This window comes from Bradyrhizobium sp. Gha, from assembly GCF_900113735.1.
In the GTDB taxonomy this organism is placed as follows: domain Bacteria; phylum Pseudomonadota; class Alphaproteobacteria; order Rhizobiales; family Xanthobacteraceae; genus Bradyrhizobium.
In genome coordinates this window covers 115,343-172,085 of sequence record NZ_FOQM01000011.1, presented here as the reverse complement: position 1 = coordinate 172,085, position 56,743 = coordinate 115,343, and the positions used below count along the sequence as shown (strand labels likewise).

The following is a 56,743-nucleotide window of genomic DNA, read 5'->3' as shown; positions in this document are numbered from 1 at the left end:
TTCTTTCCCAGGAGGTCCTTCAACGCCGCATTGTCCAGCATGGCGTCGGCCAAAAGCCGCTTCAGCCGCGTGTTCTCGTCCTCCAGCGTCCTCAGCCGCTTGGCCTCCGAGACCTCCATCCCGCCAAACTTGGCTTTCCATTTGTAGATACTGGCATCGCTGACGCCGTGCTTCCGGCACAGATCGGCAACCGACACGCCAGCCTCGTGCTCCTTCAAAATCCCGATGATCTGCTCTTCCGTAAAGCGGTTGCGCTTCATGCTCTGGTCCTCATATGGGCCAGAGCGAACTTCAATCTGGATTAAGTCCAGGGGGCAAGGTCATCGCTAACTTCAGGACAACTTCCATGAGAAATTCGCTTTTTCTGGCAGCATCGCTATCCATGAGTTGTTTGATGTCCGCTGGACTGTCCCAGACGCTAACGCCTGCGACCGAGGATCCCTTTCTTTGGCTCGAGGAGATAGAAGGGCCGCGCGCATTGGCTTGGGCTCGCACCGAGAACGATAAGACACTCAGTGCTCTCCAATCCGACCCCCGTTACCAGCGCTTCTACGGCGAAGCGCTCCACGTTCTCCAGGCCAAGGACCGGATTCCCTATGTTTCGATGGGAAGACTTGGTCTCGAAAATTTCTGGCAGGACGAGAACCAGGTGCGCGGCGTCTTGCGGCGTACCACGCTTGAGAGCTATCGAACGCAAAGCCCACGATGGGAGACCATTCTCGACGTGGATGCTCTGGCGCATGGGGAAAAGAAGAACTGGATCTATAAAGGGGCGAGCTGCCTTCCGCCCGAAGAGCGCCTGTGCTTGCTCCACCTTTCAGAAGGCGGAAAAGACGCTGTGTTCGTCCGGGAGTTCGACGTAGTTTCCAAAACCTTCGTCACGAACGGCTTCGAACTTCCCGAGGGAAAACAGGAAGTAACTTGGGTAAATAGCGACACGCTCCTAATTGCACGAGATTGGGGCGAAGGCACCATGACGCAAGCCGGTTATCCTTTCGTGGTGAAGGAGCTCAAGCGCGCCCAATCGCTCGCCGAAGCGCACGAGGTCTTCCGTGGCGAGCAGACGGATGTCGGGGTCACTCCATTCGTGCTGCGCGACACTGAAGGCAGGATCCATGCGACCGGCGTAGATCGCGGCATCAGCTCGTTCGAACATGAGTATGTGCTCTTTGGGCCCGAGCCAATCAAACTCAATCTGCCAAAGAAGGCGACCATCGGCGGCATCGCGAGTGGTCGCCTGCTGGTGACGCTGAACGAAGACTGGTCGCCACCGTCCGGACACAACCCCTTTTCGGCCGGCTCGATTATCTCTTATGACCTGACCCAATGGAAAAAGGATCCGCTGCGCGCCACACCCACGCTTGTCTTCAAGCCTGGGCCTAAACAAACGGTCAGCGGGTTCACCGCCACAAGAAGCTTGTTGATCCTAACGATTCTCGACAATGTTCAGAGTAAGGCGTTCGTCTACGAGCATCATCAGGGCGCCTGGCGTACGACGCCGATCCCGCTTCCCGAGAATGCGAGTATCGGTCTGGCTGCGGCATCGCATGATACGGAGGAGGCGATGTTCACTGTCTCAAGCTTTCTTAGCCCGACGACGCTGTGGTACTTCGACGCCGCAACCGAACGCCTTGAGACAGTGAAGACGACTCCTCCTAGGTTCGATGTCTCGCGACTTGTTGTCGAACAGTTCTACGCAACCTCGTCCGATGGCACCCGCATTCCATATTTTCTTGTACGACCCAAGAGCGCGAGGTTTGACGGATCAACTCCAACGCTTCTCTATGGCTATGGGGGGTTTCAGATACCGCTCACCCCCTCTTACGCGGGCCTGATGGGACGACTCTGGCTCGAGCAGGGCAACGCGTATGTTGTCGCGAACCTGCGCGGCGGCGGTGAGTTCGGGCCCGAATGGCACCAGACTGCCCAAGGAGCAACGAAGCAGCGCACATGGGATGACTTTATCGCCGTCGCGGAGGACTTGATCCGGCGCAAGATCACGTCTCCCCGCCGGCTGGGCGTAGTCGGCGGTAGTCAAGGAGGTCTGCTGGTAGGAACCGCAATCACACAACGACCCGAACTCTTCAATGCGGCCATTGTCCAGGTTCCGCTGTTCGATATGCTTCGGTTCACCAAGCTGGGCGCTGGAGCCTCTTGGGTCGGCGAGTATGGCGATCCCACCATCCCCGAGCAGCGCAAGTGGCTCGAGGCCTACTCGCCCTATCAGAGGTTGGTGCCAGGCAAGACCTACCCGGCCCCCTTCATTTTCACCTCCACCAAGGACGACCGAGTGCATCCAGCGCATGGCCGCAAAGCAGCGGCGAGGCTCGCTACATTGGGTCAACTGTATCTCTACTATGAGGATACCGATGGGGGGCATAGCGCGGCCGCCAACCTCATAGAACAAGCACGCCGGATCTCTTTAGAATATACTTACGCGTGCCGGCGGCTCGTCGATGAGTGATGTTGAGTATTAAAGTTAATTCAATGGGCTTGGCGTTATCGGCAGCGGCCTCGGCAGGCTCAGTTTTTGCTGAGTCCGGCAGACTTGGTATCTCCCCGATTGGATCCGAAAGATCAGCATTGCCCTCAGTCTCGCCTGTCAGTCCGGGTCCAAGGGCAATTTCCGAGGTATTTCGTCGGAACAGCCTTAGGCCAGAGCCGGTGCCTTAGCCTCTCGAGTTGGTAGTGCGGAAGTGGATAGGGATGGGGGATTTCGCATCAGTCGTGACGAATGACAGCAGTGAGAGCATCTCTGAGTGGTTGCGGGACTTTCGTGGCAGATCGAGCGGAGGTTGGTAGCCCACACGTAACCACTGACTAATTGCGCACAGGCCAGTCAGCTTGCGGTAAGCTAACACAGATATAGAGCCTTCGGGGTTGACGGGACGTGGCAGGGACAGCGCTATTGCTCCAGATCGATCAGCGCCGAGTCACCTTTCGGCTAATCTCAACGGCAGTGCGGATGTGGTAGGGACTAATTGGCCTGGAATCAGCCCCCGGGTGGATTAGCACGAGCCGCGCCCGCACTGTTTTACATCTCGCTCGGCCGATTGCCGTGGCTATCTCGACAAGCTTCGCAGATACTCTAGCGACCGTCAGTACACCACCCTATACTGCGACGAGCGCATAAGAGGGCGTTGATCACGACACACCCCATGAGAGTCGCGCCGCCTTATGCTCGTCCCGAGTTATGGTTTGTATGTACTCGGCCGGCGCTCAACTTTGCAGATCGAAGCTAGCTAGCCGGTGCCGATCTAGAATCATGATCTCGCCTTGAGTATTGCCGACGAAATCAACAACGCCATCATTATGCTATTGCGACACTGCACGTGAGACGGTCTCGATGGTTAAGCCAAGGTAATCCGCGATGTCTCGTCGAGACATCGGCAGTGATATTACATTAGCAGCGATCAGCCGCGCATCCATCTCAAAAGCCGCAACACGCTCGAGAGCTGTCTTACGTCCAAGCAGCACATTTGGTTCTCCGCGTGCTGCATTAGCGGTGTTCATGCTGAGTAATGTACGCCAGACAACAACGTCAGTCTGGGCGATCGCATCAAGAGTGTGCCTCTTGATCAGCCGAAGAGTGCTCTGTGTAACAGCTTCCGCCGTAAATCGGTGTACCCCACTGTTCTCGAATCCAAAAATGTCACCGGCTAAATAAAACGCGCCAATCTGGCGTTGCCCGTCGGCCAGCAGCTTGGAGGCTCGTACCGCTCCTTTTATAACTGATACACGTACTCGGCGGGTTCACTTTCGATGTAGATCGTCCTACCCTTCTTGTACGTGAATTCACTAGAGCTGACGATCAGGTTTGACATGCTCGATATGCCAAGCTCATTGAGTGCGTTACGGCAAGATCTTTTGGTCTGTGGTGATGCTGACAAGCATACTCGAGCGCTCCTGAACCATTGAAGAAATAATGAACAGATCAATCGCTGTTTAACGTCGATTCGCAATCTGCGCGGCGGCGCGCGAATGTTGTAGAGAGCTTGTATGAAAAGAAAACCTCGGATCGTTGGTGCGCGTGCCGCGCCCCATCGTGGCATACGCGCGAACCGCTTTGCACAAGCACACGCTATATAAGCTGATCGGGTTTTGAGTTGAATCAGCCCGCCGCCACAAACCTTCGTGAGCAGGCGGTGGGCTGCAATAGAGCCGGTGTCAGGCTTCGTTCAGCTTGCACGATCAAGCGGGCGGTAGAGAAGCGACAGAAAATAGCCGGGCGACGCTCTGAAACTCCGCCATAAGCACTTCTAGGACAAATACGCACACAAGAATGTAGAAGAGAAGGTGCGCCCAGGATCCCGTTGGTGAAATGGCTCGAAGAGCAGACCTGTTTCATGCTGAGCTAAAAACGTCCGTCCATAGCGCGCCCATCGCTCAGAGACCATCGGCAAAGACCCGCAGCTCTCGTCATAAAGCCTCGAAGCGCCTCCAAAGGATATTCGATCTCGTGAGAGATGCGGCTAATGCTCCATGTTCTTCACTCCCGAGAACGTCGATGATGTTGGCGGGCGCAGTATTCATGACAGGGGAGGCGAATGAAGGGTCGTACAATTGTCCTGCTACGCGCGCCCGCACAAACATGCGGAAACGCGCCCATAAAGGTCGTTTTGCCAAAAATGTCGCAGGAAAGCTGCGCCCAGGTTTGATCGATGTTCGAGAAGCCTCATTCCGGGGTTGCCCTGCGAGTAGCTCGGCACTCTGCCATTGACTAACTATCAAAGCGTGCAATTCATGTTTATTCTCTGGTGAAGTTAACGGAGGCAAGAGGTCTCATGCGCTACCTTCTCCTTATCGGAGTGCTCGCACTCCCTATCCTTGTCGGCTCAGGATCGCGTTCGATCGCTGGTTCGCGGGCTCATTCGTACAAGCTACCGGTACGCCAGGACGTTTATTGTCTGCAGGGACGCCATTGGGGATATCCGGGCAATTGCCAGTTTTCGACCTATGACCAATGCACGGCTACTGCATCAGGTACAGACGCCTATTGCGGCATCAATCCGACCTATGCTTTCGAGCGGCAAGGAAGACAATCGCGCTGATCTGAACCAGAATTGCTCTACCCAAGCGGCGGGTTGCAATTAACGTGTCCTAGTGCGGGCTCCTGTTGCCGTTCGTCTGCCTCACCTGTTCTGCGCTCTTTCTCGAATGCCGGCCAGGCAACGCGGACAATCAAAGCCCTGGGTTTCTCCGGCACGAGCAATGTAGAGTATACCATCCTTCGCGAGGCACTGGCCGAGCTGAGATTCATCAAGACAGCATCGAGGATGCGGAAAATCATCAGGCGATCTGATTAGCATGAGTGGGCCGGCTGCGGCTGTCGATTGGGCTGGTGGCCGTAAGCAGATTAGCAGCGGGTCGCCCTGTGCGCTGAGACAGGGCGGCCCAACTTCCCTGCTGCCCGGGTGTGGGTGCGCTCGGCCGCCCTAGGTCAGCGATTGCGAGCAGAAATGCGCAGAAATGTGGAATTTTTGGTTTTGCAATTGCCAATTCTGCTGGTTGATGTTGCGTCGCCAAATATTCCCAAGAGAGATCTTAGATCGCTCCACCTCCTCCAGAGCGATACTTCTTTTGGGCGCCCACGGACGGCTTTTCTACTCTCTTGTAAGGAGCCCTTTCAACCGCCGCACTGGTTGGTCTCATTCAATTTCATTCTGAATTGGCGCTCCTCCAACATTTCCTGTTATTTGTGGTCTTGCGTCGGCTCGAAGTTGCTCGCCAGGAATTGCTCTTGGGTCCATCGCTTTAGTGCATCGTTGTTGAGTACCGACTCGACTAAGGCGCTCCAACTCTCACCAGCCTCTCTCCATTTAAGTTTTCGGTCCGGAATGTTCCGTAGCAATCGAAATGCTGTCGGTGCGATCTTGCTTGCCTCTTTCCCTTCAGAAGCCTGCCGGATCAAGTCTTTGAGCAACTGTTCGGGAAAGGTCCAGCTGGCGCTCGTGAATCGGTCGGAAAACATGTATTCGAACGAGGCGCGAAACACGACCGCCGCTAGCGCGTCCTCATGTTCCGAGCCTGAGCTGCGCAGCTCGAACCATTGCAGCAGCCGCCGAACGGCTGCAGCAGGCGAAAACTCGCAGTCCCCCAGCGTCAGAGATACGAACATATACGCGATATCCATTTGAAGTTCGCCGTCCAGGGACATGTACCAACGTTTGATGGCTCTAATAGGGGTCATGTGAAATTACTATGAAAGCGCAAGAATGCGGAATGCGCTCGATCCGGAGCGCTCGTTAGCGTATCCCACGGCTCTTGAGACGCCCGATTGTCCGTAAAGGGCCAGCTGCCCAGAAATCTGCTTCCCTGCTGCAAGGCATCGACGTTGGAACTGCATCTTGGCCAGATGTAATTAGATTGGACGGTGAATCATTCTTACGCTGGTCCGAACTGCGCAACCGACGATGCGACGAGCTGGCAAGGATTGCCAAGACCCGGTGCCGCAGCGCAGGATACCGCGCTCCAAGCAAAGCACTGGCAAGATGCCGAAGAGTTCTCGGTTATCACCGATCGCACCGAACAAGATAAGTTCGCAGGACCGAATTTGATCGAGCGGCTCCGGCTCAAGCTGTTGCAGGGCGGCAGAGCAAATTCAGGCTGCCGTCCTGAGATTTAGGCCGTGCTCGCTGTGTCGCAGCGACGAGGAGGTTCGTCTCTCACGCTGTTGACCGGCTCGTGGCGGCCACTGCTTCTCTCTTGATAGTTCTTGCACCTTCAACAGCGTGCAGAGCGCCTTTGCGAGCCATCGCCTCTCCACTAAGACAACTAGCCGCTAAGACAACTAGTCAGCTTCGCAAGGGTCTGGAGATAACCAGAAACAAATCGTAGAGTGTCTCCTGCTAGGCACCCTGCTCGGCAGCCTTCTGCGATACCGTCCGTGCAATTGATCGGCACAGTTACCAAACCCGTATGAATGTATCAGTCCCCTTCGTCTTGCTGGGCTTGCCGTGTTTGTCAACGTAGAACAGCGTCCAGGACGTAGGAATGGTCGACCCGTTAACCGCGCCAATCCACCTTGTAAACGAATTGCACTGGGCAAAGGTAACCACAAAATAGAGCCCGGTTGAATTGACGGCTCCGGATGCCGGATACGGAATGCCTTGACACGCAAATCCTTGGGCGTGGTTCGTAAAAGTGGCTTGTATGGCCCCGCTGTTGACCGACCAAACAAACAGTTCTGACCCTCGTTCATTCTTCCAATACGAGGGCGCAGGAAGTTCCTGCGCCGTGGCGTGAGCGGACACAAACAACAAATGGACGAAAAGCATGAATCGCAGAAATTTCGCCATATCGAAGCTCCAATAGAAATTAATCAAGGCAGCAACTTAGATCACGAGTTTGGTACAGGTTGAGTTCACGTTCACTGCTTTTATCTGAGGTTCAACAGTGGAATACGGCTCATATAGCAACTTTGCGCTGAATCTCGGCTTAGGTGGATTCCTCAACCTCGCAAGGCTTCTCACGGGGCCTCCGGGCCAGCTGAGGTGTTACGCTGGTCCACCGGGACAAAGTCCCGATCATTCTTTTTCCGCAGTCAAAATCCGAAAAACATGCTTTTAGATAAGCATCTACGACACGCAGACGCATGCGGGTGAGGACATCTGGACCGTCAGATGATGGCTCCGGGCGCCCTCTCGCCTCAACTATTTGAGGAGAGCGCGATTCTCGTGAGGCTAAGGGCCGTGTTTCCATGACGCGCGACAATATGCCGTTCGCTCGTGCCGGCAGCGCATCGTGCTCACGTTTCGCGCCGCGCGATGAGACCTGTGATCTGGACTTCCGCTTCGTGGCGCTCTCAGAAGGAGGCCGCAATTTGGCTCCGCATCCGAAATCCGTAAGCCGTCCCCTGATCAAGCTGTTTTCTGTCGAAAGACGCTCTGGTCCGGTGTACGAAGCTGCGGTCTTCTCGTTTGTGCAAGGTGATGTGCAGCGAAAGCGACCCGGGCGTGAACGCGCAGGTCGGATCGGCGCCGACGCCCGAGATACTCAGCAAGGCTCAAAATGGCTTGCGGGGATCTGAAATATGCAGCCTCGCTCCACTAGCGTTTAGTTGAGCTTGTAAGAGGCCTGTAAGAACATACCCCAGCGTTCCATGCTGTACTTCGCAAAGCCTCGCGAGTGCCCGATGCAACCGTTTCCGCAGCCCATGGAGTCGGCATCTGTTTTCGTCCACATGGCCCAATAGCGGCCACCAACTCCGACGCTGAAGTTGTCGCTGATGAGGTAGGACAGGATGCCTTCCAGCTGGACTCCCCCGCCACCATTGCCGCGTTGTTCGGCAAAGGTCGTTTTGGGACGCAACAGATGATAGTCTCGCCCCAAGAAGGTGGTCCAGGGCAGGTAAGCGACATCGGCATTCAGGCGCCAACGCTCGGTCAGCATGGCTTCGGCGCTCACGCCGATTCGAGGCGCATTCCATTGAGTATCCTGGCTGCCAACGATCCTCTCGTCGCCCGGAGCGAGACTTAGATCCGGGTGAGTAACCCCAATGAGGCCAGTCGAGTCTGACGTCTGGCTGTAAGAGGCCCAGCCTACAAAACTGCCGATCTTGTAGGTCGCACCGCGAAGGAAGTCGTAACCGGCGTCGGCGGTATAATATGCGAACCTACCGTTAGACTGACCCGAAAGGGTGTTCTGGTAGGAGACTCCTAGGTGCGGAATCCAATCTTCATCGTTAATCTTTCCTTTGTTGAAGCCTCCGATGCCCAAGTTGCTCTTCAGGAACACTCCCCACGGACTATCGACACGGCCGAATATCTCCCCCGAGAGGCCATCCAGCCTATGATAGGTGAGCCGGGATATTAGTATGCTGGGGTCTTCAGTCGAGCCGTACGGAACTGCGCTGGGATCCCACTGGAATCGTCCCCGGCTCAGCCAAAGCCGCGAGCCGGCTTCGAACGACCATCCGGGCGCGTAAGGAATGGGTTGTCCGCTGCCAGCCGATTTCGCATACAGCGGCGCATCGGATCTTGGTGCGCCCGCCGCGTCCGCACCAAAGTGGTAGTTTAGACCCACTTTCCCGATATGATAGCTGCTGGACAGGTTGGTTGCGTTCGCCGGGAGAACCGCAAACGGAGGGAATTGTAATGTCGAAGCAGTCGGGACGCTCGGTCCGCCAAAGTACAAATAGTCATACTCGACATTCACAGACCATGCAGGCGTAAGGGTTTGCTCGACACCGAGCCCGATGACTCCACCAATTCGGCCATAGTCGAAATGGGTTTTCTCCTGTGGCAGGTCGCCACCTTCGAAGTTGTTGACAACATCTCCCTGATTGTTTTGCCAGGCTACACCTGCCTTGAGATAGGCAAGTGTCTGCCCCAGCGCGGCAAAGGCGTAACCAATGCGGCCCGCCCCGGCCGCAAAGAAGTTCGGACCTGCGTTGCAGTTTGCGCTTACAAACAAGTGGGACGCGGCGAGGCAGGTGTTCGAGCCGCTGGCGACCGCTGTGCTGGCATCCAGTTCGAGGCCGAACACCCAGCGGTTGTTCTGCCAGTTGTAGCCGATCTGGCCACCTGCGACGAACGCTGGAACATCGACGACGTCGCCGTAGATCGAGGGGCCGAACGGATTGCTGAAGGAGGTTTGGCCATACCCGCCGCCTACGTGGCCGCCAATGTACCCTCCAGACCAGTTCCACACTGCCGCTGGCAGTGCTTGTCCCCCGAGGTTCGCCATGGCTGTCCCGGCCGTGACGAATGCCATCGTCACAGTACCCAAAAAGAGAACTCTTGATCGCATAAAGATTGTACTTCCTCCGGGCAGAGCCCGGCTCGCTAACCTCCCCGAAAGGCAAACCATCGGAGCCGACCAGAAACGCCACAACGTGCGAAGGCCGCTCCGAAGATCACCCCACGAAGATTGGTGACGATGTCACGGCGGGAGCAAACCGCGTGCCGAACTGAATCATAGCCTGCAAGGCCTTTCCGAGAGTGTGTCGCGTCAGCTTTCCGACAATGGTTTCGAGGCCGACAAATTCAACTCGACAGCTCCTATATTGCGCGACAGTGCTGGGCACGCACGCGCTCATCCACTATTTCAAGCCTTTCGAGTATTCACAAAAAAATCCAGCTTGGATCAACGCAGTGATTTGAAGCGCAATGTTTTCTTTCAATGCGCGAGCTGGCGCGCATGGCGTGCAGCCGGTCGCTACGAATTCAGCGCGCGTAAGTGTCAGTTTCGGAAAAGGGTGACTACGGGCGAGGCGAGGAGTGCTGCCTCTGCTTCAAGGTCGACGCGCTGATCGTCTTCGACGCGACGGAAGTTAGCCGAACGTGTCAAGATCGCACCTGCTAGCAAGTGCAAGATCGGGCGCGTTCGCTCCTATCTTACCGAGAGTAGACTCTACAGATCCAGTGAACTCAAGGTCACACGCTTGCAATTTTGAAAGCGCTCCCCGGATGTGTCACTCCACTGTTTGCGCAGAGCGATCTCCCTCGAAACCTGCGTTCTTAAGTTCGCCGAGCATCTTGGAAAAGTCGCGACGTTCGATGGCGAGCATCAGCGCAAACAGTTGCCATGAAATTCGTCGACAATCACATCGTCAGACCGCAAACTCCATACACATCTACTTAGACCGTTGCGGCACAAACGTTCGGCGATTCCTCTTTATTCCACGATAAGTCACAGCTTGGATCGAACGACAAGTAATCACACGTCAGTTCTTCACCGGGTTTAATGTCACGGGCCGTGTAAATGCGGCAATGATCGCCTTGATATGTGTTTGGGCAACTGCTGTGGTTCATGAACCGGGCGTTGTCAGCATTGTACTCGACGACGCCGTCATTAGCTTTGTGGTCTCTAGGATAGGCATGTTTATCAAGCAGAGCTTGAAATGTTGGAGCTAGAGCCTTGTATTGCTCGGGCGTCACCGCGATGTCAACGATCGGGTTGTGAATCCAAACTAAAGCATCTTTTGGCAAATGAGTGGGGGAGAAAAGACCGATGCCGCCAAACTGATCTGGCTTCAAAATAGTGTCAACGATCAACATCGAAGAAAGCTCCCAAACAACTAACGCCCGCAAGCTAGCTCGCGTCAAGTGCGAAATCTCCTCCATGGATTGGTAGGCCTTTATACCGCTTCCATCACACTTCGGAGTTCCTCAGCATTCGTTCGGCGGCCTACTGCGGATCGCGCTGCGCGGCACCGGCTCGTGCTGACGCTAGAAGGCTGTAAATCAGTGGGGCGCGGAGCAAAGATCCAAGTCGATCGATTTCATGCCGGACCGTGACCCGGACCTCTCAGCGCAGCGCCACGCTAGAATTTCGGCAGCCAGGCAAGCGTTGACATGTCCTCAATCAGGGCTTCGAAGAGCCGCCTTCGGGCCTACCGCGTCGATCCCAACCGTTCCTAGCCTTGGGCGTGCAGACAAAACTAGAGATATGGGCAATATTGCACCAAAGAGCGACCGATTGGAGACCGGCGGTGGGACCGTCGATCTCGTCGTACAACGCCTCGGTGCGACTAGGCCGCCAACGTGATCACGCTCCGCGCAAGCAACAAAGGGGGAGAGCTGTTCGCCGTGACAGGGAGTCGCTAAACGGTGACGTTGGCAAGCGTATCGGGGCCACGCCGCATATCCGCAAGGCCCCGAGCCCCACTAAGTCTCGCAAGATTGGCTCAAGCAACTTATAGCCCACCAGTGTGTGCTTACTCGAGCTGTGGGGATTGGCGCCTCGTGGGACGGCTGTCCCTGGCGTCTACATTTGTGGATGATGGATGAGCCGAATGTCATTGGGTCCTCCCGGCCCCACGAGCGCCGTGTAAAGCTCACCGCGAACGTCGTATTGCTTCATCGGCTGCGCTGCGTCAGGCAAGAGGCCCCAGCGGTCGAGCTTCGAGATCATCGTGATTGGGGCAGGTTGGGTGCCGTGTGAAAAGCCCTCAGGAACGGCGAATGATGCGGCGTAAATCTTGCGGGCCGGGGGTGTCGTCTCAGCTATGCCGGAAGCCAGAGCTACTTGCTCTGTCATCTGTGCAGGCAGTGCTGGCGAGGGCCGATTCGCCGGCTGTGCGCTCGGTTGCGATACGCTTTCCGGTCGAGATCCGAAATGGACGGTTGCGCCTGACAAATTGAGTGGAATCCTGCCCTTCATCGCCGCCTCGGGCACGAACAGCGCCGTGAAGCGGTCGTTGTGGACTATGAAGGAGCAGGCGGGGTGTCCTGGCTCGGCACGACGCTACGACCCTCGGGCGCAGCTGACATGTGTCGATCACCGGGCGCGGATCGAAGGAGCGGACTGCCACTCCCAAATCCTCGGCGCGGTCATGACGCTCTGTTGGTCCGACAGATGATGATGGGCCGGCGCTCTCCAGCATAGCAAACAGTAGATCCTGATCGTAGCTTTCCGAAGGAAGGACCAGTCGATCGCTAGCGCGAAGAGTTGTGCCGATGCCTTCCATTACGTGGCGAGCGGCGGAGTTATCCGGGGGACTGAGCTGGTGCTCGATCGCATCTCCGTCCGTCGGGCTGAACGTCCTCTGTCTCTTCGCAGGCCTCAATTGCAAGTTGGAATTCTGGTCCGTGAGAACATCGCGACCAGCAAGGGGCAGCGATCTCGGATCGCTCGTTCGCAACCGGCTGGTAACCGTCACTCCCGTTAAAGTGTCGAACGGCTGAATCCGGTTCCTGGTGATGGGGCACGGGTGAGTTGAGAGACGTGAGCCCTTCGAGCAGATTCCTGTCGACACGTCCCGCGGCAAGCTCATTCAGCCAATTCAGAGCTTCCGACGGTGCGCTATGCGGCGCAGCAGCGTTTTCGCGTCCGACGAGCGCGTATTCCGGATGAGGGCCATCGGACCTCTGGTGCTCAAGACCCAGCAACTCGACGAGCCTACGGTTTTCTTCAGACACGTGAGGTTGGTAAGCATCTTGACAAGCTGGGTTGCCGTTGACGGCGGTATCAGGCTGGGGCACTTCATTTAAGTACGGCTCGAACTCCGCTTGCTGCTGTTGCGATTGTGGCGCAGCGGCGTTGTAGATAGCGAAGTCTCGGTCGAATGGATTGACGTTGTTAAATGGGTCCATGGACCACCTCGTTGGAGTGTGTTGCTGTCTGGCTCCCTCTTTATGAAGATCAGCTGTCGGTAAGCTGACGCGCCTAGACTCAAAGGTAAAATTGCCCTAGCGCGATTGCTGTACGTCATTTGAAGACGCGAGAAGATGCTGCTTGCTATGTTTGCGTATACTGTTCTGTAAGTTGGAGCCGCGCGGATTCACGCCTGTGCCGAGAAATGATACGACGCCCACAGCCTCCAATGAACCTGTCGCGGAGCGGCTCCTTACGGCCATGCACCTGTGCTGGCCGTGCACCTATGTCGCAGCGATGTATAAGCGCGCCATTCCACCCTCACAATCCTTCCGTTTCCCTCCGCTTGCAATCTTGCAGGGGGGCCCAAGTAAAGAGTGTTGGTCCAAAACCAAGAACGAGCCCAGGCGACATGGTATTCAGCGGACATTTATTGTCCGATGTTTTCGCCGGGGGCAAAGCCCTTGGATCGCCTTTACGTCCGCTGAACGAGTACTGCCAGTAGGCTACATCCGCGCGGCGAGTGGAGAACGGAAAACCGCGACACCCAAGGGCTGATCGCGTTGGCTACTTCCTTGATTCTTGTTAAAGATGAGACGGCTCCTCGCGCAATAGAGCAGCTTCAAGCTAAATCGCAGCGGCCTAATGGCATCCTAGCTTTGTAACTGCAGTCACACAGGAGGCGCCATGCTGGAGTTTTTCGAAAAGCTGCTGGAACATGCAAACCGAAATCCGGGAGAGTTCTTAACCGGAGTGGCTACGTTACTGCTGGTTGTCGCTACCGCCTTGCTGGTCAGAGCAACAAATATTTTGTCTAAATCAGCTAAGGAAGATAGCCGCAATCGCAAGATACAAGCAACGGTAGATGCTTGGATGAAGGTTAGAACCGAGCTAGATTTAGCTCATCTCTCCAAAGAGACCCCAGAGAAAGAACTCCGCGCCCAACTGAGAGCTCTGGAGGCGTTTTCAGTTGGTGTAAATTCCGGCGTCTACGACCTGACAACGTTCAAGCAGATGTCTGGTAATTGGTATTGTCAGCAATTTAATAGGATAAAGCCGATCATCGATGAGCGACAAAAAAACAGCCCGGATGCGTACAAGGAATTAACGAGTTTAGCGAAAGCAGTTGAGGGAATTCGTCTAGACGCCGCCAAGAAACCTGCCGGGAAGGCGTGCTCGCAGCGCTCGTAGAGACGAAACGCAAGGTGTGCCCCGGCTCGAGCCGGGGCGTGCTAGGCAGCGCGCAACTCATTGCAGGCCACCCGCATCCGAGCGGTTTCACAATGCTGCGCATCCAATTCGATGTGAGCATAATCACGGCCCGTCGTTTGCGCCGCGACCAACGTCGAGCCGACCCGCAGAACGGTTTGAACACCAGTCGGTTGGCAGGACAGAATGCTTCAATATGCGGCTGCAATACTTTGATTGGCTTCTGGGTTGGATGAAGGCGATTACCGGTGTAATGCCAAACGCGGACGTCATCGATTGGATGCAGAGGACGGGCGGGTTCGCCCTTGGCGAGCAGGCAGGCCTGCTCGTGCTTGCTCTCGACGAAGCGAGTGAATGAAGCCATCCCTTGGTGAAAACGATATGGCCCACCATGCGGAAATCCCGCAGCGCGCCACGCGCCGATGAACTTGTCGGCGGCATTCCAGCCGCAGAAGCTCTGACATAAGGAGCCGGGCTTCAGCACGCGATGCGTTTCGGCGAAGGCGGGCACGAGCCAGTCGTCGCGGTCGTTGGCGATGGTCTGCCCATCGTGGGATTGGCCGCGACAGAAGTAGGGCGGTCAGGGAGAATGAAATCCACCGAAGCGGACTGCATCCGGCGCATTACGTCGACATAGTCGGCATGGGCGACCGTGTTGAGGAGAGGATAGAGGCTGGTGCTGATGACCGCACCTCCCGTTCAAGGACCTGGACGTGCCAGGACTCTTTCGCCGCTGTCGTTGACCGAGAAGTCGGCCAGACCGTCGAGGTCGTAGAGGGCTTTGCCCTTGGTGTTGGCTTCGCGCTCGTTCTTCGAGAACGATGGTCTCGTACATCGTCCAGCCCTCAAAGCCGACGACGTAGCGCCGCGTAGGGGCTCATCGCCGCGACTGTGACGAACGGTGAGATCAAACCAGCTGCTGATGCAACAGGTCGAACAGTCGACCCGGGCTCGAGCTTTCTTTGCATCAGTGGCCCGCGGGGCCAGAACATGCGCCTGCATTGATCATCTCCCCATGGTTATTGAAGCGGGCTCCTGTGATGTTGTTTCTTGACTTACCCAATAGTACCCAACTTCGATCTGAATGGGCGCATATAGGCAGACAATCACGGCTAGCGTTCCCAACACTGCGCCCCTGGAAGACGAGAGGCTCGTGAATTTGAGGGCCAAAGAGCCCAGAGGAGGGACTGATGCCAAGGACGCTAACCGCATCGAGCGGCCATTCTTCTCACTTTGTCAAAGCCGCTCTGATTTGCTCAACTCTGTTTGCCGGTGCGGCCGGATCTTTCCAGGCCAAAGCGGATGATATCAACTGGCGACAGTTCGAGGGCGCGTCGATCGTGTGGGCTTACGACATCCATCCGTATGCTGACGCCGTTGCCGCACAGCTGCCTGAGTTCGAGAAGTTGACAGGTATTAAGGTGACGCCCGAGCTTTATCCGGACGACGCCTATTGGAATAAGCTGACCATCCAGCTGAGCACGAAATCCCCCTCGTGGGACGTCGTCGGCACTGGGATTCAGCCGGCTTGGGATCTCGCGCCCGGCCAACTGCTTGAGCCGCTCGACCGCTATCTGAACGACCCTGAGCTCACATCGGCAAGCTATGACTACAAAGACTTCTTCCCCGCATTGCGTGACGCGCTGACCTGGCAAGTCAATGGCGGGCAGATCGAAGCGGGCCGGGGTCAAGTGTGGGCCATCCCGCACGGGTTCGAAAACATCCAATTGTTCTACCGTAAGGACATTCTGGAGAAGCACGGTATCAAAGTTCCGACAACCCCGCCGGAAATGTCGGCGGCATGCGACAAGCTGAAATCTGTCGATCCAGCGATCACTCCCTTAGGTGTGCGGGGAGTGCGCTTTTGGAGCAGCATCCACACGGCCGCGATCTCGATCGCCAAGTCCTACGGAGTGCACGACTTCGTCGTGAAGAACGGCAAGTTGGAAACCGGTCTCGATTCGCCCGAGTCGATCGCCTTCCACAAGGACTACGTGGAGATGATCAAGAAGTGTGCTGCCCCATCCTTTGCCAATGACAATTGGTACCAGGTGGTCGATGGCATCAATTCCGGTCGGACAGCGATGGCGATCGATTCCAACATGTTCGGGTTCTGGAACGATGTTGCCGGCAAGCCCGCCTCGGGCAAGATCGCCTTCGCTCCCCCGCTGCGCGCTCCGAACGGAAAGACTTTCGAATCGAACATCTGGATCTGGTCGCTAGCCATCAATGCTGCTTCCCAGAAGAAGGGAGCGGCCTGGCTGTTCATTCAGTGGGCGACGTCAAAGCAGGTCGAGCTGAACGGTGCCATCGCCGGCAAGCTCGTGAACTCCCCGCGCGCTTCAACCTGGAGCGACAAGGTTTGGCTTGACTACGTCGCTAAGCCGGAATTCACAAATTTCGTCGACACCTTCAAGACCGTACAGGACAGGGCTGCGCTCGCCTTTACGCCGCGCGTAGGGTTTGCAGAGGCCATGAACGCCTGGGCAGTTGCCATGCAGAAGATGGTCAATGGCGCCGACGTGAAGGCGACATTGACCGACCTCGCCTCCGAGATCCGCTCTTCCATGTAAGGCGACCGGGGCGGCATCAGCGGATTGCCGCCCCCACAACGCCCGAGTATCTTTCGAGAAGTGAGCGATGAAGCTTCGAGGCATCGACGCAACCGTGACGCTACAATCATCGTTGGGCCAGCTGGCACCGCACAAAAACGAGCAGGTGCAAAACGCCAAGCGACATGCCATCGACTGGTGGAGCCTTGTTGCGATTGCTCCTGCGATCATCATCCTGCTTGGATTTCTTTTTCTGTTTTTCTATGGCGTCTTCCAATCGCTGACCGATCTCAAATTCGGTCGTCCCCTGGTCCGCTTCATCGGATTGACGAACTATGAAGCGGCAATCAAGACTCAGGATTTCTGGAACAGCGTGCGGGCAACTACGGCGTATGCCTGCTCCGCGGTGCTCGCCGAAGCGTTCTTTGGGCTTGCGCTCGCCAAATTGTTCGCAAGCGGTGTGTTCCTTGCCAGACTGATGCGGCCTGTCATTCTCCTTCCGTTGGTATTGCCGCCGATGAGCGTCGCCTTGATGTGGACCACTATGATGGATCCACAAAACGGGATCCTGAATTATTTGCTTTCGCTTGTCGGGATCGGCCGGTTCGCCTGGATTTCGGACGTCGGTACGGCGATGTTCTCGCTCGTTTTCATCGACATATGGACTTACACACCATTTTTTGCCCTCATCATCTTCGCCGGTTTGCAGGGCATCAACGAGGAGATCAGAGAAGCCGCGCGGGTCAATGGCGCCAAGGGTTGGGCGACTTTCCTCCACATCGAGCTTCCGCTTATCGCCCCGTACATCCTGATTGCCGCAGTCTTTCGGCTGATCGAGTCGCTCAATCAATTTGATATCATCTTCGGAACAACCCAGGGGGGGCCCGGTGACAGTACCTCCGTGCTCTCGGTCCGCGCCTACATCACTGCCTTTCAAAATCTCGCCTTCGGGCGTGGTGCTGCGCTCATGGTTGTCAATTGGTTGATCGCACTTCTTGGGACGGCGGCAATGGTGAAATTGTGGCGGCTGGTCCGGCAGCGCGTAAGCTAGGGAGGCAAAGATGCGTTTTAATCGCTCAACGCCTGCAAGCTTGTTCCTCAATGCGCTGGTTGTTGCCTGTACGCTGATCCTGACATTTCCGCTGGTCTGGATCGTCATGATGTCGCTGAAGCAGCAGGCTGAGGTCATGACCTGGCCGCCGCGCTTTGTCTTCACTCCAACATTCGAAAACTTCCGCGTCTTATTCGATGCCGCCCAAGCGGGGGCAACAAGCTACGGTACCATCAAGGTTGATTTCCTGACCCCGGTCACCAATAGCCTCGTGATCTCGCTGGGTGCGGTGCTCGTATCGCTGATCGCAGGGGTGCCCGCAGGCTACGTCTTGGCGCGGCGTGATCTCCCCATGAAGGAAGACATCGCATTTTTCATTCTGGGCTTCCGCTTCGCCCCGGTGCTCCTTGTCGTCATACCGCTGTTCAGCGTGTTCCAGACAGTTGGTCTTTATGACACTTATTTTGGCATGATCTGGGTTTATCAGGTCGTCACGCTGCCAATGATCGTTTGGCTGAGCCGTTCATATATCGAGGACATTCCCAAGGACATTGAGGAGGCGGCCGCGATGGATGGTGCAAAGCCATACCGTGTTGTCTGGCACATCGTTCTTCCGCTGCTAAAGCCCGGCCTGATCGGCGCTTCATTGCTTATTTTCTTGCTTGCCTGGCACAACTTCGCTCTCGGCCTGATCCTCAGTTCGACTAAAGCACCGGTAACCGTCGCCCTGCTCAAGCTGCTTAATCCGGGCGTTCAGTTCTATCCAGTCATGGCTGCGGGTCTGGTGGTGACCATGATCGTGCCGATCGTCCTGATCATCCTTGGCCAGCGTCATCTCGAACGTGGTCTTACCTTTGGGGCCGTGAAATGAGCCCCAGGCCATTGATGTTTTTCGGAACGACCAATCTCGACCTCTGCTTCAACGTCGAGCGGCTTCCAACGCCGGGTGAAAGCCTTATGGGAAGCTTAAAGCAGAATGCGGGAGGCAAGGGCGCCAATCAAGCGGTGGCCGCGGCTCGATTGGGACTTCGGCCGAGCTTCTACACCCGGCTTGGCGATGACGATGCTGGTCGATCGTTGCTGCAAGCCTTGCGTGAGGCCGGCGTCCGTCTCGATGCCATTGAGGTAAGCCCAAGCGAGATATCCGGTTCTGCTCTCGTCCTCGTCGGTGACGACGGCTCCAACATGATTGTCATAGACCCGGGAGCAAATGCAAACGTCACACCGAGCATGGTCGAGAAGGCGGCCGAGTTCATTGAGCGGGACGCAATCGTCGTTGCCGAGATGGGCATGCCGGTCCCCGCGCTCAATCACCTCTTTGCATTGAAGAGCGCAAAGGGATTCGATCTCATTTTCAATCCCGCCCCAGTGCGGACGGGCCTGTCGTCCGCGGCCTGGAGGAGTGTCGATTTCGTCACCCCAAACCAGACAGAAGCTTTCGAGCTCACCGGTGTCGAGGTGCATGACTTCGACAGCGCCGCCCATGCGGCGGGAAAGCTTCTCGATCTGGGGCCCAAAGCAGCGCTGATCACCTTGGGTGCGCAGGGAGCTTATTACGCCGACGCCAGTGCGACTTTTGCGCTGCGGGCATTTCCTGTGAAGGTCGTCGATACGACAGCGGCGGGCGATGCTTTCAATGGAGCTTTCGCAGCCTCGCTTGCCCACCGGTTGCCGATACGAGAAGCGATCAAAAAGGCGCTCGCGGTTGCCGCCCTATGTGTGACGCGACGCGGAGCCCAGAGCTCGATGCCCAGTAGTTGGGCCGTCGACGAATTTCTGAATTCTCAATCGATCTTGGAGTTGGAATGACCGAACAGTTCTCAGTTGAACACAGGACCGTGCTGGTGACCGGTGCAGGAGGAGGCATAGGCTCAGCCATTGCCAATGCTTTCCGCCAAGGCGGTGCGAACGTCCTGGCAACCGACGCAAATGTGGAAAACCTCCGGGACATTCTGACACGTTTACCGCACGGCAATGGCATCCTGCCGATGAGCATGGACGTGTCACGGGAAGATGATGTTGGCAGGGTGCTTGATGAGATCGCCAAGCGCTTCGGTAGGCTCGATGTCCTGGTCAACAACGCCGGAATAAAATCGGCTCAGCCCCTGCTCACGGGCGACGCCGAGAAGATCGAAAAAACCATACAGATAAACTCCGTCGCGGTGCTTCGCTGTGCCAAGCAAGCGATCGAGCGCTTCATGAAGAGCAAGGGCGGCCGCATCGTCAATGTCGGGTCCTCATTGTCATCTCAGGGGGCTGTTTTCAACTACCAGGCTGGCGGCGCCGACTATTGCTTGTCAAAAGCGATCGTGCACGACGTGACAAAGCTGCTTGCTTATGAATGTGCTCCGCTCAAGATCAACGTCAACGCTATTGCCCCCGGGATTATTGATACACCCATGCATGGTCGTCCGCGGGAGGAAACCGAAGCGCGCCATAGTGGCCGAATTCCGCTGGGTCGGGTCGGACAGCCGGAAGATATCGCAGGGCTTGCGGTGTTCCTGGCCAGCCCCGCAGCTTCCTATATGACCGGGCAAATTGTCCATGTGAATGGCGGGATGCTGATGAATGGTTAGCGTCGGCTCCAACATCAACTGGCCACCGATAGAAGGGATTATCTCCGATCTGGATGGCGTCATCTATCGTGGCAGCACCGCAATCGCGGATGCCATAGAAGCATTTACGGCGTGGCGGAAAGCCGACGTGCCATTCTGTTTTGCGACGAACAATTCCACGCATACTCCGGAGGACGTCGTCCGGAGGCTGCGAGGATGTGGTCTTTCGATCGAACCGTCACAAGTCGTTACAAGCGCTATCAGCGCCGCGGAGCTCGTTCGAAAGAGATATCCGCACCTAACGCGAATCTATGTCATCGGTGCTCCCTCGCTTGTCAGCGCCATGCGAGATGCCGGGCTTGAGGTCACCGAGCAACGGCCTGAAGCGGTTGTGATGGGGCTTGACCGGGATATCACGCACGAGAAGATGCGAATTGCCATTGAGGCGATCCTCAATGGAGCTGTGTTCATCGGAACCAATCCTGACCTTCTGCTGCCGACGGCCAGCGGGTTCGAACCTGGGGCCGGCGCGACGATTGCAGCTGTGACCGCGGCTACGCAAGTGCAGCCTTTGATCGTTGGAAAGCCGCAAGTGCCGATGATCGAGACCGCGCTCTCACGCCTGGGGACCAACCGCGAGTCAACCATTATGATCGGAGATCAAGTTCCGACGGATATTCAAGCCGGGAAGAGGGCGGGCCTTTCGACGGTGCTTGTCACAACGGGCGTGCCCACCCGTCAGGATCCGTCCCTTATGGCCCCTGACTTCATCGTATCGAGCTTGCGTGAAATTGAGGTCAATGCTGCTCGCGCGGCTCAACCGAGACAGAGGAGGGCATAATGGCAGAGGTTCGCCTGGAGGGCCTCAGGAAGTCCTTTGGCACCATCGAGATCCTGCGCAATATCGACCTGACCATCGATCACGGCGAATTTGTCGTCTTCGTTGGTCCGTCCGGGTCAGGCAAATCCACGCTGCTGCGTATGATCGGCGGGCTCGAGCCCATCAGCGGTGGGCGGCTCCTCATCGATAATGAGCTCGTCAATGACATCGATACGGCCGATCGCAACCTCGGCATGGTCTTTCAGAGTTACGCTCTCTATCCGCATATGACGGTGAAAGAGAACCTAGCCTTTCCCCTGCGCATGGCCAGAGCCCCGAAAGCCGAGATCGCCACGAAGATAGCCAAAACGGCGTCGCTATTGCAGATCGACCATCTATTGGATCGCAAGCCTCGACAACTTTCCGGCGGGCAACGCCAGCGCGTCGCAATCGGGCGCGCCATCATGCGAGAACCAAAAGTATTCCTGTTTGATGAGCCCCTGTCCAACCTGGACACCGAGCTGCGCGTACAAATGCGGGTTCAGATCGCCAAGCTCCACGAGCAGCTCGGAAATACCATGATCTATGTGACGCATGACCAGGTAGAAGCGATGACCATGGCCGACAAGATCGTCATCCTCAAGGACGGCAATATCGAACAGGTCGGCAGCCCCCACGATCTATATCACTATCCCGCCTCGCGCTTTGTGGCTGGCTTCATCGGCTCGCCAAAGATGAACTTCCTGGCCGGCAAGGTCGAGGCCGCTCACCAACATGGCCTGGACGTCCGACTGGAGGCCGGTTCTACGATATCCGTTCCGGTCCAGCCGGACCAAGGACTCATTGGTAAGCCGGTTACCGTTGGAATTCGCCCGGATGATTTTTCCTCGACGCCCGGGCTGCAGGGGATCTCCATTGCACTCGACGTGGATTTCGTTGAGCATTTCGGTAGCGTCACGTACATATACGGTTTGGCTGGGGACGAAACGGTCGTCGCCAGGGCGCCAAAATCCGGCTCGCGCAAGGACGCGGGAAAGCTTACTCTCACAGCCGCTCCTGCCGATTGCCATGTGTTCATGAGCAATGGAAAATCGGTGCTGCGGTTGCAAGCGCCTGCAACTTGGAGCTAGTCTTGACGCCAGCCGTGCGATGATGCCGGCTCAGGATCGACACGCGGACAGCTGAAGGTGAAGGGAGCCGGCATCAGGCAGTTCTTCCGCAATTCCCGTTCGTTTGTCCTTGGTGCGGGGATCGGATCGGGCATGACGGCCAGGGCCGCGGAGCGGGCGGGCGCCGATTTCGTGCTCGCACTCAATGCTGGCCGTTTTCGTGCCATGGGCGGGGCCTCGCCCGCCTCCATTCTTCCAATCCGCAATAGCAACGAGCTCGTAGCGGGGTTCGGGCGGACCGAGATCCTGCCGAACACAAAACTGCCGGTTTTCTTCGGCGCCTGTACATTCGACCCCGAGCTCGATCTGGATCGATGGCTCGACCGGATCATCAAATGGGGATTTGCAGGTGTAACCAACTTCCCTTCGGTCATACACATCGACGATTACCGCAGGTCATTGCTCGAGAAGTCCGGCCTTGGATATTCCCGGGAGATCGAGCTCCTTGTGAAGGCTGCAAAACGCGGCCTGATGACGATCGGCTATACCCGTAGTCAATCCGAAGCGCGCCGAATGGTCGAAGCAGGCGCCGAGGCCATTTGCATCAACTTCAATCTCAACCGTGGGGTTGAAAGCGAATCCGATCCGTCGATCAGCCTGTCTGAACTTGCAGCGCGTACCAATGCCGTTGCGCGTGTTGCTCAATCGGTCAACAAGAGCACCATCTGCCTACTGGGCGGCGGCCCGATCACAAAGCCGGACGAGCTCCTGGACATCTGCCGTGAGACCGGAATCCAGGGGTTTATCGGAGGCTCTTCGCTGGATCGCGTGCCTCTGGAGATGTCGGTCCTCGAGGTGACGTCCGGTTTCAAAACTATCCACGTGTTGCGCGAGAAGGTGGATCTCCTCGAACGGCAGCTACAGTTGAGCGGCTTCAGGCACGGCGTCATTGCGCAGTCCTCGGCAATGAAGCGCATCCTGGAAACGACCAAACGCGTTGCGGTCACCCCCCGTCCAGTTCTCATCTGGGGAGAGGCCGGCTCCGGGAAGCGCCGAATAGCAAGCCTGGTTCACGCGTTTAGCGACCGCAGGCACGCCAAGGCGGCGCTATTTCATTGCCGACCCGGTCCGGCGATGGATACACTCGGCCCGTTGTTCGGCGCCGAGCGCCTTGAGAGCGGCAGACGCCAATTGTCGCTGCTGGAGGCGTCGAGCGACGGCGCTGTCTTGCTGCTGCATGTTGACCAGCTTTCGCGCGAAGGTCAGGAACGTCTCGCGGATTATATAGAGACAGGTGGGTTTACCCCTCTGAACGGGCTAACTGTCATGCGTTCCCGTGCGCGGATCATTGCGACCGCGACGGTGGCGCGAGGCGCTGGTCTTGAAAGCGTTTTGTCCCCGCGGCTTCTCGCGCTCTTTGTCGGGCTGGATGTCCAGCTACCTTCGCTTCCCGATAGGCTTGAAGATCTGCCGCAACTCGTTCAACATTTTACGGTCGAAGCCAAGGGAGATTCCAGCGCCCAGACGCTCACGATAGAAAACTCTGCATTCCTTGCGCTCGCCGGTCACGATTGGCCAGGCAATCTGCGCGAGTTGCGGCAGATCGTGAATCAGCTTGTGACCCTGCCATCAAGTCACATTACCGGTGAGGTGGTAAAGCCCCTTTTGCAGGGACCATCAGGGCCACGGCCGGCGGCCTCGCTGTCCGAGCGGGACTGGATTATCGAGGGCCTGAAGAGAAACCGGCTTCACCGCGGCAGAACTGCTCGCTCTCTCGGGCTTTCACGCAAAACCCTCTACAACAAAATTAAGAAGCTGCGGATCCTCGAATAAGCCTCATGCCGTTCGGAGCGGCTGCTTGGCCAGGGAGAACTTCGGTATCGACGACGATCCATGAAAGCCGAGGCTTACGAGCGCAATGTCCGATTCAATCGAGAGCGCAAGAGCGTCGGGGCTCAAATAGACGAACGCATCGAGCTGCGAACCTAGCCGTTGCGCTGCTGCTTTCATCTTTGCCTCGTCCGACGCAACAAATAGGACTTTGAGCCCGCGGCTTGCAAACCACTCCATGCGCCGAAGCTCGAGTTCCTGACCGCTATCGAGCGGCACTCCAGCCGGTGTCCGTTCAATCATGGCGGCCGGCGGAAAATTCGTTACTCCGGTCACCTTTGCATCTTCCAATAAATCCCCAAGATCTTCCCAGCACGCAAACGGATCGATCATGACCATCGCCGTGTAGCAGAAAGCGGGGAGTATGGGGCTCGCTTGCAGGTCTCGCAGGAGACAGTCGTTCCAATCGATAACGGGAAGCGTCGCCATGACGAGCATGGCGTTCTGTGGAAGGGCTCGCAGCGACGGCGCATAGATCGTCATCTGATCATCGCGAGATGAGGTAAGCCTTGCGGCAAGGCGGCCTACGACCTTGGCTCTCACGGTTTCTACCCAATCCTACCCAGTTCAACCTTCGGGCGATCTTACACGCCGCTCCCTCCAGGTCTACACCATCACTGTTGATCATGGGGACAAGGCGATATCTATCTTCGACGCCGGAGCCGGGCCGGCTGGAAGCGAGAAAGGCGAAGGCCGTCATCATCAGTCTTACCTGAGGTTTGCTTTGAGTGACCTCTTCGCGTCCATCGCGTCTACTTGCCGATGCTGCTCGAGCTCCGAGCGTCATGAAAGGGCTCGTGAAACGTATTGGGTCAGAAATGCTGGCGAGCCATCAGCGCCATACGAATCCGCTAGCAGACCGGCTCGTCTGCTCCTCCCTGACTAGAGCCGCTGCTGGAAAACGCCGGCAGCGGCATCTTTTTGTCTCGGAGCGCGCCTCGGCTGAGATGAAGAAGGCGAGGACGTGACGAGCTGCATTGTCCGGTCGATTACAATATGGGACGGCAACGACATGGCTGCTTCGGGGGCGGACCGGTGTGGCGTGATCACCTGGACGCCGAGGGCCGTATCCCGAGCGTGGGCGCTACGCGGTCTCGCTTCTGGCGATTGGTTTGGCTCTCGCGCGCATCGTCGAGCTGGGTGAACAGTTCGCGAAGATCACTCCCGACGGCTGCTCCGACTTCGGCGGGTGCATTCAGCTCGGCACAATTACGAAGTCCAGCTCTAGGCCTTCGGACGTTTGGGCCGATGACGGCGAAAAACATACGCAAGCTGCCGCTGGAGATGCGCAAGGTGACCCCGACCGGCGCTGGGCCGCTACCCGAGAGGATCTTCCTGGCCCGTTCGAGATCGCGAGATCGGGCCCCACCTGTTCCGCAAGGGGCCTGCAAATTCGGGCTGGAGAGCATCGTGTCCACGGCGAGCGGCCCGATCGGGCCGGACGGTGCGGCACTGGCGCAAGGTGGAGAACCGCGACACGCGCCCTACGCCGGTACTGGATTAAGTCCCCTTCACGTCGCCGCTACCACAATCTAGGCGTTGACGTCTCGTTCTTATTTTGTTCTTATCCGGGGTACGACGCTGCTTTTACGACCTGCGCATCACTTGGCATCCTCGCGGTTCCCGGTCTGCAAACATTGGAAGTTGCCTCAAAGCCGCGGCTATGGCTCTGCTTTAATCGGCCGCAGAGCGAAAACAATGCTTTACGCATCTTTGCGCCCGGAAGCGAACGGCCCGATTGAAAGTAGTCCACACCGTGCCTTTGCTATTCCAGAATCGAAGGGCAAAGATGATCATGGAAGCCCAATGAACGCCGCTCTTCTCGCCAGAAACGATGATGGTCCAGCCATCGCACCCATTTCACCGTCGCGGGAGATGGGCGCGTACGAGGAGCTGTGGCTTCAGCAAGGAGCGACTTTCAAGACCATAGCTGATCGTTTTGCTGCCGATCCGACAGCGATGCCATCCGACTTTGTGCCTCCTAGCATCGCCGAAACCCGCGCTAGAGAAGTAATGACAAAACTGTCGAAGGCAGGAGTTACGCGGTTCGGCGTCCGAATTCATCACGCTGGCAATTACCCCACTCGACTGCGCGATGCGAAGCATCCGGTCGAGCTCTTATACTTTCAGGGAACTTGGGAGCTGTCGGAGACACGGTCCGTAGCCGTGGTTGGTAGCCGAAAGCCAAGCGATGATGGTATCGCGCGCGCAAAGAAAATCGCGCGGGAGCTAGTTGCTCAGGACTTTACGGTCGTCTCTGGATTGGCCTACGGCATCGATACGGCAGCCCACACCGCGGCTTTGGATGCCAAAGGAAGAACGATTGCGGTGATAGGGACGCCACTTGGTGTTTATTACCCCAAGGAGAACACAGACCTTCAGAAGCGAATAGCAACGGATTTCCTTTTGATATCGCAAGTGCCGGTGCTTCGGTATGCGAGCCAGGCGGTCCCCCACAACCGGCTATTCTTTCCTGAGCGCAACATCACAATGAGCGCGATGACAGAGGCGACTATCATTGTCGAGGCGGGTGAGACGAGTGGCACCCTTACCCAAGCCAGGGCTGCGCTTCATCAGAGGCGCAAGTTGTTCATCCTCGACTCATGCTTCCAGCGGAAGGACATTACGTGGCCCGCGGCTTTTGAGGCCCGCGGCGCCATTCGCATCAAGAGCATGGAAGACGTTTGGGACGCCCTAAGTGTCAGCAGTCCGCTTCCAAAAAATTGAAGACAAGAACAGGGCTGATCACTACTACATCACCGAAGGTGATGAGTGCCTTTTCCTCTACGAGTATACGGCTGGAATGGGCTACGCCCATAGCGAGACCAATTCGCTCATTCTGAATCTGAAAAAGAAGAAAGGTGCAGGGGGATACACCTGGAAAGCAAGAGGCATCGCGAGCTGCGCGGCCGCTCTCGGCCCGGCCATTAACCCCAAATGGCTGGCAGAAGCTGTTCTGGTACCTATCCCACCCTCGAAGATCAAGTCCGATCCAATGCACGATGACCGCATGACGCAGGTTTGCAAAGCAATTAGATCTGAGGCGACCGTCGATGTTCGAGAGTTGATCGTTCAAATCCGATCAACGGAGGCCGTTCACGATGGTAACAGACTCAAGCCGGAAGAGATCGAGGCGAACTATCGGATCGACGAAGCGCTCTGCGGCGCGGCAGATCCCAAATACATAGGCGTCGTGGACGACATTCTCACCGCAGGCGCGCACTTCCGCGCCGCCAAGAATGTACTTTCGAAGCGGTTTCCGAGCAGCAGGATCACGGGCTTTTTTATCGCCCGCAGGATATTCTCGAACCCGTTTGGCGAAGTGTCGCTGGACGATTTGCTGGCTTAACTTCCCTCCACCCTCGCACAAACGCGGCCTGTTCGGGACGTGCGGCCCATTCGTCGTTCTCCTCGGCGGTCGCATCGAAGTCGCCGTTTATCGCGCGCTTGCGCAGCACCTGTGATGGCGGGATGGCAAGTGGCGGCGGCTTTCGGCAAGATCGTTCATGAACTGCACCTGAGGCATCGCCAGCGGCGACAGGTCGTTTGGTAGTAGCCGCTCGCAGAGCGCTCGGCCAAGCCTTCGAGGCCAGCTTCCGCAACGCTTCGGCCAGCATCTCATCTCCGGCTCCCGCGCCCATGCCGGCGCTCGGTGCGAACGGTGTTAGGCCGCGCCGTTCATCGCGATGAAAGACAGCATCGACGTATTGAAGTATTGAAGCCCTCGGTCAGATCGAGCGGATCGAGGCGGCGCAGCAGATCCTTGGCGTTTTGATGACCCATCGAGCCGGCCCCAATCTCCAGCAGCACCTGATTGAGGAACTCCGGGTCGATGTGGAGGGCGTCCTGCGCGGCTGGCGATGTTGTGCGCGGGACACGCGACGGCCAAACTGCGCCCTGACCGAGGACCGCCTTGAGGCGGTACTGGCTCATCTCGCGGAGCAGGATCTGCCCGTTGTTCCGCGCCAGTGGTCGGTGAGATCGTTGATGTTCGACCCCGTCGCTTGGAGGTGCCGACCAGATTGGCTTTCTGAATGCCGGTGGTGCGCAGGAGGTCTGCGCAGACTGAATTGCCCCTATTGGTTCGGATCAAGCCAGGCCCCGCGTAGGGCTCTTAACGTTCTGATGGGGCTGCCGCATTGCGCACCTACCCAACTTTACCCACTCGCGCTCGGATCCGGGCTTATGAGCCATTTCACTTCCATCTAGACCTCCGAATGTCCTGAAAGGTCTAGGAGGAAGATCGTGTCTAACCATTGCGCGGACGACCAGACGTCGATACGGGATGGTCATCCGTCCGATCGTGCCGGCAAGGTCGCGATCGTCGCAACCCTGGACACAAAGGGCCGCGAAGCCGCTTATCTCGCGCGCGTCATCGAACAGTGCGACCGCAAGACTCTTACGATCGATGTAGGCACATCAAACCGAAGGGCCAGAAGCAAGCCCGGAAGTAGCGATGCGCGAGTCGCTGCACCCGCCGAGCTCTTGCGGGAGATAGCTCAAAGCGCGCGTGAGGAGGTCAATGAGCTGCTGCGATCAAGTGCGATTGACGCGATCGTTGGAGTGGCAGGCGGCAAAGGCAGCGCGGTCTTTGGTGAACTTGTATCGGATCTACCATATGGATTTCCGAAACTGCTGGTGAGTAGCGCCAGGCCGGCCCTCCTGGCTGAATTAGCCCTCCACAATGACATTATCCTCTATCCGACCTTGGTCGACCTTTTCGGAATTAACGCGTTCACCGAACGTGTTCTCGACAATGCAGGGCGGGCAGTGGCAGCGATGCATTATGTGCCCGCTCAAGATCGGCGGGAGAAAAAGACTGTTGCAATCACGGCTTTTGGGGTCACGACGCCGGCGGCAAATCGCTGCGTAGCGCGGCTCGGAGAGGCAGGGGTCGACGCGATCGTCTTTCCGGCCAACGGCGCCGGGGGACGTAAGATGGAGCAGCTCGTATCCGCCGGTGAGTTCGATGCGGTGCTCGATCTGACCACGACCGAGCTTGCTGACGAGCTGGTCGGCGGCACTGCCGGTGCAGGTCCAGACCGGCTCAAGGCTGCTTCTCTCCGGATGATTCCGCAACTCGTCGCCCCGGGGGCCGTCGACATGGTGAATTTCGGCCCTCCCTCGAGCGTGCCTGCCGAGTTCAAGGGCCGCCAATTCTATTCCCATACGCCCTTTACGACGCTCATGCGCACGAACGCTGAGGAGAACGAGCGCATAGGCAGGCTTACAGCAGAGCGCCTCGCGCAAGCGAAAGCGCCCGCCGTCGTGCTGTGGCCGGCCAAGGGGGTGTCTGACTATGACCGGGACGGTGGCATCTTTCGAAATCCGGAAGCCGATAGAGCCTGGTTCGACGCAGTCAGGCAAAACCTACCGCCCTCGATCAGCGCCCGCGAGTTGGATTGTCACATTAACGATCCGGAATTTGCGGAAGCGGCGTCGTCGTGGATCGTCGAACGATTGACGGCAGGAGGGTCGTTCCGTGCGGATGTTTGATCGAACCGAAATACTCGCAAAGATCACAGCTCAAGTTGCTGCCGGAAAGGCAGTTCTTGCCGCGGCAAGCAGTTGCGGGCTCGTCGCAAAATGCGCATCTCTCGGTGGGGCCGACATGCTTGTGGTCTACAGCACCGGGCTGTCGAGGTTGATGGGATTGCCGACGAGCCGGATCGGCGATTCCAATGCGCGCACCCTCGAGCTCGCCGCGGAGATACGCAACGTTGTCTCCTCTGTTCCTGTCATCGGCGGGATTGAGGCTTGGGACCCTCTCCGGCTCGACCTCGATGATCTACTGGATAAGTTCTGGGCTGCCGGCTTCTCGGGCGTGATCAACTACCCAACCATTTCAACGATGGGCGAGAAGTGGCGCGAGCGGCGAGGCCGCGTCGGGCTCGGCTTTGAGCGCGAGGTTGAGATGATCGCGGCGGCCCGTAAGAAGAACATCTTCTCGCTCGCCTATGTCGCGAGTCCGCACGACGCCAAAGCGATGGCAACCGCGGGAGCCGACTGCATCGTCCCACATGTCGGCGCAACGCGCGGCGGGCTTGTGGGGCATGAGGAGGGACAATCGATCGAAGAGGCCATCAGGCGCATCAATGAGATCAATGCTGCGGCTCAAGCGGTCCGCCCGGACGTGATCCTTCTTTGCCACGGCGGGGCAATCGCTGAGCCCCAGGATACCTCGAAAGCCTACCGATCGACCGGATGTGTCGGCTTTGTTGGCGCCTCCTCCATCGAACGCATCCCGATCGAGCGGGCAGTGAGGGCTGCGGCCGAAGAATTCAAAGCCGTTCCGCTCCCGCGAAAGCATCAGCATCCTCACCAGAATCCGCACCGAGACACGAATGAATAGCCCGATCACCAAATTCAAACCCAATACAGCTCCGTCCTCTAAAGCGAGCAAACCATCTCAGGATTGGGAGACGGACGTGCTCGTGATCGGCAGCGGCGCGGCCGGACTGTCCGCAGCGCTCTATGCAGCAAAGGCTGGACTTCGCGTCACGGTCTGCGAAAAGTCTGCCAAGCTCGGTGGGACGACCGCCCTCTCGAACGGCATGATCTGGGTTCCATGCTCAATGCAGGCCCGGGCGGCGAATGTTGATGATTCGATCGCGAAGGCGAAGAGCTATCTGCAACACGAACTTGGCAGCTATTATCGCCCCGAGTACGTCGACGCCTATCTTGAAGACGGTCCAACAGCGCTCGCCAGCCTGGAGAATGGAAGTGAAGTCAAGTTCACCCTGGCCTCCGCTCCCGATTATCATTCAAACCAGATCGGCGGGGTCGACAAGGGCCGGGCGCTGAGTCCTGCGCCTTACGATGGACGGCTTCTCGGCAAGGATTTCGATTTGATCGGTGATCCGATCCGCGTGGTGCTCGGCGGCATGATGATTTCATCCGGCGAGGTCAGAAACTTCCTCAATCCCTTACAGTCGGCTGCCTCGCTCAAGCACGTGCTGCGCCGGGTCAGTCGCTACGCAGGCGATCGGCTGCGGTACAGGAGGGGCACTGAACTCAGTGGCGGGAATGCGCTGATCGCGCGGCTATTGGTCAGCCTGCGCAGATATGGCGTTGAAATCTGGCTGCGCTGTCCGGCGATAGAACTGTCGAGAGAGGGAGGGAGAGTTACTGGCGCAATCGTCAAGCGGGATGGCGCAGATCTTCGCGTCCGCGCCTCGCACGGAGTGGTCTTGGCAACGGGTGGCTTTGCGCGGAACGGTCAACTGCGCGCTCGGCTCAGTGGAGCTCACCAGCACAATGATACGCTGGCGCACCGCGATGTCACGGGTGATGGTCTTGCGCTCGCAGGCAAGCTCGGGGCTGCAATCGATAACGACGTTGCTTCGAGCGGCTTCTGGACGCCGGTGTCAATACTCAGGAACGGTCGCTCCTCGCAAGTTGTCCCGTACGGCTGGCTCGATCGTGGCCGTCCAGGTGTCATCGCCGTCGGACCAGATGCCAAGCGCTTCGTCAATGAATCCAATTCGTACCATGATATCTGCCTTGCCATGTTCAACAACGGTTATCCGGCGGACAAGCGGTTCTACTTCATCTGCGACAAGGATTTCGTCCGCCTCAGGGGCATGGGACACCTGCTGCCCTGGCCATGGACATTGAGCATCAAGAAGTATGCCCGTTTGGGCTACATCGAGATCGGCCGGACCATTGCGGAGCTTGCGGGCGAATTGGGGCTCGATCCTAATCAGCTCCAAAAGACTGTTGAAGAACACAATGCCCACGCGGCTGAAGGACGCGATCCGCTCTTCAACCGCGGTGAATCAACTTTCAACCGTACCCTAGGAGATCCGGCGGTTGGAAGGAAAAACCCGAACCTTGGGCCTATCAAAAACGGCCCATTCATCGCGCTCCCAATTGTCCCGGCAACGCTTGGAACAGCCACCGGCCTTTCGACCGATGCAGAGGGCCAGGTCCTGAATGGAAATGGGGCGCCGATCGCAGGTCTCTACGCCTGCGGCAACGACATGACCTCGCCGATGCGCGGAATTTATCCTGGGGCGGGCATTACGATCGGCCCGGCCATTGTGTTTGCCTACCGCGCGGTCGACAGCATCGTACGGTCGGCGCGACAGGGACAGCCCGCGGCGGCAGCGCAAGCGTAAGCCGAATGTTCTCTCCTGTTCGCCCTGCGACGACTGACTTCCGGCAAAGCAAAGGCGTGCGACGCGGATTAATGCAAAGACACATTCGGACTATAGGAAGGTTGAGATAATCGCTTTCAGGCACATCGTGCTCTAAAATCATAAGAACACGATATGGACATTTTCGCCTGGCCGGCACTACGTTGAACGTATTTCCAGGCGCGCTTGGCGTGTAAAGCTGCGCTGCATCCTGCTGGCAAATCAGCAAGGACATGGTGCGCGGTAACAAGGCCGATGCCTTCAAAAAGGCGGTGCCCTGAGCGCAAGCCACCTTCGGTTTTCGCCTGGTCGGCGTGATATTTCCTACGGTGATGCTGATCCAGCTAGGTCTCCTCGCCTTCATCAAGTCGCGGTGTTACGGTCACAGCCTCTATTCAAGGCTCACTTGACACGCGATCCGAGTAACTTTTCCAAGTCTTTCAATCGAGAAGTCAGCCTTTTAGGCTCGGGAAAATAATTTTGGGCGCAAGTGAGCGTCGACGTACTGTCCGGCTGTGGAGCCTAGGCGAAGATGGAATTCTACTTCATTTCCGTACGTTGCCGGCCGACTAAACGGCGGGGATGATCCGGGCGCGCGAACGAAATTAATCGTTGGCATAATGTGTTCGCAAGAAGGACCGGTGGCGAGTGCGATGCTGAAGGTGGTCGACAAAGAAGATTTGAAAAACGATCTATCAATCTACAAACAGCTCGACCATGAGCTTACGACCAAAGACTGTGGAAACCTTTGGGCCGCAGATTTCGAGATCCGAATGCTCTTTACTCGCCGAACAAAGGGGCTCGCCTCATCTGATGTAACCGCCAGCGCGAACTTGCGCAAAGCACCAACGAAAACAGGCAATCTGATCAAATAGAGTCCCGCTGCCTTCGTTCTGCCAATGCCAAAAGTTCGCTGTTGGCCTCAGCGCACCATCCGAGACCATTTTGATCATTGCTCAGTCTGCTACGGCCGCAGGGCGAGCCGCAGGAGGAATAGGCTGCCGGGTTCGTCCCTAGTTGCGACCCGGCGACGCAGACTGGCTCTACCTCGAAAGCGGCTCAAACAAATCTTTGGACGGCGCAGCGTGCGAGATGGCTTCCTGCACGCGGCGCCTGCTCGGCTTGTTGTCTGAGAGGGGTTTCCTCTGCTGTGCCAAGCTCCTGCTTGATCCGATCATGGTTGGCGATAGCGTCGGCGATTTCGCGGGGCAGAGTGACTCGCGGCCTCTGCGAAAAACAGACCTGGATTCTCCTTGTCCCGGACGGACCGAAAGGTTGATTGATCGATGGTTGAACTGAATTGAAAGGTTACCCGCTGAAAATCACAGCTTAATCGAGATCGGCCGGTGCAATATCCCGGGCACCATGCAGTACCCGGACGATTTCGGCGCCATTCGGGAATGCTTCGTAGAACACCACGTAATTGCCAACCGCGAAGCTGCGGATGCTTCTACCCAGTTCAGGACGTTGGCGGCCAGCCTGCGGATTCTCGGCGAGCATCTGAAACGTGTTGCCGATCCGGTCGATGAGACGATCCGCCGCCGTGATGTTGTCTGATGCGATGAAGAGCCAGATTTCCTCAAGGTCGGTTTCAACCCGAGGACGCCTGGCCAGATTACCCGCCACGCTTGCTGGCTTTCAGCCGTTCACGTCCTCGGGCCTTGACCCGCTCGACCAGTTCGCCGGGCTCGAACGGATCGGCCGGGCCGCTGTCCAGCCCTTCCTGAACGGCAGCGCGCAAGGCCTCAAGCTTCGCCTTGCGACGCTCCTCGCGTTCTTCGATCAGGCGCAGGCCATCACGCATGACCTCACTGGCTGTACTGTAGCGGCCGCTATCGACAAGGTCCTTGATGAAGGTCTCGTAGTGCTTCCCGATGGTGTAGCTGGTTGCCATGCCAGGTTCCTCTTTCCTCATAAAGTAATATTTAATGATATCCCTGGCAAGGGGTACTGATATCCCCGCCGATGGCAAGCTCTTCAAGTGCTGGGGGTCCGGGAAGAGATAGAGAATCTGAGGTGGCGATTGGCCCCGGTTTTCACGCATTCCAATTGAGGGCTCAGAAGGCTCTCGAAATCGCAAGGGATCGCTGCGCAGCTCCTGCTGGACCGCGCGATAGCCGCAGTGGCGGTTGGAGGGAGTGGCTTGGATCTGGATCGATGCGGCAGCAGGTGTACACGCGAGCGAAGGCTAAGGTGCATCAAAGCTCGCCGGGGAAAGTTCCCAACGGCCCGGGGGATGTGGATTGGTAGGTCAAGCAATCCACCAGCGGTTGTCGGCTGAGAAAAGCACTATAACCAGCCGCTCGCGTCCGACGAGTTGCTTGAAATGTCCTAGGACATGTTTGCGGCCTCTTTGGCGCGCTACGTTGGACGAAATGACTTCGTCGTTTTGGTGCGGATGAACCATAAGCGGCCATCGTCATCTGGTGCATCTTCTCGTCTGGTTTGCTTCGATGGTTCGGTATCGTTGGCGCGGCACGCGATTGCGCCCGTTCGGGTCCCAGTCAGAGATACGGATAGCTCTCCCATCGCCTTCGACCGCTTCAAAATTGGGCTGGCAAGAACGTGGGCCGTCACCGGAGAGCTGTCATGAGTGCGGGCGCAATTTCATCCGCCCAGCTAACATTACCCAACATTACTCAGATCTTCCTACCTTTCTCTAGGCAATCTCCCGCTGCATGTCGTGAATGAAGAGGACAGGCGGGCCGCTCGCGAAGCCCAACATCGCCTGCAACTCCCATTGCCGGGATGACCTTCCAGGAGCGCTCTTGTGACAGCAGCCCATCGCATTCCAACGAGTAGTTCACGCATTGCAGCAGTGGACGCGAAGAGGCTGCGCTCGCAATCCCAGGGAATGTGACGCAGCGGCAATGGATACGCTCCTTATCGCGTCATTCGAAATCCTGAGTTTTGGCGCCATCGTGGTGCTGGTTGTGCTCGGTCTCGGGATCATTGCCAGCATGATGGGTATCTTCAACTTTGCCCAGGGCGAGTTCGTGCTGCTCGGCGCCTACTTCACTTATCTCGTGCACAGCGTTGGTTTGCCGGTCCCGTTCGGCATACTCGCCGCGCCCGTCGCGGTCGGCGCGCTTGGGTTCGTACTGGAAAAGCTCGTGGTACGGCGGTTTTATGCCGCTCCAATCGTCGCCATGCTTGGCACCTATGCGCTCGGGCTGATCATTCGCGAATCCGTGCGCGGCCTGACCGGCGGACTCTACCTCTCGGTGCCGGAGCCAATCAGTGGCTCGATCAGCATTGGTAGTCTGCACTTCGCCACGTGGCGCGGCGTCATTGTCACTATCACTTTGCTGGTGATGGCCGCGAGCCATGCACTGCTCGCCTACACCTCGTTCGGGCTGCGGGTCCGCGCTTCGCTGGAGAACCCGTCCCTGGCGCGTGCGGCGGGCATCTCCACTAGCATGATCTACAGTGCCACCTTTGCATTTGGTGCTGCGCTCGCGGGCCTTGCCGGCGCGTTGATCGTGCCGGTGTTTTCCCTGTTCGCCGATCTCGGCATCCGCTTTCTCATCCAAGGGTTTGTTGCCGTGATGGTCGGCGGCGTCGGCTCCTTCGCAGGGCCGGTTGCTGGCGCCAGCCTCATCGGCACGTTCAGCGCCTGGCTGCCTTGGCTGATGTCACCGGTGATCGCCGACGTTCTGGTGTTCGTGCTCGCTATCATTTTCATCAAGCTCAGGCCGCAGGGCCTCATTTCAGGAAGAGGGGTCAACCGATGATCAACACCAATCGACAGCTGAGCCGCCGCCGCTTTCTCGGCAATGTCGCTCTCGCATCCGCGGCTATCGCGGTTGGTCCTGGCAGCTGGGTGATCCGTCCGGACTGGGCAAATGCTTCGGAAGGACCAATTAGGCTCGGCATTGCTACCGATCTTACCGGGTCACTCGGCTTTGCTGGCAATACCGACGCCAACGTGGCTCGCATGCTGGTAAAGGAAATCAATGACTCCGGTGGCCTGTTGGGACGCCCGATCGAGCTCCTGATCGAGGATACTGCCTCCGACGAATCCGTTGCTGTGGGAAATGTCCGTAAGCTCATTCAGCGAGACAAGGTTGACCTGGTGATTGGCGGCATCTCGAGCTCGATGCGCAATGCGATCAAGGATGTCATTATCTCTCGCGGCAAGACGCTCTATATCTACCCGGAGGGTTACGAAGGCAAGGAGTGCACGCCCTACTTGTTTTGCACCGGACCGGTACCAGCTCAAAATTGCGACCAATTCATTCCCTGGTTGATCAAAAATGGTGGCAAGCGCTTCGCGCTGCCTGGCTCCAACTACGTTTGGCCACAGACCATCAACGCCTACGCGCGCAAGGTGATCGAGAGCAGCGGCGGCGAGATTGTCTTTGAAGAATACTACCCGCTCGATCAGATCGACTTTTCTTCGACCGTTAGCCGCATCATATCCAACAAGGTAGACGTGGTTTTCAATGCCATTGTCCCGCCAGGCGTTAGCCCGTTCTTCAAGCAGCTTTATCAAGCAGGCTTCTCCAAAAACGGCGGGCGGCTGGGGTGCGTCTACTACGACGAAAACTTCCTGGAGATGAACCAGGCCCACGAGATTGAAGGACTTGCGAGCAGCCTCGACTATTACAAGGTGCTCGCGGCGGACGATCCAGTGAGCGCCAGGATTCAATCGGCCTACGATAAGCAGTTCCCTGCCAAATTCCGGTTCTCGGCAGGTAGCGCCGCTACAGGCACCTACCGCGGACTGAAACTGTGGGAAGCTGCGGTGAAGGAAGCAGGGACGATTGACCGCGACGCGGTCGCCGCCGCCCTCAACCACGCCAAAATTGCGGAAGGACCGGGCGGACCTGCCGAGATGGCGCCCGGCAAGCGCCACTGCAAGATGAACATGTACATCGGGGTGGCAAAGGGTGGCCAATACGAGATTGTTGCGCGTAGCGCCGGCTTGGTCGATCCGAAGGAGTGCTGATGTCTTCGACCGGCACTGGCATACAGCCCACGCCAAGCGTCCTTGAAGCTGCTCCTTCGCCCGTCAAGGCATCCGCCTTTCTCGGGCGAAGGCTTCCGAGTCTCGAACTGGCATTGCTGATTGCCGCTTTGATCGCACCCCTCTTCCTGCGGGATTACATCACCGTCTATGCGACACGGGTGCTCATTCTGTGCCTCTTCGCGTTGTCGTTCGACCTGGTGTGGGGCTATGCAGGAATCTTGAGCTTGGGTCAGTCGTTGTTCTTCGGGATGGCCGGCTACGCTGTGGCGCTGCTTTCACGCGACTTCGGGGTCGGATCGATTTTTGCCGTTCTTCCCGTCGGAACTCTTGTAGGTTTTGTAGCGGCACTCTTGCTGGCGGGCTTCCTTCTTTTGGGTCGTCACCCCTCCAGTGTGGTCTTCGTTTCGCTGGGCACCATGACCGGAGCTTATGCCGCTGATCGGTTGGCGCGAGGGTCTCAATATCTTGGCGGTCAGAACGGTATTCCTTCGATCCAACCGATGACAATCGGTGCGCACGAGCTGAACGAGGGACCTGGTTTTTACTACTTGGTGCTCGCCATTCTCGTTCTAATCTACCTTCTGTCGCGATTTCTGGTGCGATCGCAGTTTGGGCTCGCCCTGGCGGGATTGCGCGAGAACGAACAGCGTATCGCCTTCTTCGGGTACAAAGCGCAGCATTTGAAGGCGATCATATTTGCAATCAGCGGCGCGATTGCAGGTACGGCGGGCAGCCTCTATGCGTTCCACGAGGGGTTTGTTTGGACCAACATGCTGGGCGTTGTGATGTCGACCCAGGTCGTGCTCTACGTCTTATTCGGCGGCTCCGGGACGTTGATCGGTGCCGTCATCGGCACAGCGATTGTCGAGGGCCTCAGCTTTTGGCTCTCCGACAACTATCGCGATATCTGGCCGATCATCCTGGGCGTTCTGCTGTTACTCGTCATTCTATTCCGTCCTCTCGGCTTGATCAGCCTCGTGCTGGGCGAGCGAGAACGCGTCGGTTATTTCGGCCCGAGCCTCAAGGGGAGGCGCAATGCCGCTTCTTGAAGCCGCCGGCATTTCCAAGGTGTTTGGCAAGCTGACCGCGCTGGACGGCGCGGCGCTCACGGTTGGCGAGGGCGAATTTCATGGCCTGATCGGGCCGAATGGCTCGGGCAAGAGCACGCTGATGAAGTGTCTTGCAGGAGCGCTAATGCCGACGCAAGGCAGGGTGAAGTTCATCAATACGGACGTCACTTCGCTTACACCGCCAGAGCGTGCGCGAGCCGGCATCAGCCTGAAATTCCAGATCACCGCCGTGCTGCCGACCCTCACGCTCTACGACAACATCCTGCTCGCTCTGCAGGCCCGGTCCTCACTCCTGGACCTGGCATTCTCGCGCACTCGAGGACGACTGCACGAGCAGGTCATGACGATGCTCCTACAGTTCCGCCTGGCCGATCGCGCCTTCGATGCTGCGGCGACCCTTTCTCACGGGCAGCAGCAATGGCTGGAGATCGCGATGGCGCTCGCATGCCGACCGCGCCTGCTGCTGCTCGACGAGCCCACCGGCGGCATGAGCCTGGAAGAGCGCCGCGTCACTGGCGAATTGCTGCTGCCGATCAAACAGCATTGCTCGCTTGTCATCGTGGAGCACGACCTGGATTTCATCCGTGACATCTGTGACCGTCTGACCGTGCTCGATCAGGGCAAGGTGCTGGCGTCAGGAACGGTTGCCGAGATCCAGGCCAACAGAAGCGTCCAGGAGATTTATCTGCGCCGTGCCTGAATTCCTCAATATCAAGAATCTCGACGCGGGCTATGGACGCAGCCAGGTTTTGTTCGGCGTCAATATGGCCGTCCCGCCGCGCGGCGGTGTGGCCGTCCTCGGCCGCAACGGCGCCGGAAAGAGCACGCTCATGAAAGCGATCGTGGGCGAACTGGCGGCATGGAAGGGCGGCCTGCAATTCGACGGTCAGGACATCGGTGGCCGCCGGACCGAACAGCGCGTGCGGGCCGGTATTGGATATGTGCCGCAAGAGAATTCAGTGTTCGCGCGCCTGTCCGTGCGCGACAATCTCGCCGTCGGATCGCTTTTGCACCCCGATGGATCGGCTGTCGACCGCGTGATGAGCATGTTTCCAAAACTCGGCCAGCGCCTGGACCAGCCGGCCGGAACGCTCTCCGGTGGTGAACGCAAGATGCTCGCAATCGGTCGAGCGATGCTCGGAAAGCCTAAACTCCTCCTGCTGGATGAGCCGACCGAGGGTGTCTGGATCGGCGTCATCGAGGAGATCTGCGAACGCTTGGTCGAGCTAGCCGGAGAGATCGCCATCATCATCGTCGAGCAACATCTCGATCTGGCAATGCGTGTCGCGGAGCACGCCTATGTGCTGGATCGCGGCCGTGTCGCGCTGTCGGGCCCCTCGCAAGAGCTGCGCAACGACCCGCGCCTGTTGACATATCTAGCGCCCTAGAGGCGTTCCCGGCGGCCATCTCATAGCCAAAGGTGGCGCGTCCGAGCTCCATAGCATGGCTGAACAGAGAGGGAAGATGTCTGAAACCATAGGCGATTTTCTAAATGCATGCCAAGTCGTCGATGTCCATGAACATCACATGCCCGAGGTCGCACATAGCCGGGACGTAAATCTGTTGAAGCTGTTCCAACAGAGCTATGCGGCTTGGACCAGCCAGGTGCTGCCATCCGAGCCCAAGGCAACGAGCGATATGATATCTACCCCGACCGAGCCGACCAGCTGGGAGGCCCTTGCGCCGTTCCTGGAGAGGAGCGGATCGAACGCATTCGTCCGCAACCTTTCTCGCGGAGTCGCCGAGCTTTATGACGTCGCCGACACTGGAATTACTCGGGACAATTGGGAGGCGGTGGATACTAGCGTGCGCTTGCGCCACAAGGAAACGACATGGCCAAGCGAAGTGATTGAGCGCGCTGGTATCGGGAGGATGGTAACGGACCCTTTTCTCGATCCATTGATGGATCCGCGGCCGGTCCTAGGGCAAAGTTACGATGCGGTTCTGCGGATTAACGGATTCGCTCTCGGCTGGCACGCAGAATCCCTCGATCACAATGGAAATTGCGGCCATACGTTGCTGCGGCGCCTCGGCATGGAGGTGAAAACCTTCGACGATTATTGCGATGCAATCCGAGAGCTCGTAGCCGGCTGCTCCCGGCGCAATCACATCGCGCTTAAAAACGCACTCGCCTATGACCGGGATCTAAGCTTTGACGAACCGAACGAGGAACTGGCTCGACAGGCCTGGGGACAACTTTCGCCGTCACCGGCAGCGCGCAAGGCTTTCTGCGACTTTATCGTCGACTTGTTTTGTCAACTTGCAGGCGAGGCCGACCTGCCAGTGCAAACTCACCTCGGAACGGCAATCATAAGGGGCTCCCACCCGCTGCGCATGACCGGGTTGATTGAGCGTCATCCTCGGACGCGCTTTCTGCTGATGCATTTGGCCTATCCTTGGAGCCGTGACTTGTTGGGAATGGCTTTTGTGTATCGAAATGTCTGGCTTGATTTGTGCTGGTCGTTTCTGCTGAGCCCGTCACATTTCAAGCTCGCTCTGCACGAGGCTATTGAAGTCTTGCCGGATGAATCGCGGATGATGATCGGAGGAGACTGCCTTCACGTTGAGGAGACGTTTGCCGCGATAAAGGGCGCACGCCAGCTCATCAGCGAGGTACTGAAGGAAAAGGTCGCGAGCGGTTACTTTGGATTTCGAGACGCAGAGCGCTTGGCGGTCAGGATCCTTGGTGAGAACGCGAGAGATTATTTCAGACTGTCCTGAATGCGACTTCGTTACGCGATTTTACCCAAACATGACCTGAAAAGGCTGCTCGTGGCCTCAAATTGACGGATAGCGTTCCGGCTGCCGTGCCCTCTGAAAGAGCAAGGCACGTCGATCTTACGCCATCAGCCAAGGGGAGGTCAGTTCGATGTCGAATCATCACCGACGGCTTAGTCGCCGCCGCTTTCTCGGAAATTTCGCCTTTGCGTCTGCGGCGATTGCGGCCGGCCCTGGCAGCTGGGTCATCCGTCCTGACTGGGCCAACGCCGCCGAAGGCCCGATCAGGATAGGCATTGCCACCGATCTTACCGGGGCACTCGGCTTTGCTGGGAATACCGACGCCAATGTCGCTCGCATGGTGGTCAGCGAGATCAACGAAGATGGGGGTCTCCTGGGGCGCCCCATCGAGCTCCTGATCGAGGACACCGCGTCCAACGAGTCTGTCGCTGTTGCCAATGTCCGCAAGCTGATTCAGCGAGACAAGGTCGACCTGGTGCTCGGTGGCATTGCGAGCTCCATGCGCAACGCCATAAAGGACATCATCATCTCTCGTGGCAAGACGCTCTACATCTATCCGCAGGCCTACGAGGGCAGGGAATGTACGCCCTATCTGTTCTGCACGGGGCCGGTACCGGCGCAGAATTGCGACCAGTTCATTCCCTGGTTGATCAAGAACGGCGGCAAACGCTTCGCGCTGCCTGGCTCCAACTATATCTGGCCACAGACAATCAATGCCTATGCGCGCAAGGTGATCGAGAGCAGCGGCGGGGAGGTGGCGTTCGAGGAGTACTACCCCCTCGACCGGATCGATTTTTCATCCACAGTGAACCGCATCACCTCCAACAAAGTAGATGTGGTATTCAATAGCGTCATCCCGCCGGGCGTCGGCTCCTTCTTCAAACAGCTTTATGAAGCGGGTTTTTCCAGGAATGGCGGACAGCTTGGCTGCGTCTACTATGACGAGAACACGCTCGAAATGAACCAGGCTCACGAGATCGAGGGTCTCGCCAGCAGTCTCGATTATTACAAGGCGCTTGCGGCGGAAGATCCGGTGAGCGCCAAAATTCAGTCGGCCTACGAAAAGCAGTTTCCTGGCAAGTTCCGGTTCTCAGCAGGCAGCGCCGCGACCGGCACCTATCGAGGACTGAAGCTGTGGGAAGCCGCAGTCAAGGAAGCTGGTACAACTGACCGCGAGGCGGTCGCTGCCGCGCTCGATCACGCAAAGCTTGCGCAAGGGCCTGGCGGCCCGGCGGAGATGGTGCCGGGCAAGCGCCACTGCAGGATGAACATGTATGTTGGCGTTGCAAAGGCCGGCCAATACGAGATCGTCGCCCGTAGCGCTGGCCTGGTCGAGCCGAAGGAGTGTTGATGCTCCATATCGCGCGGGCCAGCTTGGCTGGCGCCGCATGCGAGCAGATCGCGGCAGTCAGTTTCCGCGATAGTTCGGCGTCCTCTTCTCAAAGAAGGCGTTCATCCCTTCCTGCTGGTCAGCTGTGCTGAACGCAAAGCGAATGGCTTGCCGTTCAAACTCGAGTCCGGCGTCCAGCGTGGTCTGAAAGGCGGCGAGAACGGCCGCTTTGGCGAGTTCAGCCGAACGGGGGGGCTTTTGCGCAATCATACCGGCTAGTTCGAGCGCACGAGTCTGCGCCCTGCCACTTTCGACAACTTCCGCCACCAGACCCGCCTGCATCGCCATCCGCGCCGTGATGGATTGCCCGCTCAGGATCATCAGCATGGCCAGCGATTTGCCAGCTACACGCGTCAGCCTTTGCGTCGCGCCGTCCCCCGGCAATATCCCGATGTTAATCTCAGGCTGTCCAAATACCGCCCCTTCGCCTGCTATCACGATATCGGCGAGAAGGGCCAATTCGTGGCCCCCGCCTAAGCAAATGCCCTCGACTGCGGCAATGAGAGGCTTGGGGAAATTGCCGACATCCCGCCAGGCAGAACGTCGCGCGGAATTGTCGATTGCCTCAAAGCCGCGCTCTCGCATCTCCTTGATGTCTGCCCCCGCAGAGAAGAACGAATCGCTGCCACAAAGCACGACACAGCGCACATCTTGGTCGATTGCGGCCTCGCGCAAGGCGGCGCCCAGACCCACAATCATGTCGTTGCTCAAGGCGTTTCGTTTCGATGTTCTATTCAGCGTCAAGAGGCGCACATGGGGCGCCACGGATGTCGACAGGATGAGATCGGACGTCTGGGTCATGCAACGGTTCTCCCGATATGAATATGAGGACCAGCCTTAGACTGAAATCGATTTCGTCGCAACGAGCCGCGTTAGAGGCGTTTTTTGCGAAATAGCTCCAACTTCGCTGGCCCGCCTTGCTCAGTGCACAGCCGACTGTGGCCCGCAACGCTCACCCTGGCCTAAAAAACGGCTTGACTCACGGTTCCGAATTTCTATTGTGGCTGAAATCGATTTCAGACGATGTTAAGACGTCCGATCCTGCGGGAAACCGGAAGTGGTGCAACGGGCTGCGAGGCCGGTCGCATTCTCAGGGGCCCCATTGACGCTGCGACGATCTTGGGGCGCCGCGGTGTCCAACAACAATGTCAGCTTCTTCAGAAGCGCGCGTAGAGCAATAGGAGGAAGGCTAGCCATGGGAATGGCACGGAATGTCGCGCGCATTTTAGGCGCGCCCCCGCACAAGTCGCGCGCGAGGATGGAGGCGTCCTGCGCGCAAAAGGGCGGCGCAGACGGCGGGGGTGAGGCGAGGCGCGCAAATACGTCAAGCCAGGCGTGCTCCCCGCGGGCGTCCCCGCTCCTTGTGCGCCTGCGCTTGGGCGGTCCCGCAGGCTCAAGAACGCCACACTCGTAGACACCACGGCGGCGAGTGCACTTGAGCCGACGAGCGGCTGCTGGTTCGCACGCGCCCCCGCGAAGGCATGAACATCATCAATAGAGCCCGAGAACCCATGAACATCATTGCTCAGCCTAGCGCTTTACCCATCCAGCTTGATAAGCCAACCGCCAACAAGCGGATGACCGCCGGCCTTGGAGGAGGGGTGGCGCTGGAGTGGTACGACTGGAATGTCTACGGCGTCATGGCTGCGTTTCTCTCGCCGCACTTTTTCCCTTCAGATGATCCTACTACCTCGCTGCTAGCGGGACTGGCCGTGTACGGGGCGGGTTTTTGCGCGCGGCCGCTGGGCGCGGCTTTGCTGGGTCCGGTCGCAGATCGTATCAGCCACAAGCGCGTGATGCTGATCTCGGTCACCGCCATGGCGGTTTGCTCGTTTTTGATATCCTTGTTGCCCACCTACAAGGATATCGGCGTCACGGCGGCCGTAGCACTGCTGATCATGCGCCTGATTCAGGGGCTTGCCACAGGCGCTGAGGCTGGTGTTGCCAACGCCATTGCCATTGAATTGGCGCCTCCTGGCAAGGAGGGACACTACCTCGGTCTGATCGGTGGCACATTCATCCAGTTGGGAAATCTTGGATCTAGCCTGGTTGCCTTCCTGGTGAGCGCCTCGGTCGCGCCTGAAGCGATGCGGGAGTGGGCCTGGCGCATACCCTTTGCGGTCGGGGGCGTGCTCGGCCTTCTGATCATCTATCTGCGCACGACGGTGCCGGAAACCTTGATCAATCAAGCCATGCATCGGCATGATGATTCTTCGCGCCTTCAGGAGACGACTGGCGGTGTGTGGAAAACGTTATGGAGTGTCCGCCTATCCTTGCTTGCGGTGATCCTGGTGATCGGGTCCGTGCAGATCGCCAACTATGCCTGGAATACCGGTTTGCCCAACATGGCCAACACGGTCTTCAAGGAAAACAGCACGTATGTGTACGGGATCATGACGTTGATGGTCCTGATCTGGATGTCGACGGCACCTCTCGTCGGTGCTTTCGCGGACAAGGTGCGACCCTCGCGCGCGTTCACGCTGCTGCGCCTTCTGCTCATCCCGTGTTTCTTCCTGACGCTGCTCTATTCTGAAAAAGACATCGTCACGTTCTTCTTTGTCACGGTATTCGGCGGCGCGATCGTGGGCTTCAACATGGCCCTCTATAACTTCATCGCCACCACGCTGATGCCGCGCGCCGTGCGGACCACGGGAGTGGCTCTCGGCTATGCGCTCGGCGTCTCCCTGTTTGGCGGGACGTCACCCTATCTGCTGGTCTGGCTACAACGCGAGCACATCGCCTGGATGTTTCCTGTCTACGGATCGGTGATCGCGCTCCTGAGCGTGCTGGTCTATCAGATCGCCAAGAAGCGCGGCCGCCTCTACATCGGTGAATAAACGCGCTCTGCCCCTGCGCTTCGCCGTGCCCCGAGGGCGGAAAGCGTTCGCGTCGCGCAAAACATATGGGCTCGCGCGTATCGCTTCATGCTGGGCATGAGCATGGGGCGGCACAAGCGTTCTTGCGCGCGCAGCCATTCACAAGACGAAGACTGCTTGTGAGGCACTGAGTTGCCAAAACTAGAGTCCGAAGCATGAAAACACCTTCATCGCCGCACTTCACGCCAGTGGACTTGAAAGCCTACTTCAACGCCAGGCGCGCAAATGCACCTGAAGGTTTCGCAAGCCGTCCGGGTGACACGGGCTGGATCGATTCGCTTCGCGGGCTCCAGACCCATCGCGGCATGCCCTTTCTCTTCGGCAGCGATACAGGGCCGGATGTACTGGAGCTGCGCCCCGGGGCGCCTCCCGCCGTCATAGGCTTGCCGCCGATAATGGCGAGCTATGTACTGTTCGTGCAAGTGGCGGCAGACCGCACGAGTGCAAGCCCCGAGGGATTCGGAGAGATTGGCCCGGCTACGCTGCCTATAGAAGGCAATCCACTCGGCGATTGCATAGCGACATACGGGCTCCGCTATGCTGACGGCAGCGAAATCGACGTGCCGGTGCTGCGCCGCTTCGCGGTCCAGCAGAACCACATCTCCTGGAGTGCGAGTCCGTTCGCTGCGCTGCCGCTGCGTACCCCCATCGTGCACGCAAGCACCGGCGAGGACTTTGTACTCGGCAGAGCGCCGGGGGCCAGCTTCTTCCAGGGCGAGGCTCGCAACCAATCTGGACGCATGGATCGGCAAGGCGAGAACCTGTGGCTTTACGCGCTGCCGAATCCTTGTCCGGATAAGGAGCTCTCCGCACTAAGTCTGCGCGCGGAACAGGAAGTCTCGCTGGTCTTTGCGGTGACCACGACAGCACTCGCCCAGCACCCGCTGCGGCTCCAGGGTCGCCGCAAGCTAAAAGTCAGCCTGCCGCCCGGGGTCAATCTGAACAAGCTTGGCGAGCTCGATGTTGACGATCGAGGCGAGCAGGTCGGCATGGACCTTGGCACGGTCGTCTCGGCCCGCGCAGTGCTCGACTACTCCAAATCAGATTGGCTGGGAGACAAAACTGATGTGCAGCCCGTGCGCTCGGCCAGCGAAGTCGTCGTCGAGTACTCCGCGCATCCTGATGCAAGGCTTTATATGCGCTCGGAGGATGGCCGCTTGCACATGTTTGACCTTCGTTCGTTGGAAGGTGCCGATAACGCAGGAGGCCCCTCGTTCAATGTGGCGGCGGTCGAGCCGGCCACAAGGCCGGTCAAGATCCGCATCATCGAGAAGGGCAGTGGCGTGCGTGTTGCCGCGCGGCTGCATATTCACGGCGCGCACGGCGAGTATCTGCCACCCAAGGGTCATCACCGCAAGGTCAATACCGGCAGGTTCGAGGACTTCTCGGGCGAATTTGCCAATGGGCTGAATCAGTACGCTTACGTAGACGGCAGCTGCGAGGCAGACCTGCCGCTCGGGCCCGTGTTTGTCGAGATCTGCAGAGGGTTTGAGGTGCGACCGCTACGCACCATCGTCGAAATCACTGCAATGACGGACAATCTCACCTTTGAGCTCGATCGTGTGCTGCGCTGGCGCGAACGGGGATGGGTGAGCTCTGATACGCACGTCCATTTCCTGAGCCCGCAGACAGCGCTGCTTGAGGGGAAGGCGGAGGGCGTCAACGTTGTTAACTTGCTCGCCGCACAGTGGGGCGAGCTATTCACAAACGTTGCCGATTTCGACGGGCGGACAACGATCGGGGCAAAGGATTTCGGCGGAGACGGAGAATTTCTGGTTCGGGTCGGCACCGAGAACCGGATGCAGGTTCTGGGGCACATATCTTTGCTTGGCTACGAAGGTGAGATGATCAATCCGCTCTCTTGCGGCGGGCCCAACGAAGCTGCGATCGGCGATGTTCTGGAAGCGACCATGGCCGATTGGGCGGAGCGCTGCCGCCAGCAAGGGGGACTGGTCGTCATGCCGCACGCGCCGAATCCGCAAGCGGAGCGGGCGGCCGACATTGTGCTCGGTCTTGTCGACGCCATCGAAATGATGTCGTTCAACCCGCGGACTGCACAGATCAGCGCATTTGGACTTGCCGACTGGTACCGTTACCTCAACATCGGCTACCATCTACCGCTGGTAGCGGGCTCCGACAAGATGGACGCGGCCGCACTTCTCGGGGGCTCGCGGACATATGTGCGGCTTGGCGACCGTGACTTTACGTATCGCAACTGGATGGATGCCGTACGTCATGGCGACACGTTCATTACTGTCGGGCCTCTGGTTGAGATAACCGTTGAAGGACGGCGCCCTGGAGGCGCGGTGGCGCTTCCCCGTTCGGGCGGCACCCTCACGATCGACTGGCGGATCGAATCGGTCAGCGTGCCGCCAACGCGAGTGGAGCTAATTCGCAACGGCAGCGTCGTCGAGGAGGTTCGATGTGGCGGCTTGTCGTGCAAGGGTCAGCTCTCGCTGCCTATCAGCCAGTCGTGCTGGATCGCGCTGCGCGTTCGGGGCAGTGTCGCCGGACGCGAAGCCGACATTGCGGCACATACCAGTGCGGTATATGTCCAGGTAGGCGACATGCCCATCTTTGCCACCGCGGATGCAGTGTCGGTCCTTGCACAAATCGAGGGATCGATCGCCTATATGGACACGCTCGCTCCCAAGTCCGATGAAGCCCGGCACTTGCGGTTGCGAGCCGCCCTTGAACTTGCGCATCATCGCCTGCATCATAGACTGCACGAACTGGGTGCGAGCCACCACCATGCGCCCGTTCACTCCGTTCACGTTGAACGCGAGCATTGAGACGCCTTCGGCGCCTTTGACTGTCGCTCGGCGCGCTGCCTGCTCGGCAGGCTCTAATTACGGGCGATTGTTCAATGGAATGCCCACCCGGCTGCCTGGGCCGCGAAGGATAGGCCGCGGTTCTGAAACTGATTTCAGGCACCGTTGCCCGATCAATGATCTCTGCTGCGCCCGCGACGGGCACCAGAACGCGGCGGGGCGCTCGATGAGCGCATGACCAGCCGGTACGGCAGCGCGACGCTTTTCGGGACAGGACTTCCGGCGATGGCATTGATGAGATAATCGGCCGCTCCCCGGCCGATTTCTGCTGCGGGAACACTGACCGTTGTGAGCGGCGGGTCCATTTGCGCTGCGAGCTCCACATCATCAAATCCTGTGATGGATAGCGTAGCCGGTACGGCCAGACCCATCTTGCGAGCCTCTGCCATTGCTCCGATGGCAAGCGTGTCGGTGGTGCAGATAACTGCTGTCGTGTCCGGGTGATCGGTGACGAGCTGACGAAGGGCACTGCGGCCCTGGGCAAGCGAATAATCGGCCTTGACGATCTGGCTTGGCTTGAGCGGGAGGCCGGCGTCCGAGAGCGCACGCTGAATTCCCTCCAGCCTGGCGCGGGATCTGTCGTTGGACGCGGCAACGACGTTGGCAATCGCGCCGAAACGGGTATGTCCAAGCCTGAGCAGATACTCCGTCATCTCGCGGGTGGCGCTTTCGTTGTCAATTCCGATTGCGGGGATGCCGCCGCCGGCCTTGGCAACATAGGTTGTGATGACGGGTACACCTGCCTGTTCGATCAGGCTCCTCAGCTCCCGTCCGTGGGAAGCTCCGACCAGCACGATTCCATCGATGCCGCGTTCAATGAGACTGCGCAGTTCCTGAAATTCCCGCCGCTGGTCATATTGCGAATTGGCAATGAACAATGTGTAGCCGCTCTCGCTGAGGCGGTTCTGGAGCGCTTCCACGCCTTCTGCAAAGATACCGAGTGCCAGCGTCGGAACGATCACGCCGATAGTCCGCATGCGTCCTGATTTCAATGCTCGCGCTGCGCTATCGCGCGTATAGGCGAGGTCATTGATATGCCGCATGACCCTGTCACGAAGCTCCGGCCGTACGATATCGGGGTGATTGAGCACTCGCGATACGGTCGCTGGCGACACATCCGCCTTCCGGGCGACGTCCTCGATCTTCACCCGCGGCTGCTGGCGGCTTTTCGGCGCGATTACAGGTTTCTTGTCCATTTGCTTTGGTCACCAGGAGACGGAGAGCGTCTCCTCACAAGGGTTAAACCATCACCAGCGCCACTTTCTCAAGCCCTGGATGCCGGCCGTCCGCGCTATTTCTGACCCACTCAGGCGCAGATCAAGCGGGATGAGGCCAGGCTCATTCGAAAGTTGGTTGATTCACTTGACTGTGCTTCTCGCATCGCCTAGTTCTGAAATCGATTTCAGAAATCGAAGGCCAAGGCGCTCGATTCAGCGAAAAACCGAAAGCAAGGATGTAATGGTCGATCTCTTAAAGGGCATTCGCGTCCTCAGCCTCAATCACTTTCTGATGGGTCCCGTCGGCGTGCAGTTTCTGGCCGACCTCGGTGCGGATGTGATCGCCGTAGAACCGCCCGGAGGGGCCTTTCAGAGGAAATGGGGCGGTGCGGACAAGCGGATTGATGGCCAGTCGATGTTGCTTCTCACTGGAAACCGCAACAAGCGCAGCCTCACGCTCGATCTGAAAAAACCCGAAGGGGTGGTCATCGCCAGGCAACTCATCGCGAGATCGGATGTGATCGCAGAGAACTTCCGCCCGGGTGTGCTCGACAAGCTTGGTCTCGGCTACCCGGATGCAAAGAAGATCAATCCCAAGATCATCTATGCCGCTGCGTCCGGCTACGGTCCTGACGGACCTTACGTCAACCGCCCGGGCCAGGATCTGCTGATCCAGGCGCTTTCAGGGCTTGCGACGATCACCGGAAGTCGCGAGCAAGGTCCTCGGGCTGTCGGCGTTTCCGCCATCGACCATCACGGCGCGGCCTTGTTTGCGGCGGGAATCCTGGCTGCCCTGGTGAGGAAAGCGCGCACGGGGCAGGGCTGCCGGGTCGATGTTAGCCTGCTATCGGCTGCGCTCGACCTCCAGATGGAATCATTTACATGCTACCTGAACGGCCAAAGGCCTGACGACGTCCGTCAGCCGGGCCCGGTGGCGGGCTGGTATTACGGCGCGCCTTACGGCATCTATGCGACGCGCGATGGACACATTGCGATTTCTTTGGGATCGCTCGAGGCGCTCTCAGACGCGCTTGGCCTCCCCCCCGACAAGCGGATTGCTGACGAGGACGCGTATCGCCGGCGGGATGAGGCCTCAGCCATGATCGCGGCCTGTGTCGCCAAACGCACAACCAGCGAATGCATCGTCTTGTTCGAAGCGCGTGGAATTTGGCACGCTGCGGTGAACGATTATGCCGACGTGGTTGCGGATCCGCAGATCGCGCACAATGGACATTTTCAGGTGGTCACCGGCGCGACCGGCGCTCCCATTACCCTCGTCGGTCATCCCGTGCGCTACGACGGCGAGCAGCCGGAGGTGCGTTTGCCGCCGCAAAAACTCGGAGCCCAAACGGAGGAGATTCTAAAGGAGCTCGGCTATGACGCCACCAAATTGAAGGATCTTTACAATACGGGCGCCATCGGTGCTGCGGACTCGCATCACTAAACGAAGATAGCGACTTCTTGGAAGTAGCAGGCTTTCCAACAGGAGGGGTTTGGTCATCGGCACAAACTTGCGCGCGGCGTTGGTTTCTCGCGATGCTGCCGACGAGGTTTGCTCTTCGGCGGCGGTGCAACCAAGCATGCTTGCAAGTCGCGGGAACGCTCGCTGTTCGCGCTAGCCCAGGGTCTGTTGATAAAGAGCGTTGAGTGGTCGCCAGGCCAAAGCCCGCACGGCGAGTTTTTGTTGGATCGAAAAGCCATGTCGAAAAGCAAATATCTGCTCGCGCGCGAGCGCATGCTTAAGCGCATCGCCGAGACTCGGGAGGTTGCACGCTCGGGCTTGCCACACTGGGCGAATGCCGCAGACGGAAGATGGACCTTCACGCCCGATGGTGATTGGACGGGCGGGGCATTTGTCGGTGAGCTCTGGCTCGCGCATCTCGCTGATCCCAGGCAGTTCCCAATCGAAGACGCCCGTGCTGCGCTAAGTCGAATGTTACCGCGTGCCGAGCGGCTTACGGCCTTCAAGGGCTTCGGCTTCTATCATGCTGGCGCCCTCGGCAGCATCCTGTTCAAGGACGCAAACGCGCGCGAGGCTGCTCTGACAGCGGCAAGGTCGCTTCGTGACATGTTCGATCCACATCTTGGACTGATACCGTTGGGCAGCGATGCCGAGGAGGCGAACGCAGTCGGAGCCTCCGAGAGCAGCATCGACTCGCTCCAGGCGACAGGCCTGCTCTATTGGGCCGCAGACGAGCTTTCCGATTCCCGGATGGAGGAGGTTGCCAATGCACATATGCGGCGTGTTCTGGACATCCATGTGCGGCGGGACAATTCAGTTATCCAGTCGTCCACCCTCAATCCCCACACCGGGGAGGTACTCAGGACGCACACGCACAAAGGATATAGCGATATCAGCACCTGGGGCCGGGCGCAGGGATGGGCGATGCTCTACACCGCTCACGCCGCCATGGTCCGCCCGGACGAGGAGCTATGGCGCGATTACGCCGTGCGCCTTCTTAACTGGTGGATCGATCACGTCCCTGCGGATCTCGTTTCCTTCTGGGATTTCGACGATCCGGCGATCCCCAACACTAGCAGGGATACTGCGGCCACTGCTATCGCTGCTGCCGCGGCGCTGCGGCTCGCATCCGCACTTGGTCCTGAGCGGGGCGCCAAATATAGATTATTTGCCGAGCGCACAGTTACTCAGCTGATCTCGAAATACCTGACACCGACTGCTCCCGATGACCCGCGACCGCCTGGAATGCTCACCGGCGGCTGCTTCACCCGAAAGGCAATCGTGCGCGATCTCGATGCGGCCCAGAACGTCGAACTGATCTTCGGAAGCTACTTCCTGTTTGAATGTCTCGCCGTTTTGACGGACCTGGTGCCGCCTGGCTGGATCTAATGAGGAGGTGCCGAAACGCTTCCAACGAGACCAAAGCCTCAAACCAAAATTGTTCGTGACGCCACGGCAGTCAATCTCCGCTCCTTGGGGCGTGATGGCTCAGCGAGCTCGAGAGCAATTGACTGCCTCCTGTCTGGAATCCTCTACATGAGAAATGCGAAAACTCCCATTTATCGCGGCTTGTTCCCGGTTGCTCCGACGCCGTTTACGGGCTCGGGAGATCTCGATCTGGAAGGGCAGCGGCGCGTTCTCGATTGCATGATTGATCAAGGCGTGGACGGGATCTGCATTCTGGCCAATTATTCCGAGCAGTTCCTGCTCTCTGATCAGGAACGTGACATTCTGGTCGAGCTCTGTCTTTCGCATGTCGCGGGCCGCAAGCCAGTCATGGTGACATGCAGCCATTTTAGCACGCAGATTGCAGTGCAACGCGCTCGCTATGCAGCCGAACGTGGCGCAAGCCTCCTCATGCTGATGCCGCCTTATCACGGTGCAAGCCTCAAGGCGGATGAAGGCGCCATGATCGAGCATTTCGGCCGGGTCGCGGACGCAGCCGGGATTCCAATCATGGTCCAGGACGCTCCGCTCTCCGGCGTTACATTGACGGTCCCGTTTCTCGTCCGGCTCGCTTGCGAGGTGCCGCTCGCCAGGTATTTCAAGATCGAGGTGCCGTTTGCGGCTGCCAAGCTGCGCAGCCTGATCGAGCTCGGAGGTGAGGTCATAGTTGGTCCTTTTGACGGGGAGGAGGCCATCACCATGATGGCAGACCTCGACGCCGGTGCGAGCGGAACAATGTCAAGCGCGCTGTTGCCCGACCTACTCCGCCCCGTGCTTGATCGTCACAGAGCGGGCGACAGGCAGCAGGCCGCTCTGGTGTATGCAAAGGTGCTGCCCCTCATCAATTTCGAAAACCGCCAGTGTGGCCTGCGCGCCGCCAAGAGCGTGATGGCTGAAGGTGGCGTGATCAAATGCGAAGCCGTACGGCATCCGCTCGACCAGATCCATCCCGCGACGAGAGCTGGCTTGATCGAGCTTGCCCGCGAGCTCAACCCCTTGGCTCTTCGTTGGGGACATTAAAGTGCGGGGATGACGCGGCGGGCAAAAGCGGCAGAAGCTGTTTACCCCCAAATTGGATGTTCCTCACCGGCGAATGGACACAAGTGGGTTCAAATCCCACCCCTTCCGCCAGTTCCCCTTCAAGTCGTTGATCTTCCAAAAACTCTGCAGTTCCAATGGCTTCCAGCTGATGGGGGCTACGGTGAGCTGCTAGAGCGAGCCCATGGAAGACGTGCCTCACCCTCGACTACACAAGCGCAAAAACACCTACTACCTCCGAGCCTCGTACCCCGCCGATCTGCTGCATCTGTTCAAGGGCAAGGAACGGTGGAAGTCCATTGGGACCTCTGACTACCGCGAAGCCGTGCGGAGGGTCCGCGCCGCGAGTTCGGCATTCGATGCCGAGATGGACCGGCTCCGGGCAACCGAGGCGGGCCCACCAGCGAACCTGTCTCAGCGTGAGATCGTTCGGCTGTGCGGGAAGGCTTACGAGTTCGCCATTCGGCAATGGGGAGACCGCCCCGGTGGTCCCGTCATCTACGAGAAGTTCATCGACAAGATGTCGCGGACGCAGAGCCCGACTGAGCTGGAAGCAGAGATCGGTCCTCACCTAGCCGAGCTGCTCAGTCGCTCCTCGACGGTCGGGAATATCGACGAAGATAAGGGCTCGGTTCTTGCCTACCTTGCGCGACACCATCAGCGACGCTGCCACTACGCTCCTGCGTCGAGCCAACAACGACTATGGCACCGACGATCTCGTGCAGAGGTTCGGAGAGGCGCACAAGAAGCCCACTGGAGGTCTCAGCCTGCGGCAGCTCATGGACGACTATTTGGCCGATCCCAGCGTCACGCGGGGAGAGAAGACCCTGCTCAGCTATCGGATCGTGTTCGACGCTATCGAGGAGCTCATGGGGCCGGACAAGCTGGTCCGAGATGTGAACCGAGCGGACTGCACGCGAGTTCGGGCGCTGCTGCAGACAATCCCTAAGAACGCCCGGAAGGTCTATCCCGGCAAGTCCCTGCAGGATGCCGCGCGACTGGCCAAGATCGACGGCAAGCCGCTCATGTCTGTAGGAACGATCAATTCGTACCTGATCAACCAGTCGTCACTCTTCAACTGGGCAGTCAAAGAGGAACTCGCAGATCGCAACCCAGCCGCGGACTTGCAGTTGGCCGACCCGGTCAAGGACAAGAACAAGCCGGTGCCATTGGGTGATCTGCCGAAGCTGTTCCAGATGCCTCTCTACACGGGCTGTGTGGACGACGAGAACGGTTATCGCCGTCTTTCCCGTTTGGCGACAGGTGCGTCTACAAGGAATGCAGACCGATATTTTGAAGAGCGATGCACTTCGCCGTCGCATTAGTACGCTGGGTAAAATGCGAGACGATCTTGCGGAGCAGGCTGAGATCGTGCGCCAGGAGCTACAGTGGTATCCGGACCACATCAAGACCTTAAGCTTTTGGGTGCACGAGGCGGCTGCGAAAGTTGACCGCTTGTTAGATTTTGTCTCGCTCCAAAAGGCGCTGCGCCTTGATGGGAAGCGTGTTGCTGCGGCAAGGGCCGATCTGATCGAAAAGCTGAACACGCTCTCGCGTGATCTTTGGGTCATGAACTGGGATGTCTATCTCGATGGTGAAGACGCTCCCGATGAAGAGCAGGCAGAGAAGCTGCAGGCGGAGGCAACAACGGCGGAGGGGAACTTGGAAACTACAATCGGAGCTACACTTCGGAGCGTCGGTGCTCTGAACGCGGCGATCTCCGAGGACATCAGTCATGCTCGAACGAAGCTACATGCCCTCAGCGAGAGCCTCGTCACTCACGATGCGTAGCCACCGCGGATAGTTGGCGAAAAAATGTGAAGCCCCATTTCCACTGCGTTGCCAGCGCCGTTCCCCCTTGCCCCCCATGGCAATGTGGGAGTTCGGGCGTCCCGTGCCTCGTCAACCCATCAAGCAATCTGGGGGGTACTGATGAACTGGAGGAACGCTCTACCCAGTGCGGTAGACTTCTGGTTCATGATCGAACCGCCCGACATCATGACCTTCGACGATCCCTCGACGAGCCTCTCGGCTTCAAGCTCTGCAACGATGACTTCAAGCAGGTCTTCGCGCTGTCCAAACTCCGGCAAGCCAGCCAGCAGCACGGGCCAGAAGGAGCCCATCATCATTCCTTTCGCCTGCGCCACCATGGCGGGTGAGCCACTTGGGTTGTCCATTGCCTTCAGAACGCGAACGTGTGCCGTTGAGAACCTGCCGACGTAACCCATGAACCTGCCACGCAACACGTCGTCGATTGCGATGCCTGCGGCGGTGTTGAGCACCACGTTTCGGAGTGCCTCCAGCCGGTCTTCATCTTGCGCCCGCATGGCCTGATCTGTCGCCTCGTACACGACGCCAACGAAGGCCGGGTTCTCTCCTAACGCCCTCGGATCGAAGCCATCCAGACGGTCCTGAAAATCCTGAAGACCCTTACCGATCTCCTTGAACCATTCCTCCTGCCGCTTCCTCAGCGGCTCTCCGATGGCGCGTTCAAGAATTTCTTGAAGGGCATCGCCAACGAACGGCACTGCAGCAAGGCTGACCTTGGCAACTGAGTAGCCGAACCTGCCGGGCGCATCGTCCGGGAAGTCGGGTAGTCGATTGGGTGTGTCCACGTCTAACCTCTCGTTTCGCGCCATTGGAGAGTACATGCGCTCACGCAACGGTTGATCGTGTTTTGCAAGTTGTCCCCGGATACTCCGAGCATGGCGGCAGGAGCGTCCGATAGGGTATGCCCGTGCGGACAAGTCCAAAGCATCCGAAAGCGCGTCCGCTAGGGTTGACTTCGGTCAACGGACATGAGAAACAACGGACGATACCCTAGCGGACAACAGAGGCGATCGATGGCCACGATTTTCTACGCACGAGTTTCCACCACCGACCAGACTGTCGAGCATCAGCGGATCGGAGCAGAGGCCGCAGGCTTCAAGATCGACCGCGTTGTCGCGGACCATGGCGTCTCGGGCATCAGCACACGGCTCGTCGAACGTCCCGAGGGCAAGCGCCTCTTCGACATTCTCCGCAGCGGGGACATTCTCGTCGTCCGCTGGATTGATCGGCTCGGGCGCAACTACGGGGACGTTTGCGACACCATCAGGGAGTTCATGCGGCGCGGCGTCGTGATCCGCACGGTGATCAACGGGCTCACCTTCGACGGGGCAACCAAAGACCCAATGCAGCAGGCCGTCAGGGACGCGCTCATTGCCTTTATGGCCGCCACTGCGCAGGCCAACGCCGAGGCCATTAAGGAAGCACAGCGCGGCGGCATCGCTCTCGCGAAGGCGACGGCAGGTGAGACGAAGTACCGTGGACGGAAGCCCACGTTTGACAAGGACCAACT

General features: G+C 58.3%; 47 protein-coding genes and 2 pseudogenes (1 of these 49 only partly in view). 35 read left to right on the top strand and 14 right to left on the bottom strand.

Annotated features, from left to right (window positions below; translation table 11 throughout):
- Positions 1-260, bottom strand: a 260-nt coding sequence (locus BM222_RS16495) for a transposase (protein WP_143105984.1), incomplete at its 3' end; no start/stop codon positions are given.
- Between the two features lie 134 nt (positions 261-394).
- Between BM222_RS16495 and BM222_RS16490 the strand changes: the two genes are divergently transcribed.
- A complete protein-coding gene (locus tag BM222_RS16490; RefSeq protein ID WP_244547167.1) occupies positions 395-2,464 on the top strand; it encodes a prolyl oligopeptidase family serine peptidase in 2,070 nt (689 codons plus the stop codon).
- An 851-nt stretch (positions 2,465-3,315) separates the two neighbouring features.
- On the opposite strand, the gene BM222_RS43055 is transcribed toward BM222_RS16490, so the two are convergent.
- Positions 3,316-3,678: a helix-turn-helix domain-containing protein gene (locus BM222_RS43055; RefSeq protein WP_349509863.1), complete on the bottom strand. Its 363-nt coding sequence runs from the start codon at positions 3,676-3,678 to the stop codon at positions 3,316-3,318.
- A gap of 1,106 nt (positions 3,679-4,784) precedes the next feature.
- On the opposite strand from BM222_RS43055, the gene BM222_RS16480 reads away from it, so the two are divergent.
- Positions 4,785-5,051, top strand: a complete 267-nt coding sequence (locus tag BM222_RS16480) for a DUF3551 domain-containing protein (RefSeq protein WP_092229270.1) — start codon at positions 4,785-4,787, stop codon at positions 5,049-5,051.
- Positions 5,052-5,692: 641 nt separating this feature from the next.
- Here the strand turns inward: BM222_RS16480 and BM222_RS16475 are convergent.
- Positions 5,693-6,133 (bottom strand): hypothetical protein, encoded by a 441-nt coding sequence (locus BM222_RS16475; protein WP_244547166.1) that lies wholly within the window; start codon positions 6,131-6,133, stop codon positions 5,693-5,695.
- A gap of 240 nt (positions 6,134-6,373) precedes the next feature.
- Between BM222_RS16475 and BM222_RS16470 the strand changes: the two genes are divergently transcribed.
- A complete protein-coding gene (locus BM222_RS16470) occupies positions 6,374-6,625 on the top strand; it encodes a hypothetical protein (RefSeq protein WP_092229268.1) in 252 nt (83 codons plus the stop codon).
- A gap of 280 nt (positions 6,626-6,905) precedes the next feature.
- Here BM222_RS16470 and BM222_RS16465 read toward each other — a convergent pair whose 3' ends face one another.
- Positions 6,906-7,298 carry an avidin/streptavidin family protein gene (locus BM222_RS16465; protein ID WP_092229267.1) on the bottom strand — a complete coding sequence of 131 codons (393 nt, stop codon included), beginning with the start codon at positions 7,296-7,298 and terminating at the stop codon, positions 6,906-6,908.
- Between the two features lie 401 nt (positions 7,299-7,699).
- On the opposite strand from BM222_RS16465, the gene BM222_RS16460 reads away from it, so the two are divergent.
- Positions 7,700-8,029: a hypothetical protein gene (locus BM222_RS16460; protein ID WP_092229266.1), complete on the top strand. Its 330-nt coding sequence runs from the start codon at positions 7,700-7,702 to the stop codon at positions 8,027-8,029.
- A gap of 26 nt (positions 8,030-8,055) precedes the next feature.
- Here BM222_RS16460 and BM222_RS16455 read toward each other — a convergent pair whose 3' ends face one another.
- The gene (locus BM222_RS16455) at positions 8,056-9,714 is read right to left on the bottom strand and encodes an outer membrane protein (protein ID WP_244547165.1); all 1,659 of its coding nucleotides are present in this window, start codon (positions 9,712-9,714) and stop codon (positions 8,056-8,058) included.
- An 866-nt stretch (positions 9,715-10,580) separates the two neighbouring features.
- Positions 10,581-11,000, bottom strand: a complete 420-nt coding sequence (locus tag BM222_RS16445) for an SET domain-containing protein (RefSeq protein ID WP_092229264.1) — start codon at positions 10,998-11,000, stop codon at positions 10,581-10,583.
- A 2,725-nt stretch (positions 11,001-13,725) separates the two neighbouring features.
- On the opposite strand from BM222_RS16445, the gene BM222_RS16435 reads away from it, so the two are divergent.
- Entirely contained in the window at positions 13,726-14,229 is a 504-nt protein-coding gene (locus BM222_RS16435; RefSeq protein ID WP_092229263.1) for a DUF4760 domain-containing protein, read from the top strand.
- A 220-nt stretch (positions 14,230-14,449) separates the two neighbouring features.
- Here the strand turns inward: BM222_RS16435 and BM222_RS43050 are convergent.
- A pseudogene (locus BM222_RS43050) lies at positions 14,450-14,785 on the bottom strand (class I SAM-dependent methyltransferase); the annotation flags it as partial.
- Between the two features lie 652 nt (positions 14,786-15,437).
- On the opposite strand from BM222_RS43050, the gene BM222_RS16425 reads away from it, so the two are divergent.
- The 8 genes from BM222_RS16425 (at position 15,438) to BM222_RS16390 (ending at position 24,167) form a co-directional block, all read left to right on the top strand.
- The gene (locus tag BM222_RS16425; RefSeq protein WP_092229262.1) at positions 15,438-16,820 is read left to right on the top strand and encodes an ABC transporter substrate-binding protein; all 1,383 of its coding nucleotides are present in this window, start codon (positions 15,438-15,440) and stop codon (positions 16,818-16,820) included.
- Between the two features lie 67 nt (positions 16,821-16,887).
- Positions 16,888-17,850, top strand: coding sequence for a carbohydrate ABC transporter permease (locus BM222_RS16420; protein ID WP_092229261.1), 963 nt, complete (start codon positions 16,888-16,890; stop codon positions 17,848-17,850).
- Positions 17,851-17,860: 10 nt separating this feature from the next.
- Entirely contained in the window at positions 17,861-18,721 is an 861-nt protein-coding gene (locus BM222_RS16415; protein WP_092229260.1) for a carbohydrate ABC transporter permease, read from the top strand.
- On the top strand, positions 18,718-19,659 hold the full coding sequence (locus BM222_RS16410; RefSeq protein ID WP_092229259.1) for a ribokinase: 942 nt from the start codon (positions 18,718-18,720) through the stop codon (positions 19,657-19,659). The genes BM222_RS16415 and BM222_RS16410 overlap by 4 nt, the downstream gene beginning before the upstream one ends.
- A complete protein-coding gene (locus BM222_RS16405; RefSeq protein ID WP_092229258.1) occupies positions 19,656-20,426 on the top strand; it encodes an SDR family NAD(P)-dependent oxidoreductase in 771 nt (256 codons plus the stop codon). Before BM222_RS16410 ends, BM222_RS16405 begins: the two co-directional genes overlap by 4 nt.
- Entirely contained in the window at positions 20,419-21,246 is an 828-nt protein-coding gene (locus BM222_RS16400; RefSeq protein WP_092229257.1) for an HAD-IIA family hydrolase, read from the top strand. The genes BM222_RS16405 and BM222_RS16400 overlap by 8 nt, the downstream gene beginning before the upstream one ends.
- Complete coding sequence (locus BM222_RS16395; protein WP_210188508.1) at positions 21,243-22,355, top strand: ABC transporter ATP-binding protein; 1,113 nt, start codon at positions 21,243-21,245, stop codon at positions 22,353-22,355. Before BM222_RS16400 ends, BM222_RS16395 begins: the two co-directional genes overlap by 4 nt.
- A 57-nt stretch (positions 22,356-22,412) precedes the next feature.
- Positions 22,413-24,167 (top strand): phosphoenolpyruvate hydrolase family protein, encoded by a 1,755-nt coding sequence (locus BM222_RS16390; protein ID WP_244547164.1) that lies wholly within the window; start codon positions 22,413-22,415, stop codon positions 24,165-24,167.
- A gap of 3 nt (positions 24,168-24,170) precedes the next feature.
- Here the strand turns inward: BM222_RS16390 and BM222_RS16385 are convergent, their stop codons facing one another.
- Positions 24,171-24,707 carry a hypothetical protein gene (locus tag BM222_RS16385; protein WP_177243260.1) on the bottom strand — a complete coding sequence of 179 codons (537 nt, stop codon included), beginning with the start codon at positions 24,705-24,707 and terminating at the stop codon, positions 24,171-24,173.
- Between the two features lie 1,392 nt (positions 24,708-26,099).
- Between BM222_RS16385 and BM222_RS16380 the strand changes: the two genes are divergently transcribed.
- Entirely contained in the window at positions 26,100-26,951 is an 852-nt protein-coding gene (locus BM222_RS16380; protein WP_502690897.1) for a DNA-processing protein DprA, read from the top strand.
- Positions 26,923-27,573, top strand: a complete 651-nt coding sequence (locus BM222_RS16375) for a hypothetical protein (RefSeq protein ID WP_092229254.1) — start codon at positions 26,923-26,925, stop codon at positions 27,571-27,573. The genes BM222_RS16380 and BM222_RS16375 overlap by 29 nt, the downstream gene beginning before the upstream one ends.
- Before the next feature lie 329 nt (positions 27,574-27,902).
- Here BM222_RS16375 and BM222_RS16370 read toward each other — a convergent pair whose 3' ends face one another.
- Entirely contained in the window at positions 27,903-28,157 is a 255-nt protein-coding gene (locus tag BM222_RS16370; RefSeq protein WP_092229253.1) for a hypothetical protein, read from the bottom strand.
- Positions 28,158-28,469: 312 nt separating this feature from the next.
- On the opposite strand from BM222_RS16370, the gene BM222_RS16365 reads away from it, so the two are divergent.
- From BM222_RS16365 to BM222_RS16350, 4 genes are all read left to right on the top strand, one after another.
- Positions 28,470-29,720 carry a Tm-1-like ATP-binding domain-containing protein gene (locus BM222_RS16365; RefSeq protein ID WP_244547163.1) on the top strand — a complete coding sequence of 417 codons (1,251 nt, stop codon included), beginning with the start codon at positions 28,470-28,472 and terminating at the stop codon, positions 29,718-29,720.
- Positions 29,713-30,576 (top strand): phosphoenolpyruvate hydrolase family protein, encoded by an 864-nt coding sequence (locus BM222_RS16360; protein ID WP_092229252.1) that lies wholly within the window; start codon positions 29,713-29,715, stop codon positions 30,574-30,576. Before BM222_RS16365 ends, BM222_RS16360 begins: the two co-directional genes overlap by 8 nt.
- The gene (locus BM222_RS16355) at positions 30,569-32,344 is read left to right on the top strand and encodes an FAD-dependent oxidoreductase (RefSeq protein WP_092229251.1); all 1,776 of its coding nucleotides are present in this window, start codon (positions 30,569-30,571) and stop codon (positions 32,342-32,344) included. The genes BM222_RS16360 and BM222_RS16355 overlap by 8 nt, the downstream gene beginning before the upstream one ends.
- 671 nt (positions 32,345-33,015) lie before the next feature.
- Entirely contained in the window at positions 33,016-33,237 is a 222-nt protein-coding gene (locus BM222_RS16350; RefSeq protein ID WP_092229250.1) for a hypothetical protein, read from the top strand.
- Positions 33,238-33,691: 454 nt separating this feature from the next.
- Here the strand turns inward: BM222_RS16350 and BM222_RS16345 are convergent, their stop codons facing one another.
- Positions 33,692-33,988, bottom strand: a complete 297-nt coding sequence (locus BM222_RS16345; protein ID WP_092229249.1) for a type II toxin-antitoxin system RelE/ParE family toxin — start codon at positions 33,986-33,988, stop codon at positions 33,692-33,694.
- On the bottom strand, positions 33,978-34,256 hold the full coding sequence (locus tag BM222_RS16340) for a type II toxin-antitoxin system ParD family antitoxin (protein WP_092229248.1): 279 nt from the start codon (positions 34,254-34,256) through the stop codon (positions 33,978-33,980). Before BM222_RS16340 ends, BM222_RS16345 begins: the two co-directional genes overlap by 11 nt.
- 976 nt (positions 34,257-35,232) lie before the next feature.
- Here BM222_RS16340 and BM222_RS16335 point away from each other — a divergent pair.
- The 7 genes from BM222_RS16335 (at position 35,233) to BM222_RS16305 (ending at position 42,494) form a co-directional block, all read left to right on the top strand.
- On the top strand, positions 35,233-36,096 hold the full coding sequence (locus tag BM222_RS16335) for a branched-chain amino acid ABC transporter permease (RefSeq protein WP_092229247.1): 864 nt from the start codon (positions 35,233-35,235) through the stop codon (positions 36,094-36,096).
- Positions 36,093-37,313 carry a substrate-binding protein gene (locus BM222_RS16330; protein ID WP_092229246.1) on the top strand — a complete coding sequence of 407 codons (1,221 nt, stop codon included), beginning with the start codon at positions 36,093-36,095 and terminating at the stop codon, positions 37,311-37,313. Before BM222_RS16335 ends, BM222_RS16330 begins: the two co-directional genes overlap by 4 nt.
- Entirely contained in the window at positions 37,313-38,383 is a 1,071-nt protein-coding gene (locus tag BM222_RS16325; protein ID WP_244547162.1) for a branched-chain amino acid ABC transporter permease, read from the top strand. The genes BM222_RS16330 and BM222_RS16325 overlap by 1 nt, the downstream gene beginning before the upstream one ends.
- The gene (locus BM222_RS16320) at positions 38,370-39,104 is read left to right on the top strand and encodes an ABC transporter ATP-binding protein (protein WP_092229245.1); all 735 of its coding nucleotides are present in this window, start codon (positions 38,370-38,372) and stop codon (positions 39,102-39,104) included. Before BM222_RS16325 ends, BM222_RS16320 begins: the two co-directional genes overlap by 14 nt.
- Positions 39,097-39,792: an ABC transporter ATP-binding protein gene (locus BM222_RS16315; protein ID WP_092229244.1), complete on the top strand. Its 696-nt coding sequence runs from the start codon at positions 39,097-39,099 to the stop codon at positions 39,790-39,792. Before BM222_RS16320 ends, BM222_RS16315 begins: the two co-directional genes overlap by 8 nt.
- 76 nt (positions 39,793-39,868) lie before the next feature.
- A complete protein-coding gene (locus tag BM222_RS16310; RefSeq protein ID WP_177243259.1) occupies positions 39,869-41,125 on the top strand; it encodes an amidohydrolase family protein in 1,257 nt (418 codons plus the stop codon).
- A 148-nt stretch (positions 41,126-41,273) separates the two neighbouring features.
- Complete coding sequence (locus BM222_RS16305; RefSeq protein WP_092229242.1) at positions 41,274-42,494, top strand: substrate-binding protein; 1,221 nt, start codon at positions 41,274-41,276, stop codon at positions 42,492-42,494.
- Between the two features lie 57 nt (positions 42,495-42,551).
- On the opposite strand, the gene BM222_RS16300 is transcribed toward BM222_RS16305, so the two are convergent.
- Entirely contained in the window at positions 42,552-43,334 is a 783-nt protein-coding gene (locus BM222_RS16300) for an enoyl-CoA hydratase-related protein (RefSeq protein ID WP_092229241.1), read from the bottom strand.
- 710 nt (positions 43,335-44,044) lie between these two features.
- Between BM222_RS16300 and BM222_RS16295 the strand changes: the two genes are divergently transcribed.
- The gene (locus BM222_RS16295; protein WP_177243258.1) at positions 44,045-45,370 is read left to right on the top strand and encodes an MFS transporter; all 1,326 of its coding nucleotides are present in this window, start codon (positions 44,045-44,047) and stop codon (positions 45,368-45,370) included.
- Positions 45,371-45,564: 194 nt separating this feature from the next.
- Entirely contained in the window at positions 45,565-48,201 is a 2,637-nt protein-coding gene (locus BM222_RS16290; protein ID WP_244547161.1) for a CehA/McbA family metallohydrolase, read from the top strand.
- A 152-nt stretch (positions 48,202-48,353) separates the two neighbouring features.
- Here the strand turns inward: BM222_RS16290 and BM222_RS16285 are convergent, their stop codons facing one another.
- Positions 48,354-49,436, bottom strand: a complete 1,083-nt coding sequence (locus BM222_RS16285) for a LacI family DNA-binding transcriptional regulator (RefSeq protein ID WP_092229238.1) — start codon at positions 49,434-49,436, stop codon at positions 48,354-48,356.
- On the opposite strand from BM222_RS16285, the gene BM222_RS16280 reads away from it, so the two are divergent.
- The 6 genes and pseudogenes from BM222_RS16280 to BM222_RS16260 all read left to right on the top strand — a co-directional run bounded on the left by BM222_RS16280 (position 49,429) and on the right by BM222_RS16260 (position 55,194).
- Positions 49,429-50,901 (top strand): CaiB/BaiF CoA transferase family protein, encoded by a 1,473-nt coding sequence (locus tag BM222_RS16280; RefSeq protein ID WP_244547160.1) that lies wholly within the window; start codon positions 49,429-49,431, stop codon positions 50,899-50,901. The genes BM222_RS16285 and BM222_RS16280 overlap by 8 nt on opposite strands.
- A 108-nt stretch (positions 50,902-51,009) precedes the next feature.
- On the top strand, positions 51,010-52,308 hold the full coding sequence (locus tag BM222_RS16275) for a glycoside hydrolase family 88 protein (RefSeq protein WP_092229236.1): 1,299 nt from the start codon (positions 51,010-51,012) through the stop codon (positions 52,306-52,308).
- Positions 52,309-52,455: 147 nt separating this feature from the next.
- On the top strand, positions 52,456-53,385 hold the full coding sequence (locus tag BM222_RS16270; RefSeq protein ID WP_092229235.1) for a dihydrodipicolinate synthase family protein: 930 nt from the start codon (positions 52,456-52,458) through the stop codon (positions 53,383-53,385).
- A 202-nt stretch (positions 53,386-53,587) separates the two neighbouring features.
- Positions 53,588-53,773 (top strand): annotated as a pseudogene (locus BM222_RS43335) (DUF6538 domain-containing protein); the annotation flags it as partial.
- Positions 53,774-54,047: 274 nt separating this feature from the next.
- Positions 54,048-54,728: a site-specific integrase gene (locus tag BM222_RS16265; RefSeq protein WP_092229234.1), complete on the top strand. Its 681-nt coding sequence runs from the start codon at positions 54,048-54,050 to the stop codon at positions 54,726-54,728.
- Positions 54,682-55,194, top strand: a complete 513-nt coding sequence (locus tag BM222_RS16260) for a hypothetical protein (RefSeq protein ID WP_143105982.1) — start codon at positions 54,682-54,684, stop codon at positions 55,192-55,194. Before BM222_RS16265 ends, BM222_RS16260 begins: the two co-directional genes overlap by 47 nt.
- Before the next feature lie 119 nt (positions 55,195-55,313).
- Here the strand turns inward: BM222_RS16260 and BM222_RS16255 are convergent, their stop codons facing one another.
- Positions 55,314-56,018, bottom strand: coding sequence for a hypothetical protein (locus BM222_RS16255; protein WP_143105981.1), 705 nt, complete (start codon positions 56,016-56,018; stop codon positions 55,314-55,316).
- 228 nt (positions 56,019-56,246) lie between these two features.
- On the opposite strand from BM222_RS16255, the gene BM222_RS16250 reads away from it, so the two are divergent.
- A protein-coding gene (locus BM222_RS16250) for a recombinase family protein (protein ID WP_092229231.1) crosses the window boundary here: on the top strand, positions 56,247-56,743 show its 5' portion. 142 nt of this gene lie beyond the right edge of the window; only the first 497 of its 639 coding nucleotides appear in the window; it begins with the start codon at positions 56,247-56,249; its stop codon lies off the right edge, out of view.

Bases quoted from the DNA above. Each gene is read 5' to 3' on its own strand.
- BM222_RS16490 (WP_244547167.1), top strand. From the start codon at position 395: ATGTCCGCTGGACTGTCCCAGACGCTAACGCCTGCGACCGAGGATCCC.
- BM222_RS16480 (WP_092229270.1), top strand. From the start codon at position 4,785: ATGCGCTACCTTCTCCTTATCGGAGTGCTCGCACTCCCTATCCTTGTC.
- BM222_RS16475 (WP_244547166.1), bottom strand. From the start codon at position 6,133: ATGGATATCGCGTATATGTTCGTATCTCTGACGCTGGGGGACTGCGAG.
- BM222_RS16465 (WP_092229267.1), bottom strand. From the start codon at position 7,298: ATGGCGAAATTTCTGCGATTCATGCTTTTCGTCCATTTGTTGTTTGTG.
- BM222_RS16460 (WP_092229266.1), top strand. From the start codon at position 7,700: ATGACGCGCGACAATATGCCGTTCGCTCGTGCCGGCAGCGCATCGTGC.
- BM222_RS16455 (WP_244547165.1), bottom strand. From the start codon at position 9,714: ATGGCATTCGTCACGGCCGGGACAGCCATGGCGAACCTCGGGGGACAA.
- BM222_RS16445 (WP_092229264.1), bottom strand. From the start codon at position 11,000: ATGTTGATCGTTGACACTATTTTGAAGCCAGATCAGTTTGGCGGCATC.
- BM222_RS16435 (WP_092229263.1), top strand. From the start codon at position 13,726: ATGCTGGAGTTTTTCGAAAAGCTGCTGGAACATGCAAACCGAAATCCG.
- BM222_RS16425 (WP_092229262.1), top strand. From the start codon at position 15,438: ATGCCAAGGACGCTAACCGCATCGAGCGGCCATTCTTCTCACTTTGTC.
- BM222_RS16420 (WP_092229261.1), top strand. From the start codon at position 16,888: ATGAAGCTTCGAGGCATCGACGCAACCGTGACGCTACAATCATCGTTG.
- BM222_RS16415 (WP_092229260.1), top strand. From the start codon at position 17,861: ATGCGTTTTAATCGCTCAACGCCTGCAAGCTTGTTCCTCAATGCGCTG.
- BM222_RS16410 (WP_092229259.1), top strand. From the start codon at position 18,718: ATGAGCCCCAGGCCATTGATGTTTTTCGGAACGACCAATCTCGACCTC.
- BM222_RS16405 (WP_092229258.1), top strand. From the start codon at position 19,656: ATGACCGAACAGTTCTCAGTTGAACACAGGACCGTGCTGGTGACCGGT.
- BM222_RS16400 (WP_092229257.1), top strand. From the start codon at position 20,419: ATGGTTAGCGTCGGCTCCAACATCAACTGGCCACCGATAGAAGGGATT.
- BM222_RS16385 (WP_177243260.1), bottom strand. From the start codon at position 24,707: ATGACGATCTATGCGCCGTCGCTGCGAGCCCTTCCACAGAACGCCATG.
- BM222_RS16380 (WP_502690897.1), top strand. From the start codon at position 26,100: ATGGGCGCGTACGAGGAGCTGTGGCTTCAGCAAGGAGCGACTTTCAAG.
- BM222_RS16370 (WP_092229253.1), bottom strand. From the start codon at position 28,157: ATGAGCCAGTACCGCCTCAAGGCGGTCCTCGGTCAGGGCGCAGTTTGG.
- BM222_RS16360 (WP_092229252.1), top strand. From the start codon at position 29,713: ATGTTTGATCGAACCGAAATACTCGCAAAGATCACAGCTCAAGTTGCT.
- BM222_RS16355 (WP_092229251.1), top strand. From the start codon at position 30,569: ATGAATAGCCCGATCACCAAATTCAAACCCAATACAGCTCCGTCCTCT.
- BM222_RS16350 (WP_092229250.1), top strand. From the start codon at position 33,016: ATGCTGAAGGTGGTCGACAAAGAAGATTTGAAAAACGATCTATCAATC.
- BM222_RS16340 (WP_092229248.1), bottom strand. From the start codon at position 34,256: ATGGCAACCAGCTACACCATCGGGAAGCACTACGAGACCTTCATCAAG.
- BM222_RS16335 (WP_092229247.1), top strand. From the start codon at position 35,233: ATGGATACGCTCCTTATCGCGTCATTCGAAATCCTGAGTTTTGGCGCC.
- BM222_RS16330 (WP_092229246.1), top strand. From the start codon at position 36,093: ATGATCAACACCAATCGACAGCTGAGCCGCCGCCGCTTTCTCGGCAAT.
- BM222_RS16325 (WP_244547162.1), top strand. From the start codon at position 37,313: ATGTCTTCGACCGGCACTGGCATACAGCCCACGCCAAGCGTCCTTGAA.
- BM222_RS16320 (WP_092229245.1), top strand. From the start codon at position 38,370: ATGCCGCTTCTTGAAGCCGCCGGCATTTCCAAGGTGTTTGGCAAGCTG.
- BM222_RS16310 (WP_177243259.1), top strand. From the start codon at position 39,869: ATGTCTGAAACCATAGGCGATTTTCTAAATGCATGCCAAGTCGTCGAT.
- BM222_RS16305 (WP_092229242.1), top strand. From the start codon at position 41,274: ATGTCGAATCATCACCGACGGCTTAGTCGCCGCCGCTTTCTCGGAAAT.
- BM222_RS16300 (WP_092229241.1), bottom strand. From the start codon at position 43,334: ATGACCCAGACGTCCGATCTCATCCTGTCGACATCCGTGGCGCCCCAT.
- BM222_RS16295 (WP_177243258.1), top strand. From the start codon at position 44,045: ATGAACATCATTGCTCAGCCTAGCGCTTTACCCATCCAGCTTGATAAG.
- BM222_RS16290 (WP_244547161.1), top strand. From the start codon at position 45,565: ATGAAAACACCTTCATCGCCGCACTTCACGCCAGTGGACTTGAAAGCC.
- BM222_RS16285 (WP_092229238.1), bottom strand. From the start codon at position 49,436: ATGGACAAGAAACCTGTAATCGCGCCGAAAAGCCGCCAGCAGCCGCGG.
- BM222_RS16270 (WP_092229235.1), top strand. From the start codon at position 52,456: ATGAGAAATGCGAAAACTCCCATTTATCGCGGCTTGTTCCCGGTTGCT.
- BM222_RS16260 (WP_143105982.1), top strand. From the start codon at position 54,682: ATGCAGACCGATATTTTGAAGAGCGATGCACTTCGCCGTCGCATTAGT.